The organism is Mycobacterium mantenii (assembly GCF_001667865.1).
GTDB classification, from domain to species: domain Bacteria; phylum Actinomycetota; class Actinomycetes; order Mycobacteriales; family Mycobacteriaceae; genus Mycobacterium; species Mycobacterium mantenii_A.
Map to the genome: position 1 here is coordinate 55,264 of NZ_LZJP01000130.1, position 56,482 is coordinate 111,745.

Annotated in this window: 54 protein-coding genes, 1 pseudogene and 1 riboswitch (2 of these 56 running past the window's edge); of the genes and pseudogenes, 28 read left to right on the top strand and 27 right to left on the bottom strand. The window is 66.6% G+C overall.

Going from position 1 to position 56,482, the window contains the following annotated elements:
• Both A5688_RS25505 and A5688_RS25510 read right to left on the bottom strand, forming a co-directional pair.
• Positions 1-193, bottom strand: the 5' end (the start) of a protein-coding gene (locus A5688_RS25505; protein ID WP_067914782.1) for an NAD-dependent epimerase/dehydratase family protein. 851 nt of this gene lie to the left of the window's left edge; the window shows 193 of its 1,044 coding nt (coding positions 1-193); its start codon is at positions 191-193; its stop codon lies beyond the left edge, outside the window.
• A 14-nt stretch (positions 194-207) separates the two neighbouring features.
• Positions 208-714: a nuclear transport factor 2 family protein gene (locus A5688_RS25510; protein WP_067914726.1), complete on the bottom strand. Its 507-nt coding sequence runs from the start codon at positions 712-714 to the stop codon at positions 208-210.
• 87 nt (positions 715-801) lie between these two features.
• On the opposite strand from A5688_RS25510, the gene msrA reads away from it, so the two are divergent.
• From msrA to A5688_RS25530, 4 genes are all read left to right on the top strand, one after another.
• The gene (msrA, locus tag A5688_RS25515) at positions 802-1,314 is read left to right on the top strand and encodes a peptide-methionine (S)-S-oxide reductase MsrA (protein WP_067834495.1); all 513 of its coding nucleotides are present in this window, start codon (positions 802-804) and stop codon (positions 1,312-1,314) included.
• 177 nt (positions 1,315-1,491) lie between these two features.
• Positions 1,492-3,105 carry a benzoylformate decarboxylase gene (gene mdlC / locus A5688_RS25520; RefSeq protein WP_067914780.1) on the top strand — a complete coding sequence of 538 codons (1,614 nt, stop codon included), beginning with the start codon at positions 1,492-1,494 and terminating at the stop codon, positions 3,103-3,105.
• A 7-nt stretch (positions 3,106-3,112) separates the two neighbouring features.
• On the top strand, positions 3,113-4,087 hold the full coding sequence (locus A5688_RS25525) for a quinone oxidoreductase family protein (protein ID WP_067914723.1): 975 nt from the start codon (positions 3,113-3,115) through the stop codon (positions 4,085-4,087).
• A 38-nt stretch (positions 4,088-4,125) separates the two neighbouring features.
• Entirely contained in the window at positions 4,126-5,331 is a 1,206-nt protein-coding gene (locus A5688_RS25530; protein WP_067914721.1) for a PucR family transcriptional regulator, read from the top strand.
• Between the two features lie 6 nt (positions 5,332-5,337).
• Here the strand turns inward: A5688_RS25530 and A5688_RS25535 are convergent, their stop codons facing one another.
• On the bottom strand, positions 5,338-6,666 hold the full coding sequence (locus A5688_RS25535; RefSeq protein WP_067914778.1) for a cytochrome P450: 1,329 nt from the start codon (positions 6,664-6,666) through the stop codon (positions 5,338-5,340).
• Between the two features lie 142 nt (positions 6,667-6,808).
• Here A5688_RS25535 and A5688_RS25540 point away from each other — a divergent pair, with 142 nt between their 5' ends.
• Both A5688_RS25540 and A5688_RS25545 read left to right on the top strand, forming a co-directional pair.
• Positions 6,809-7,426 (top strand): TetR/AcrR family transcriptional regulator, encoded by a 618-nt coding sequence (locus A5688_RS25540; RefSeq protein ID WP_067834490.1) that lies wholly within the window; start codon positions 6,809-6,811, stop codon positions 7,424-7,426.
• A 104-nt stretch (positions 7,427-7,530) separates the two neighbouring features.
• Complete coding sequence (locus A5688_RS25545) at positions 7,531-7,743, top strand: TOBE domain-containing protein (protein ID WP_067834587.1); 213 nt, start codon at positions 7,531-7,533, stop codon at positions 7,741-7,743.
• Position 7,744: 1 nt separating this feature from the next.
• Here A5688_RS25545 and A5688_RS25550 read toward each other — a convergent pair whose 3' ends face one another.
• Both A5688_RS25550 and A5688_RS25555 read right to left on the bottom strand, forming a co-directional pair.
• Positions 7,745-8,629 carry an alpha/beta fold hydrolase gene (locus tag A5688_RS25550; RefSeq protein WP_067834488.1) on the bottom strand — a complete coding sequence of 295 codons (885 nt, stop codon included), beginning with the start codon at positions 8,627-8,629 and terminating at the stop codon, positions 7,745-7,747.
• A 29-nt stretch (positions 8,630-8,658) separates the two neighbouring features.
• Complete coding sequence (locus tag A5688_RS25555; RefSeq protein WP_067914719.1) at positions 8,659-9,888, bottom strand: sulfotransferase family protein; 1,230 nt, start codon at positions 9,886-9,888, stop codon at positions 8,659-8,661.
• 28 nt (positions 9,889-9,916) lie between these two features.
• Here A5688_RS25555 and A5688_RS25560 point away from each other — a divergent pair, with 28 nt between their 5' ends.
• Together A5688_RS25560 and A5688_RS25565 are read left to right on the top strand one after the other, a co-directional pair.
• A complete protein-coding gene (locus A5688_RS25560; protein ID WP_067914717.1) occupies positions 9,917-10,492 on the top strand; it encodes a TetR/AcrR family transcriptional regulator in 576 nt (191 codons plus the stop codon).
• Positions 10,489-11,592 carry a DUF1214 domain-containing protein gene (locus tag A5688_RS25565; protein ID WP_067914716.1) on the top strand — a complete coding sequence of 368 codons (1,104 nt, stop codon included), beginning with the start codon at positions 10,489-10,491 and terminating at the stop codon, positions 11,590-11,592. Before A5688_RS25560 ends, A5688_RS25565 begins: the two co-directional genes overlap by 4 nt.
• A 21-nt stretch (positions 11,593-11,613) precedes the next feature.
• On the opposite strand, the gene A5688_RS25570 is transcribed toward A5688_RS25565, so the two are convergent.
• The 4 genes from A5688_RS25570 to A5688_RS25585 are packed head-to-tail and all read right to left on the bottom strand — an operon-like array spanning position 11,614 to position 15,505.
• Positions 11,614-12,693: an LLM class flavin-dependent oxidoreductase gene (locus A5688_RS25570; protein WP_067914714.1), complete on the bottom strand. Its 1,080-nt coding sequence runs from the start codon at positions 12,691-12,693 to the stop codon at positions 11,614-11,616.
• Positions 12,693-13,217: an SRPBCC family protein gene (locus A5688_RS25575; protein ID WP_207546746.1), complete on the bottom strand. Its 525-nt coding sequence runs from the start codon at positions 13,215-13,217 to the stop codon at positions 12,693-12,695. The genes A5688_RS25570 and A5688_RS25575 overlap by 1 nt, the downstream gene beginning before the upstream one ends.
• A 44-nt stretch (positions 13,218-13,261) precedes the next feature.
• On the bottom strand, positions 13,262-14,368 hold the full coding sequence (locus tag A5688_RS25580; RefSeq protein ID WP_067834476.1) for a fatty acid desaturase family protein: 1,107 nt from the start codon (positions 14,366-14,368) through the stop codon (positions 13,262-13,264).
• 42 nt (positions 14,369-14,410) lie between these two features.
• Positions 14,411-15,505 carry a ferredoxin reductase gene (locus tag A5688_RS25585; RefSeq protein WP_067914712.1) on the bottom strand — a complete coding sequence of 365 codons (1,095 nt, stop codon included), beginning with the start codon at positions 15,503-15,505 and terminating at the stop codon, positions 14,411-14,413.
• Between the two features lie 70 nt (positions 15,506-15,575).
• Here A5688_RS25585 and A5688_RS25590 point away from each other — a divergent pair, with 70 nt between their 5' ends.
• Complete coding sequence (locus A5688_RS25590; RefSeq protein WP_067914711.1) at positions 15,576-16,250, top strand: TetR family transcriptional regulator; 675 nt, start codon at positions 15,576-15,578, stop codon at positions 16,248-16,250.
• Between the two features lie 34 nt (positions 16,251-16,284).
• On the opposite strand, the gene A5688_RS25595 is transcribed toward A5688_RS25590, so the two are convergent.
• Both A5688_RS25595 and A5688_RS25600 read right to left on the bottom strand, forming a co-directional pair.
• Positions 16,285-16,638 (bottom strand): hypothetical protein, encoded by a 354-nt coding sequence (locus A5688_RS25595; protein ID WP_067834471.1) that lies wholly within the window; start codon positions 16,636-16,638, stop codon positions 16,285-16,287.
• A 65-nt stretch (positions 16,639-16,703) separates the two neighbouring features.
• Positions 16,704-17,309, bottom strand: coding sequence for a GNAT family N-acetyltransferase (locus A5688_RS25600; RefSeq protein ID WP_067834469.1), 606 nt, complete (start codon positions 17,307-17,309; stop codon positions 16,704-16,706).
• A 51-nt stretch (positions 17,310-17,360) separates the two neighbouring features.
• Here A5688_RS25600 and A5688_RS25605 point away from each other — a divergent pair, with 51 nt between their 5' ends.
• The 3 genes from A5688_RS25605 (at position 17,361) to A5688_RS25615 (ending at position 20,827) form a co-directional block, all read left to right on the top strand.
• Positions 17,361-18,458: a F420-dependent hydroxymycolic acid dehydrogenase gene (locus A5688_RS25605; protein WP_067914709.1), complete on the top strand. Its 1,098-nt coding sequence runs from the start codon at positions 17,361-17,363 to the stop codon at positions 18,456-18,458.
• A gap of 281 nt (positions 18,459-18,739) precedes the next feature.
• Positions 18,740-19,441: a GAF and ANTAR domain-containing protein gene (locus A5688_RS25610; RefSeq protein ID WP_067834465.1), complete on the top strand. Its 702-nt coding sequence runs from the start codon at positions 18,740-18,742 to the stop codon at positions 19,439-19,441.
• 93 nt (positions 19,442-19,534) lie between these two features.
• The gene (locus A5688_RS25615; protein ID WP_067914776.1) at positions 19,535-20,827 is read left to right on the top strand and encodes an acyl-CoA dehydrogenase family protein; all 1,293 of its coding nucleotides are present in this window, start codon (positions 19,535-19,537) and stop codon (positions 20,825-20,827) included.
• Positions 20,828-20,837: 10 nt separating this feature from the next.
• Here the strand turns inward: A5688_RS25615 and A5688_RS25620 are convergent, their stop codons facing one another.
• Positions 20,838-21,293, bottom strand: coding sequence for a MaoC family dehydratase (locus A5688_RS25620; protein ID WP_068268305.1), 456 nt, complete (start codon positions 21,291-21,293; stop codon positions 20,838-20,840).
• A gap of 90 nt (positions 21,294-21,383) precedes the next feature.
• Here A5688_RS25620 and A5688_RS28460 point away from each other — a divergent pair.
• A pseudogene (locus A5688_RS28460) lies at positions 21,384-21,491 on the top strand (alpha/beta fold hydrolase); the annotation flags it as partial.
• A gap of 83 nt (positions 21,492-21,574) precedes the next feature.
• Positions 21,575-21,748, top strand: coding sequence for a hypothetical protein (locus tag A5688_RS27855; RefSeq protein WP_165607504.1), 174 nt, complete (start codon positions 21,575-21,577; stop codon positions 21,746-21,748).
• A 51-nt stretch (positions 21,749-21,799) separates the two neighbouring features.
• Here the strand turns inward: A5688_RS27855 and A5688_RS25625 are convergent, their stop codons facing one another.
• The 4 genes from A5688_RS25625 to A5688_RS25640 form a co-directional block, all read right to left on the bottom strand.
• Positions 21,800-22,462, bottom strand: coding sequence for a GAP family protein (locus tag A5688_RS25625; protein WP_067827005.1), 663 nt, complete (start codon positions 22,460-22,462; stop codon positions 21,800-21,802).
• Positions 22,463-22,539: 77 nt separating this feature from the next.
• The gene (locus A5688_RS25630) at positions 22,540-22,941 is read right to left on the bottom strand and encodes a DUF302 domain-containing protein (protein WP_067913956.1); all 402 of its coding nucleotides are present in this window, start codon (positions 22,939-22,941) and stop codon (positions 22,540-22,542) included.
• Positions 22,942-22,991: 50 nt separating this feature from the next.
• On the bottom strand, positions 22,992-23,606 hold the full coding sequence (locus A5688_RS25635; protein ID WP_067827001.1) for a DsbA family protein: 615 nt from the start codon (positions 23,604-23,606) through the stop codon (positions 22,992-22,994).
• 33 nt (positions 23,607-23,639) lie between these two features.
• Positions 23,640-23,960: a metal-sensitive transcriptional regulator gene (locus A5688_RS25640; RefSeq protein WP_067826998.1), complete on the bottom strand. Its 321-nt coding sequence runs from the start codon at positions 23,958-23,960 to the stop codon at positions 23,640-23,642.
• A 234-nt stretch (positions 23,961-24,194) separates the two neighbouring features.
• Between A5688_RS25640 and A5688_RS25645 the strand changes: the two genes are divergently transcribed.
• The 7 genes from A5688_RS25645 (at position 24,195) to ag85C (ending at position 31,497) form a co-directional block, all read left to right on the top strand.
• Positions 24,195-24,626, top strand: a complete 432-nt coding sequence (locus A5688_RS25645) for an MmpS family transport accessory protein (RefSeq protein WP_067913953.1) — start codon at positions 24,195-24,197, stop codon at positions 24,624-24,626.
• A complete protein-coding gene (locus A5688_RS25650; RefSeq protein ID WP_067826992.1) occupies positions 24,623-27,541 on the top strand; it encodes an RND family transporter in 2,919 nt (972 codons plus the stop codon). The genes A5688_RS25645 and A5688_RS25650 overlap by 4 nt, the downstream gene beginning before the upstream one ends.
• Positions 27,542-27,565: 24 nt before the next feature.
• Entirely contained in the window at positions 27,566-28,063 is a 498-nt protein-coding gene (locus A5688_RS25655; protein WP_067913950.1) for a metallophosphoesterase family protein, read from the top strand.
• Between the two features lie 67 nt (positions 28,064-28,130).
• Positions 28,131-28,583, top strand: coding sequence for a MarR family winged helix-turn-helix transcriptional regulator (locus A5688_RS25660; protein WP_067826987.1), 453 nt, complete (start codon positions 28,131-28,133; stop codon positions 28,581-28,583).
• Positions 28,580-29,410 carry an ATP-binding cassette domain-containing protein gene (locus A5688_RS25665; protein WP_067826985.1) on the top strand — a complete coding sequence of 277 codons (831 nt, stop codon included), beginning with the start codon at positions 28,580-28,582 and terminating at the stop codon, positions 29,408-29,410. Before A5688_RS25660 ends, A5688_RS25665 begins: the two co-directional genes overlap by 4 nt.
• Complete coding sequence (locus tag A5688_RS25670) at positions 29,400-30,218, top strand: ABC transporter permease (protein ID WP_067913948.1); 819 nt, start codon at positions 29,400-29,402, stop codon at positions 30,216-30,218. The genes A5688_RS25665 and A5688_RS25670 overlap by 11 nt, the downstream gene beginning before the upstream one ends.
• Before the next feature lie 232 nt (positions 30,219-30,450).
• Positions 30,451-31,497, top strand: coding sequence for a diacylglycerol acyltransferase/mycolyltransferase Ag85C (gene ag85C, locus A5688_RS25675; RefSeq protein WP_067826980.1), 1,047 nt, complete (start codon positions 30,451-30,453; stop codon positions 31,495-31,497).
• A gap of 34 nt (positions 31,498-31,531) precedes the next feature.
• Here the strand turns inward: ag85C and A5688_RS25680 are convergent, their stop codons facing one another.
• From A5688_RS25680 to A5688_RS25695, 4 genes are all read right to left on the bottom strand, one after another.
• The gene (locus tag A5688_RS25680; protein WP_431602687.1) at positions 31,532-32,257 is read right to left on the bottom strand and encodes a YoaK family protein; all 726 of its coding nucleotides are present in this window, start codon (positions 32,255-32,257) and stop codon (positions 31,532-31,534) included.
• Positions 32,258-32,408: 151 nt separating this feature from the next.
• Positions 32,409-33,764 carry a maltokinase N-terminal cap-like domain-containing protein gene (locus A5688_RS25685; protein WP_067913945.1) on the bottom strand — a complete coding sequence of 452 codons (1,356 nt, stop codon included), beginning with the start codon at positions 33,762-33,764 and terminating at the stop codon, positions 32,409-32,411.
• A complete protein-coding gene (treS, locus tag A5688_RS25690; RefSeq protein WP_067827020.1) occupies positions 33,761-35,533 on the bottom strand; it encodes a maltose alpha-D-glucosyltransferase in 1,773 nt (590 codons plus the stop codon). The genes A5688_RS25685 and treS overlap by 4 nt, the downstream gene beginning before the upstream one ends.
• 122 nt (positions 35,534-35,655) lie before the next feature.
• A complete protein-coding gene (locus tag A5688_RS25695; protein ID WP_067826969.1) occupies positions 35,656-36,738 on the bottom strand; it encodes a S1C family serine protease in 1,083 nt (360 codons plus the stop codon).
• Between the two features lie 175 nt (positions 36,739-36,913).
• Here A5688_RS25695 and A5688_RS25700 point away from each other — a divergent pair, with 175 nt between their 5' ends.
• Both A5688_RS25700 and A5688_RS25705 read left to right on the top strand, forming a co-directional pair.
• Positions 36,914-37,339: a TIGR03668 family PPOX class F420-dependent oxidoreductase gene (locus A5688_RS25700; RefSeq protein WP_067826967.1), complete on the top strand. Its 426-nt coding sequence runs from the start codon at positions 36,914-36,916 to the stop codon at positions 37,337-37,339.
• A 143-nt stretch (positions 37,340-37,482) separates the two neighbouring features.
• Positions 37,483-39,642, top strand: coding sequence for an elongation factor G-like protein EF-G2 (locus tag A5688_RS25705; protein ID WP_067826965.1), 2,160 nt, complete (start codon positions 37,483-37,485; stop codon positions 39,640-39,642).
• 23 nt (positions 39,643-39,665) lie between these two features.
• Here the strand turns inward: A5688_RS25705 and A5688_RS25710 are convergent, their stop codons facing one another.
• The gene (locus A5688_RS25710) at positions 39,666-41,270 is read right to left on the bottom strand and encodes a FadD7 family fatty acid--CoA ligase (RefSeq protein WP_067913942.1); all 1,605 of its coding nucleotides are present in this window, start codon (positions 41,268-41,270) and stop codon (positions 39,666-39,668) included.
• Positions 41,271-41,510: 240 nt separating this feature from the next.
• Here A5688_RS25710 and oxc point away from each other — a divergent pair, with 240 nt between their 5' ends.
• Positions 41,511-43,262 (top strand): oxalyl-CoA decarboxylase, encoded by a 1,752-nt coding sequence (gene oxc, locus A5688_RS25715; protein ID WP_067913940.1) that lies wholly within the window; start codon positions 41,511-41,513, stop codon positions 43,260-43,262.
• On the opposite strand, the gene A5688_RS25720 is transcribed toward oxc, so the two are convergent.
• Entirely contained in the window at positions 43,246-44,178 is a 933-nt protein-coding gene (locus tag A5688_RS25720; protein ID WP_067827017.1) for a LysR family transcriptional regulator, read from the bottom strand. The genes oxc and A5688_RS25720 overlap by 17 nt on opposite strands.
• Before the next feature lie 381 nt (positions 44,179-44,559).
• On the opposite strand from A5688_RS25720, the gene A5688_RS25725 reads away from it, so the two are divergent.
• Positions 44,560-45,315 carry a L,D-transpeptidase gene (locus A5688_RS25725; protein ID WP_067913937.1) on the top strand — a complete coding sequence of 252 codons (756 nt, stop codon included), beginning with the start codon at positions 44,560-44,562 and terminating at the stop codon, positions 45,313-45,315.
• A gap of 138 nt (positions 45,316-45,453) precedes the next feature.
• Positions 45,454-49,035, top strand: coding sequence for a carboxylic acid reductase (car, locus tag A5688_RS25730; protein ID WP_068268307.1), 3,582 nt, complete (start codon positions 45,454-45,456; stop codon positions 49,033-49,035).
• Positions 49,036-49,045: 10 nt separating this feature from the next.
• Here car and A5688_RS25735 read toward each other — a convergent pair whose 3' ends face one another.
• Positions 49,046-49,663 (bottom strand): hypothetical protein, encoded by a 618-nt coding sequence (locus A5688_RS25735; protein WP_120312605.1) that lies wholly within the window; start codon positions 49,661-49,663, stop codon positions 49,046-49,048.
• A 180-nt stretch (positions 49,664-49,843) separates the two neighbouring features.
• On the opposite strand from A5688_RS25735, the gene A5688_RS25740 reads away from it, so the two are divergent.
• Positions 49,844-50,788, top strand: a complete 945-nt coding sequence (locus A5688_RS25740; RefSeq protein WP_067913932.1) for an NADP-dependent oxidoreductase — start codon at positions 49,844-49,846, stop codon at positions 50,786-50,788.
• A gap of 105 nt (positions 50,789-50,893) precedes the next feature.
• Here A5688_RS25740 and A5688_RS27860 read toward each other — a convergent pair whose 3' ends face one another.
• Positions 50,894-51,052, bottom strand: a complete 159-nt coding sequence (locus A5688_RS27860; protein ID WP_165607506.1) for a hypothetical protein — start codon at positions 51,050-51,052, stop codon at positions 50,894-50,896.
• A gap of 292 nt (positions 51,053-51,344) precedes the next feature.
• A riboswitch (M-box (ykoK) riboswitch) is annotated at positions 51,345-51,517 on the bottom strand.
• Between the two features lie 113 nt (positions 51,518-51,630).
• Between A5688_RS27860 and A5688_RS25745 the strand changes: the two genes are divergently transcribed.
• Positions 51,631-52,290 (top strand): O-methyltransferase, encoded by a 660-nt coding sequence (locus tag A5688_RS25745; protein ID WP_067826951.1) that lies wholly within the window; start codon positions 51,631-51,633, stop codon positions 52,288-52,290.
• Between the two features lie 3 nt (positions 52,291-52,293).
• On the opposite strand, the gene A5688_RS25750 is transcribed toward A5688_RS25745, so the two are convergent.
• From A5688_RS25750 to A5688_RS25760, 3 genes are all read right to left on the bottom strand, one after another.
• A complete protein-coding gene (locus A5688_RS25750; RefSeq protein WP_067913918.1) occupies positions 52,294-54,288 on the bottom strand; it encodes an acyltransferase family protein in 1,995 nt (664 codons plus the stop codon).
• A 239-nt stretch (positions 54,289-54,527) separates the two neighbouring features.
• Positions 54,528-55,955, bottom strand: coding sequence for an aldehyde dehydrogenase family protein (locus A5688_RS25755; protein WP_067913915.1), 1,428 nt, complete (start codon positions 55,953-55,955; stop codon positions 54,528-54,530).
• Between the two features lie 16 nt (positions 55,956-55,971).
• On the bottom strand, positions 55,972-56,482 hold the 3' end of the coding sequence (locus A5688_RS25760) for a thiamine pyrophosphate-binding protein (protein WP_067913912.1). 1,202 nt of this gene lie beyond the right edge of the window; the window shows 511 of its 1,713 coding nt (coding positions 1,203-1,713); its start codon lies beyond the right edge, outside the window; it ends in the stop codon at positions 55,972-55,974.

Consider the following 56,482-nt stretch of genomic DNA (forward strand, 5'->3'; position numbering starts at 1 on the left):
TCGCCTCCTGCAGCACGGCGGTGTCGAACACGTCGCCGTGAAATCGGGCCAGCGTGAGGTCATCGATGGCGCGGGTGTTGGCGTTCGGCCGCACCATCGCCCGGACTTCCGCGCCGTCGGCGACGAGTTGGCGGGTCACATGCGACCCCAGGAAGCCGTTGGCGCCGATGACCAGCTTCGGTTTGGTGCTCACGAATCCCTCTTCCTTCACTGTTCGCCGCCGTTCTCCCGCATCCAGCGCGCGGCGTCGTCGTCGAGCGTGCCCAGCGCCTGCGCCTTGCGGCACCACTTCATCCCGGCCCGCAGGAAGCGCAACGGGTTGTAGATGTCTTCCTGCCGACACCACAGGCCCTCACCGGCGTAGGTGATGATCGAAATGTTGGTCGCGGTGATGACGCTGCCGTCCCCGGGATCGCGCATCGGGTTGTCGAGTTCCATGATGATGCGGCCGCCTGCCTCGTCGATCACCGACCACAACGACGGGAACGCGACCATGTGGCTGCCGGGAAAGGTGCTCATCGTCCGGCTGATCCACGCACGGACCTCGTCGCGGCCGTGCATGGTGCCCGCGGCGTGCTCGATGTACAGGACGTCGGGTGTGTAGTGCTGGACCCACGCGTCCCAGTCCTGCGATCGCGCCGCCGCATCGACGGTCGCTTCGAATCTTTCGAAGGCGGCGGCCAGTTCGCTACGGGAGAACTTCGGCGTGCTCATGATTTCGCGGCACCGTTGCAGCTCATCGGCGGAGTGTAGCCTGGCTTTTGTTCTGCTCGAGTGCTGGCCGGTTATGGAGGACGAACGATGACCAACCAGAAAGCAATTCTGGCCGGCGGCTGCTTTTGGGGAATGCAGGAACTGATCCGCAAGCAGCCGGGCGTGGTGTCCACCCGGGTCGGTTACACCGGCGGTGACGTCCCCAATGCGACCTACCGCAACCACGGCACGCACGCCGAAGCCATCGAGATCGTCTATGACCCGACGATCACGGATTACCGCACGATGCTGGAGTTCTTCTTCCAGATTCACGATCCGACAACGAAAGACCGGCAGGGCAACGACCGGGGACCCAGTTACCGGTCGGCCATCTTCTACCTCGACGATGAGCAGAAGCGGATCGCGCTGGACACCATCGCCGATGTCGAGGCGTCCGGGCTGTGGCCGGGCAAGGTGGTGACCGAGGTCAGTCCGGCCGGCGACTTCTGGGAAGCCGAGCCCGAACACCAGGACTACCTGCAGCACTACCCCAGCGGATACACCTGCCACTACATCCGCCCCGGCTGGAAGCTGCCGCGCCGCGCCACCGCGGGCCAGTAGGGAGTCCCGGCCTCCTTTCCCGGGCGCTGTGCGACACCACCGTTAATGGGGTGCAACGATGTCGCGCGCAACATCGACATCACGGTCCCGTAGGCGCAAGATCTAATACGGGTGCGCGCCAGCGTGGGTGCGCTTTTCATATGCGTGAAAAGTCCGCTCGCGAAGGGAACTTGGGTCATGTCGTCTTCACCTACCGTCTGGGATGTCACCTACGAGCTGCTGCGCTCGTTGGGATTGACGACCGTGTTCGGCAATCCGGGATCGACCGAGCAGACGTTCCTGAAGAACTTTCCGGACGACTTCAGCTACGTACTAGGACTGCAGGAGGCGTCGGTGCTGGCGATGGCGGACGGCTTCGCACAGTCCACCGGTAAGCCGGCTCTGGTGAACCTGCACACCGCGGCGGGCACCGGTAACGCCATGGGCAGCCTGATCGCGGCGTACAAGAGCAACACCCCGCTGATCGTGACGGCCGGGCAGCAAACTCGCGAAATGGTGCTCTGCGAGCCATATCTGACCAACACCAGCGAGACCCAGCTGCCGCTGCCATGGGTCAAGTGGGCGTATCAGCCCGCCCGCGCCGAGGATGTGCCGGCGGCATTCATGCGGGCCTACACCCTCGCCGTACAGCCACCCGCGGGCCCGGTGTATTTGTCCATCCCGCTTGACGACTGGGAGAAGCCTGCGCTGGGCCCGGCCGTGATCCGCACGGTGAGTGAGCGATCTGCGCCCGACGCGGATCGCCTCAGCGCCTTCGCCGAGCGCATCAACCGGGCGCGGCGGCCGCTGTTGGTGTTCGGCCCCGAGGTCGATCGGGCCGGCGCCTGGGATGCCGCCGTCGCGTTCGCCGAGAAGGTCAGCGCGCCCGTACACGCCAGTGCGCTGCCGGACCGATTGTCGTTCCCCGAGGATCATCCGCTGTATCAGGGCATGTTGCCGATGACCATCGCCGAGGTGACCAAGGTGTTGCGCGGGCATGACCTCGCCGTGGTGATCGGCGCGCAGGTGTTCCGCTACTACCCGTATGTGGCCGGAGATTATCTGCCCGAGGGCACCGAGCTGTTGCACATCACCGCTGATCCGTGGCTGACGGGCGCCGCCCCGGTGGGCGACAGTCTGCTGGGCGACACACTGCTCGCCCTGCGGGGGCTCACGCCGTTGATCGAAACCAGCTCTGGCCGGCCGGTACCCACTCCGCTGGACCGCACCCCCGGAACGGTGGAGCCGGCCAGCGCCCCGTTGACACCGGCCCAGGTGTACTCCGCATTGAGCACGGTGAAGCCGCCCGAAGCGGCGCTCGTCAACGAGTCGACCTCGACATTGGCCGAGCAGGCGCACTGGCTGCCCACGGTGCGGTCGAACTCGTTCTTCGCCACCGGCAGCGGTGGTATCGGGTGGGGCGTGCCCGGCGCGGTCGGTATCGCGCTGGGCGACCGCGCATGCGGCCGCAAGCGGCCCGTGGTGGCGACCATCGGTGACGGGTCGTTTCAGTATTCCATTCAAGCGATCTGGACGGCGGCCCAACACAAACTGCCGATCGTGTTCGTCGTGATGCGCAACGGGGAATACGCCGTCCTGAAATCATTTGCGCTACTTGAGAAAACGCCGGGAGTGCCGGGATTGGACCTACCCGGCCTCGATATCGAGTCATTGGCGACGGGCTTCGGCTGCCATGCCGTCACGGTGGGTGACACCGAGCAGTTGGTCAAGGAATTCAACGCGGCGCTGATCGCCAACGGGCCCACCGTGATCGTGGTGCCTACGAAACCCCAACTCGCGCACCTGGGCTGAGAGGCAGATGCACGCAGTAGAGATCACCACGACCGGTGGTCCGGAGGTGCTCGACTACGTTGAGGTACCGGTGCCCGTACCCGGGCCGGGGCAGGTGCTGATCAAGGCCGGCGCGATCGGCGTGAACTTCATCGACACATATTTCCGGACCGGCCTGTATGCACACTCGCTGCCCTTCATCCCGGGCAGCGAAGTGTGCGGCGTCGTCGCAGCCGTCGGCGAGCGGGTGAGCAGGATCGGTGTCGGTGACCGGGTAGCCACCTCGGACGCCATCGGCGCGTACGCCGAATACTGCTTAGCACCATCGGATTTAGTGACCATCGTCCCCGATGGGATCACGTCAGAGGTGGCCGCATCGGCCCTCTTGAAGGGGCAGACCGCGCATCTGCTGATCAAATCGGTCTACCCGGTGCGCCCCGCCGACACGGTATTGCTGCACGCCGGGGCGGGCGGTGTCGGGTTGATCCTGACGCAATGGGCTACCAGCCTGGGCGCGCGGGTGATCACCACCGTCTCGACACCACAGAAGGCCGCGATGTCGCGGGGCGCGGGCGCCGTCGAGGTGCTCGACTATCCCGACGACCCCGACACCTTCGGCGCGAAGATCCGTTCGCTGACCGACGGCCACGGTGTCGCGGCGGCCTACGACGGCGTCGGCAAGTCCACGTTCGACGCCAGCCTGTCCAGTCTGGCGATCCGCGGGACGCTAGCCCTCTACGGAGCCTCCAGCGGTCCGGTTCCGCCCGTCGATCCACAACGACTCAACGCCGCAGGGTCGGTGTATTTGACCCGGCCGATGCGCACCCATTTCAATCGCAACTACGACGAATTCTCTTGGCGCTCCGGTGAACTCTTCGACGCCATCCAAGCCGGGTCAATCATCGTGACGACGGGCGAACGCTATCGTCTGCACGACGTCGCGCAGGCCCATCGCGACCTGGAGAACCGCAAGACGCACGGCTCGACGGTCCTCATCCCGTGATCGCGCGGCCCACGCGAGAGGCGGGCTAGGCTGCCGCTATGGCAGCCTCCGCGGCGGATCCGCAATTGGCCGAACTCGGCGCGGCCCTGCTTTCACGCGCCGACGAACTTGCCGACAGCATGGTGGCGCTGCTGCGGCGCGACGTCGGCTTTCATCGCACCGTGGCGCTGGTGACGGACGACCAACTGCGCGGGGCGATTCGGGTTCATCTCGATTTCATCCTCGGGATCTTCGGCGCCCCGGAACGCGATTACGACACCGCCGCGGCAGCCGCGACGGGCCGTAGTCGGGCCGCTGCCGGTGTCCCACTACCCGCGGTCATGGATTCCTACCGGATGTGCGCTCGGTTTCTCTGGGACGAACTGCGTGCGGAGGCGGGCCGGGCGCGGACGGTGACCGACGGCGGACTGGTCCGCGCCTCGTCCGCGATGTGGCTTGCGCTGGAAGAGTTCACTACCGCCATGGTCAGTGGATACCAGGAGGAAATGACACGCCGGCTGGTGGACCGCCAACAGGAGCGCTCGGCAATGGTGCAAGCACTGATCGACGGCCGGCTGCCAGACACCGTGGACCTGTGGAATACCGCTGACACTCTGCGTATTTCGCTACAAGGCCCGTACACCGTGGTGTGTGCTGAACTGTCCAGCATCGGCAAGTCGGTTTTGCCCGGCATCGAGAACCAATTGGCCGGGCGGGGAATCTCTTCTGCCTGGCGACTGCAACCCGACATCGAGATCGGCATCCTGCACCTTGGCCCAACCGGATCACTTGACCTCGTGGCCGCGGAACTGAGCAAGTATCCGGCCACTCGCATAGGGATCAGCCCGTCGATAATTGACCTCGAGCAAACCGCAAGCGCATTGCGCTACGCAAGGATCGCGATGACGGCATCGCGTCCCGATCGTGGACCGATCACCGTCTTCGACCGCGACGTCATCGCCGTCACCGCTGTGGCCGCCCCCGAGGTGATGGGCCGTATCGCGGCGAACGTTCTCGGTCCGCTCGACGATCTGGCCGATCACGAACGAGAAGCATTGCTCGACACCCTGGAGGCCTGGTTCGACCATGGAGGTTCGACCGAGCGTGCCGCACAGGCCCTGTACGTCCACCCCAATACGGTGCGCCAAAGGTTGCGCAAGATCGAGCATCGAACCGGACGCCTGGTCACCGAACCCCGCGCGGCGGCGGAATTGTGTATCGCCTTGGAAACCACTCGCCGCACCCCGCCACGCGGCGAAAACTGAGCTACGTCAAGCGGAACGGCGCCGGTGCAGCACAATCCGGCCGCCGTCCTTCGGGGTGAACGCCACCCCGCGGCAATGCCAAGGCTCATCCGGTGCGTCTGTCGTTTCAATAGTGCAGTGGCGCAACACCGTTCGAAGCACCACATCCATCTCCATATTGGCGAACGCCGCCCCGACACACCGGCGGGTGCCGCCGCCGAACGGCACCCAGGACAGCGCCGACGGTTTCGTTCCAATAAAGCGCTGGGGGTCAAAGCGCTTGGGATCGGGGAACACCTCGGGGTTGTCGTGTAGTTGCGCTATGCCGACGATGATCGAATAACCGCGCGGAATCCGCCACTCGCCGAGTTGAAAGGTCTCCGGGTAAACGTGGCGACCGGCGAAGTCGATCACCGTCCTCGCCCGCTGGACCTCCAGGATCGTCGCCTGACGAAGCTCGCTGCCGCCGTTGTCGGCCTCCTCGACGAGCGCCCTCAGCAGGTCCGGGTGCCGGCTGATCCGCTCGAACGCCCAGCCCAACGTGGACGCGGTGGTTTCGTGTCCGGCCGCCAGCAGGGCGAGCAGCTCGTCACCAATGTCCTTGCGCGACATGGCCGTACCGTCGTCGTAGGTGCTGCGCAGCAGCAGGGCGAGCACGTCGGTCCGCTCGGCGAAGTTGGGGTCCGCCCGCTCGGACGCGATCAACGTGTCGATGACCTTGTCGTACTGACGTCGCCACTCGTCCAGGCGCGACCACGGGCTGAACCGGCCGTAATTCCGTTTCGGCTTCGGCAGCGACGCCAGACGCGAGCCCAGGGTGACCCACGGCGGGATGAGCCGTCGCAGCTCGTCGAGTTCGGCTCCGTCGGCCCCGAAGACCGCGCGCAGGATTGCGTTCAGCGTGATCCTCATCATCGGTGGCAGCGTTGCGAAAGACTCACCCTGCGGCCAGCCGGCGATCTCGCGCAGCGTCTCCTCTTCGATGATGCTCTCGTAGTTCTTCATGCTCTTGCCGTGAAACGGCGGCGCCAACAGGCGTCGCCGGCGGCGGTGGTCGTCGCCCTCGAGCGCGAATACCGAGCCGTGGCCGAACAATCTGCTCAGATTGGGCTGGATGTTGCCGAGTTCGTCGGGGCTGGTGGTGAATATCTGTTTGGCCAGCTCCGGGTCACTGACCGCGATGACGCGCCCCCACATCGGGAGTTTCAGCGTGAAGACACTGCCATAGCGGCGCGATAGTCGCCGCATCATCGTGCGCCGCGACATCGCGAATCCAAGGCCCTGGAATACCTTGGGAATTCGGGCCGCAGGAGGCAACTTGACTGCGGCCGGCGGGGCGGCGACTTGTTGGCGCATGACGATGACTTCTCCCAACATATGCCCCGGCAGCGGGGTGGTACGGCGATGTACCGCAGGTCCTTCCCGGTACGGTACTCTGAAGTACCAAGCCTGACAAGGTGCCGCACCCACCGAAAGGGGCGCCCGCGTGACACCAGCGGTGACAGCGACCGTCGCCGGCGCGGTTGCGGATGACGCACCCGCCGAGCCGGATCCATTTCGGCAACGGCTGCTCGACGGCCTGGCCACCTCGATCAGCGAGCGCGGCTATCGCGCCAGCACGGTCGCCGATGTCGTCCGCCACGCGCGCACGTCCAAGCGCACCTTCTACGACCACTTCGCCGGCAAGGAAGAATGCTTCCTCGAGCTACTGGCCGTCGACATCGAGAAACTCGGCGCGAAGATCACGACCTCGGTCGATCCCGAGGCCGACTGGCACGTGCAGATCCGGCAGGCGGTCGAGGCCTATGTCGGATACATCGAGGCTCGGCCGGCCATTACGTTGAGCTGGATCCGTGAATTGCCCTCGCTGGGTGCGGCCGCTCGGCCCGTCCAGCGTCGCGGACTGCAGTTGCTGTCCAGCCTGCTGATCGACCTCAGCGCCAGTCCCGGGTTCCGGCGCGCAAAGCTACCTCCGTTGACCCCGCCGCTGTCCGTGATCCTGTTGGGCGGCCTGCGGGAGCTGACCGCGCTTGCGGTCGAGGACGGGAAGCCGGTCCGAGAAATCGTGGAACCGGCCGTGGATGCGTCCGTAGCCCTGCTCGGGCCGCGGCATTAGCCCGTCGATCTCCGTAACCGAAGGTGTCGCAAGCCATCCGGCCTGCGCCTGGCAGCGCTAGGCTCTCCGCAGACCCCACCCGTTCCGACATGGAGGATCCTGCGATGCGGCTCTCGACCCGAAACCAGCTCAGGGGGACCATCACCGAGGTCGAACTCGGCACCGTGATGGCCGTTGTGAAGGTGACGCTTGACGGTGGCGATCAGGTGGTCACGTCGTCGGTGACCAAGGATGCCGCAACCGACCTCGGACTCAAGGTGGGGCAGCCGGCGACCGTGTTCATCAAGTCGACGGAAGTGACGATCGGCGTCGACTAGCTCAAAGTTTCAGGAACGCGCGCAACCGGTCGAGGACCAGGTCGGGCCGCTGGTCCACGATCCAATGGCCAACGCCGTCGACCAGCTCGACCCCGAAATCATTGATGCGATCGGCATATCCGTCGGTGAGATCGGGCGTGATCACGGGATCTTCGGTTCCCGTCAGCCAGCGGACCGGGACGTCGACCCGAGCATCGTTGTATTCGCCGCGCATCCATCGCCGCATCTCTTTGGTTTGGAAGCTGCGATACCACCGCGAACCGGCCTCCGCGTGGCCGGGCTGCTGCATGCACTCGAGGTACATGCGGGTGTCTTCCTCGGGCAGGGTGTAGCCACCCCCGACCCATGACCCGAGCATGCGGACGAACCGGGAGTTGGGATCGCTGATCACCCGCGGCCCGATGATCGGCAGCGAAATCGGGATCTGATACCAGAACCGCCAGATATTACGCAGCGTCGCAAGGCTCGGCTTCACCCACGGCGCAACGGTATTCACCCCGAAGAATCCGGTCACCTTCTCGGGATGGCGCAGCATCATGATGAACGCGACCGGCCCGCCCCAGTCGTGGGCCACCAGCTTGACGGTAGCGACGCCCAACCGCTCCAGCACCCCGGCCAAGTCGTCGGCCATCTCATCCTTGGTGTAGCTCGAGCGCGGCGCCGAACTCCAGCCCGAGCCGCGCAGGTCCGGACACAGCACCCGGTAGCCGTCGGTGGCCAGCGGTCCGATCAGCTCGTGCCATTCCCACCAGTTCTGCGGGAAGCCGTGCACCAGCATCACCGCCGGCCCGCTCGCCGGACCCGCGTCCGCGACATGGATCGTCACGCCGTCTCCCAGCTCGACGTACCTGTGTTCGACACCGTCCAGCGCGGGCATAGTGACCATGAATTCAGAACGTAGCGGCTCGGCAGGGGTTAGGCCAGGAACCGCTCGACATACGGCGCGAAGCGCTCCCGCAGGCTGTCCTCGTCCAGCCCGAACATCGCAGCGGACGTCTCCACGTTGCCCAGTCGGCCGCGGCGGTGGATCGACAGGTAGTCGGCGATCGGACGACGCGCCTCGTCGGTAAACGGTTCGCCGGCCAGGGCGTAGACCCGCTCGGCAACACCGAGTTCGTCGGCCATGAAGTCGTCGAACCGAACGTCGATCGAGCGTTCCGGCCCGATGGCGTCGCGGTCGCGGACGAGCGCGGTGAGCATCTGATCGAGGCGATCGATCCAGGAGTTGGCGATCTGTTTTACCGGCACCGGCGAGCGGTGCATGCGGGCGGAGTAGGTGATCATCGCGATCATCGACAGCGCCACCGGCACCGGGTCGCGGTGGGTGAACACGACGATGCTGTCGGGGAAGACCCGATCCAGCACCACTACCTGCTCGAGATGCTGGGGCGACTTGAGCAGCCAGCGCCGCCCGCCGCGCAGGAACTGCATCGCTTTGAGTTGCGTCGCGAGGTACCGGTAGTGCGGCGTTTGGTCGTGCGCCTGGTAGTAGTCACGCCAGCGGGGCACATCGGCGAGGGTCTCCAGCAGCATCGTTGACACGTCATTGGCCAGCAGCTGGATCTCTTCGTGCACGTGATCGGTGGTCATCTCGTGCATGAGCGCGAAATGTGGCATGACCATGTTGATCACCCCGACCGCGACGTCCATCCGAGCGCGCCGCGGATCCGGATCGACGCCAACCTCATTCGGCATCGGGAACGGCTCGACGCTTTCCCAGTACGGCATGGTGCGGAAGGTCGGCGGCGCGGCCAGCAGGTTGTGCAGGTGTGTGGTGCCGGTGCGGGGCAGTCCGGCGATGACCACCGGCGAGCGGAGTTCGATGTCATTGATCTCGGGATGTTTGCGCAGCAGGTCCGTCAGCAGCAGCCTGTTCTTGAGCAGCTGCAGCAGTTGTCCGTAGAAGTTCACGACGCCGGCGTCGTGCAGTCCGTCGATCTCGCGCAACGCCGCGAGATAGACGTCGAGGCGTTCTCGGTAGTCTTCGGGGCCGAAATCACGCAGACCGGTGTCGGCGCAGGCCTGCGCGTGCAGCGCGTCGGCATCCAGTGGGCACTGCGGGGCCATCGTGGCCATCATGTCGAGGACTTGCTGTCCCTCGGCGCTGAATCGGGGCCGGGCTAGGTCGTCGAGGCGAACGGTCACGCCGACTTATGTTACTCTGAGTTTCGTAATGGTAGTAGATTTTGGCCGGCCCCGTGATCCGCGCATCGACGGCGCGGTGTTACGCGCCACCGTGGAGCTGCTGGCCGAAACGGGTTATTCCGCGCTGCTGGTCTCCGCCATCGCCAAGCGAGCCGGCACCAGCAAGCCCGCGATCTATCGCCGCTGGCCGAGTAAGGCGCATCTGGTGCACGAGGCGGTGTTTCCGATCGGCGCCGCGACACAGATCCCCGACACCGGATCGCTGCCCGAGGATCTGCACGAGATGGTCTGTCGCGCAATGGCTTTCCTGACCACACCGGCCGCCAGGGCGGCCTTGCCCGGGCTCGTCGGCGAGATGGCGGCCGATCCGACCTTGCATTCGGCGCTGCTGGAGCGGTTCGCCGGCATCATCGGCGGCGGCCTCGGCGAGTTGCTGGAGCGGGCTACCGCCCGTGGCGAGGTGCGCGCCGACGTGAGCGCCACGGAACTGACCGAGGCCATCGCCGGCATCACGCTGATCGGCCTGCTCACCCGCCCCGGCGAACTCGACGATGCGTGGGTCGATCGCACCACCGGGTTGCTCCTGAAAGGAATCAGCGCATGACGCACCAATCGACGGACGCGTGGCAGGAATTGCTGAAAACGCTTGGCGAACTGGATCACTCGTTCCTCGAGGGCGACCGTGCCGTCACCGACGACCGGCATGTCGCCGACGGCTACCGCATGCTCGCCGCCACCCTGGGCGTGGCCCTGGACACCTACCTGTTCCCCGAACCGGGCCGGCCGCAGTTCGTCGCGGTGAACACTCCCTTCCGCCGCGACCGCCGCTGGGGCGGGGACAACACCGACGCCTACTACTTCGTCTGCCCGGTCGATCCCACCCGCCGGTACCGCATCAACGGGAATAAGGGTGACAGCGTGTACTTTTCGGTGACGGCCTACAACGAGCCCTCGCCCGGCGCCTGGTCCGATCGGGTCGTTTCGATCGTCCGCGACACCGATCTCGAGATCGACGCCGACGGCAACTTCTCCTTCGAATTCCCGGCCACGCCCGACGCGGCCGTGCTGATGACCCGCGACTATCAGGCCGATCCCCTGACCGGCCGCCCGGTGACGTGGCACATCGAGGCGCTCGACGAGCCAGACCCGATACGGCACGGCGACACCGAAACCGCGGCGCGTCTGCGCGCCGCGGCCACCTGGTTGCGGACCATGTTCGCCATTGTGCCGCTGGCGGTGGGGACCCGGGTCGACGATGAGCACGCCCTGGGACACGAAACCGCCCATGCCGCCAACGCATTCGCCGATCCCTACCAGGTTCCGGACGCGAACTTCGGCTGGTCGGCGCGCGACGCCTGCTACGCCTACGGCAGTTTTGTGCTCGACGAGGACGAGGCGCTGGTCATCACGCACCGCCCGCCTTCGTGCCGGTTCTGGAACCTGGTGGTGTGGAACCAGTTCATGGCGACCTTCGGCGCGGGCGATGCCAGGTGCTCCCTCAACGGCCACAGCGCCGTCGCCAACAGCGACGGCTCCGTGACGGTGGTATTGTCCCCCGTCGAAACGGCCCACCCGAATTCGCTTACCACGCTTGGCTATCCGCGCGGCAACCTGGCATTTCGCTGGTTCCTCGCCGACGGCGTGCCGCAGCGGCCGGAGGTGAAACTCGTCAAGGCGGTCGACGCGCCCACCGCGGTGACCTGAGGTGGATGGTGGCGACCCGCTTCACCCGGCTACGTCGCGCTCCCGATCGCCACTACGTTCGCGGACCAGCTCGATCGCCCGGCCCAACGTCTCCAGCTTGGCGTCCAGCGTGTCCCCCGCGGGATACATGCGCACGGTGTTCACGCCGGCATCGCGCCACACGGCAAGGCGTGCGGAGACCATCTCCTCGGTCCCGATGAGCGTGGTGGCCAGCACCATGTCGTCGGTCACCAGGGCGGCCGCGCGATCCCGGTCGCCGCGCTGCCAGCACTCGCGGACCTCGGCGGCGACGTCTGCCCAGCCCTGCCGGCTGTAGGCCCGGTTGTAGAAATTCGTGCTCGCCGAGCCCATGCCGCCAAGACTGAAGGCCAGCTCTTTCTTGCGACCCGCGACCATGCCACGCAATTCGTCTTCGTCTGCGGCGAAAGCGACTTCGGCGCCCTGGCAGATGTCGATATCGGCGCGGGTGCGGTTCGCGGCCGCCAGCCCGTCATCGAGGTGGGCGAAGTAGGCGTCGCCGGCGCCTTCGGGAACAAAGCTGGTGCCCAGCCAGCCGTCGCCGACTCGTCCGGTCAGCCGCAGCATCGCCGGCGACAGGGCGGCCAGGTACACCGGGATGGCGTGCTCAGCGCGAGTCGACAACCGCATCGGTACCGCCGCGCCGCCGGGCCGCGGGATCTCGAATTCGCTTCCTGCATAAGAGATTTTCCCGCCCGCGAACACCTGCCGCACGATGTCGACCGTTTCGGAGATGCGCGCCAGCGGCCGGCTGAACGAGACACCGTGCAGGCCCTCGATCACCTGCGGGCCCGAGGCACCCAACCCGAGCAGAAATCGCCCGTTCGACAGATTGGACAGCGTGATCGCGGTCTGGGCGACCATGACCGGCGACCGGGTGCCGACCTGAAAAACGCCGGAACCCAGCAGGATCCGCTCGGTCCGCGCCGCCAGGTAACCCAGCGCCGACGGCGCGTCCGCGCCCCACGCCTCGGCCACCCAGCAGACGTCGAGGCCCAGCTTCTCCGCCTCGACGACCAGCGCCACGACCTCGGCGACCTCGCTGCCGGCACCGGACAGCTCGACCGTCGTGGCGGTCCGCATCAATGGACCCCGTGTTCGGCCAGCCGTTTGATCGCCGCCAGGGTCTTCTCGATCGCGCCCTCGAACTCGCGCAGCCGCACGAACACGATTTTCTGTTCCTTGTCGGGCATCGACTCGAGGGCCACCGACAGCCCCGAGCGGCCCGGCCCCATCTGCATCCAGTAGTTCAGGACGGTGCCGCCGTCGCGGGGTACCAACCGGAATCGCCACTTCGCCGCGGGGTCGTCGGGTTCGCCGACGGCCCAGGCGAATTCGTGTGGCTGGTCGCAGGCGACGATCTGCGAGGTGCTGCTCCATTGCCCGAACGCGTCATGCTCGTTGTGTCCGATGAAGCGGGCACCGACCCGTGGGCCGTCGGATCCCTCGGCCCATTCCACCGCCTTCAGCTCGCTGCTGAACGCCGGCATCAGCGCGATATCCGAGACCAGGCTCCAGACCCGGTCCGGGTCCGCGTCGATCCACGTCGAGGCTTCCACTGTCGGGGTGTCCGCATACCGCGCGCCGGTCCATTCCACGGACCTCATTGTGCCCCTGTCCCGGCGCGAGGCAATGCCCGGACCGCGTTGGATTAGGCGGCGACCGGCTCGGACTCGGTGGGCTTGTCGGCGCCGGCTTTGGGCACCCATGAATCCGGGAAGGTCAGCCGGACGATCTTGCGGACGACGGTGCCGAACTGGCGCAGCAGTGGACCGCGGTTGTACGGGATGCCGTAGCGCTCGCAGATCTCCTGCACCTCGGGCGCGATCTCGGAGTAGCGGCGCGCCGGCATGTCGGGGAACAGGTGGTGCTCGATCTGGTGCGACAGGTTGCCGGATAGCAGATGAAAGAGCTTGCCGCCGGTGAGGTTTGCCGAGCCGAGGACCTGGCGGAAGTACCACATGCCGCGTGACTCGTCCTTGGTTTCCTCGACGGTGAATTCCTGTGTCCCGTCCGGGAAGTGGCCGCAGAAGATGATCATGTACGACCACACGTTGCGCATCAGGTTGGCCGTCAGGTTGCCGGTGAAGACGAACGGCGCGAACGGCCCGGCCAGCAGCGGGAAGGCGACGTAGTCCTTGAGGGTCTGCCGACGGGTCTTGCGCCAGATGGCCCGAAGGACTTCACGCTTGTCCTCGAGCCGGATCTCGCCGGAGCGGATGCGCTCGGTTTCCAGCTCGTGCAGCGCGACGCCGTACTGGAACAACACCATCAGCAGGAACGCGTAGAGCGGGTTACCGATGAAGTACGGCTCCCAGGGCTGGTCCTCGCTCATCCGCAGGATGCCGTAGCCGATGTCGCGGTCCATGCCCACGATGTTGGTGTGGGTGTGGTGCATGTAGTTGTGCGAGTGCCGCCACTGATCGGCCGGGCACGCCGTGTCCCACTCGAAGGCGCGGCCGGAGATGGCCGGGTCACGCATCCAGTCGTACTGGCCGTGCATGATGTTGTGCCCGATCTCCATGTTGTCCAGGATCTTCGACAGGCCCAGCATCGTGGTGCCCAGCAGCCAGGCCGGCGGCAGAAACAACAACGCCCGGCCACCGACTTCCAGCGCACGCTGGGTCTTGATGACCCGGCGGATGTAGTCGGCGTCCTGTTCGCCAAGTTCTGCCATCACGCGTTCCTTGATGGCATCGAGTTCACGGCCGAACGCGTCGGCCTGTTCGGGTGTGAGGGTGATCTTGTCGTTCGACATTGTTTGTCCTCCAAGCGTTTCTGTGGGCTGGGCGGCTTGTCGCTACAGCGACAGGTCCACGTCACCGACCGGAACGGACACGCAGATCTGCACGTCCTCATCGGGTGCGGTCGAGACCGCGCCGGTGACCAGGTTGCGCACGGTGCCGGCGGTTTTGCGCCGCGTGCAGGTGTGGCAGATGCCCATCCGGCATCCGTTTTCGGGTGACAGTCCCGCCGATTCGGCCTGTTCCAACAGCGACCGTCCGTCGTCGACGACGCCGACACCACTGTCGGCGAACGTGACCCGGCCACCCGACGGACTGGCCGGTGCGTCGAACACGGGCGGCACGAAGCTTTCGGTGTGGACGTTGTCGCAGTGCGCTTGCACGGCGTCGACCAGAGCCGGTGGCCCGCAGACGAATACCGCATCGGGTGACGGCATCGCGGCGGCCAGGTGCTCCGGGCCGAAACGTCCGGCGAGGTCGCCGTCGTCGGATCGCGTGTAGCCGTGCAGCACCCGCACCGAGGACATCGCGGCCAGCTCGTTGCGGTAGCAGGCCTCGGCGGGCGTGCGTGCGTAGTGGATGAAGGCAATCTCGCCCGGATGGCCCCGGGAGATCAAGGTGCGCGCCATCGACAACACGGGGGTGATACCGCTTCCCCCGGAGATGAAGAGAATGCGCCGCGGGCCGCCGGCCGGCAACGTGAAGTCACCGCCGGTACCCGTCAGACCGACCACCATGCCGCGGTGGGCGTGTTCGTACAGATAGTTCGAGACCAGGCCGCCCTCGTGCCGGCCGATGGTCAGCTCGAGGATGGCCGCGCCTTCGACGTTGGCGGGCGAATAGCAGCGGGTGTGCCGGCGGCCGTCGATCTCGACGGTGAGGTTGACGTACTGGCCGGCCTTGAGGGTGTGAGCGGACAGAAAGGTGTCGTTGGGGGTCAGGGCGAGGGTCACGCTGCGGGGCGTGGTCCGGCGCACGTCGGTCACTTTGGCGCGGGCTTCGCCCAGCGTCCACGTCGGCGCCACGAGTTCGGTGTAACGGTCGACGCCGTGCGGACCGGTCAGCAGGTTTAATAGCTCTGAACCCAAGACGCGCTGCCGGAGGCTCCGCGCGAGGACTCGACCGGAAGCTTGAGCGGTTTGAGTGAACATATGTACACCGTGCGACTAGAACGCCCATGTCGTCAAGGGTTTACTGCCGCTCTGTGGTAGGGTTCACATAGTGAACAGCCGTACTCCTAGCTCACGGGCGCGGGGCTCTGGCCGCGAACGCTCACGCGAGAGCAAGTCGCGTGAGGAGCGCAAGGAGGCGACCCGCCGGGCCATCATCGCCGCAGCGCTCAAGCTCCTGCAGGACCGCAGCTTCTCCAGCCTGAGCCTGCGCGAGGTGACCCGAGAGGTCGGGATCGTTCCGGCGGCGTTTTACCGGCACTTCGAATCGATGGAGGCCCTCGGCCTGGTCCTGATCGACGAGTCCTTCCGGAGCCTGCGAGACACCCTGCGTGATGCGCGTGCCGGCAAGCTCGACCCGAACCGGGTGATCGAGTCGTCCGTCGAGATCCTCGTCGCCAGCGTCGCCGACAGGCGCGAGCACTGGCGACTGATCGGCCGGGAACGCAACAGCGGCCTGTCGGTGCTGCGGTATGCCATCCGCACCGAGATCCGGCTGATCACCTCCGAGCTGGCCACCGACCTGGCGCGATTCCCCGGGCTCAACAAGTGGACCACCGAGGATCTCAACGTGCTGGCGACCCTGTTCGTCAACGCCATGATCGTCGTCGCGGAGGCCATCGAGGATTCGCAGAGCATCGAGGCGACCGAAGACATCCGCCGCCTCGCCGTCAAGCAGCTGAGGATGATCGCCACCGGCATCGCCGGCTGGCAGAGCACACCCTGACCGCGTCGGCCGCAGTAAACAGCCGAGCACTGACTTACTCGTCGACGACGTCGTAGAGCGAGTCGCCGTCTTCGGGCGTGCCGTCCACCTGGCCCCGGTGGGCGCGCCGGGGTCCGTCGTCGACCGGCTCCATGGCATCGGGAACGTCGGGCTCTTCGGCCGCCAGCCGCGCGTCGAGGGACTCGCCCTCGCGTTCTTCCCGGGCCGTCACGCCGAACCGGTTGGCCTCGCTCCAGTCCTCGGGCGGGTCGACCACGATGTCGCCGTCGTCGTTGCGCAATTCGTCCGAGTCGGTACCCTCGCTCGGGTTCAAGGTGTCACCCGGCCCGCCCTCTTCGGGAAAGTCCGCGGGATCCACCAGCTCGTCGGGCTGTGGGTCATCGCTCATGCCAAGACGGTTGCCCGCCGCGTCGGGGGGTTAAACGCGGGCGGAAGGCCATTGGGGTAAAGCCGCTAACGGGGAGGGCGCCACATGGCCCACAGGCTCGGACCGCCGTCCGGCAGCACCAGCTCGCGGGTGACGCTGAAGCCGAAACGCTCGTAGTAGGGCACATTTTCGGGCTTGCTCGACTCGAGGTAGGCCGGACAGTATTCGGCGTCGCAGCGATCCAGGCGCGAGCGCATCAGCGCCTGACCGAATCCCGTGCCGCGGACCCCGGGATCGCTGCCGATCACGGCGAGGTACCAGTGCGGTTCCTCGGGATGCACGCTCTTCATCAATTCCTGCACCGCGCGTCCGCGCATCGAGCGCAGGCCGAACACCCGGATGAACGTCGGCGTCATCGCCAGCTGCCCACCGGTCGTCTCTCGCCACTGGTCGGGCGGATCCCACAGCGCCGCCGCGCCGATACCCCCATCCGCGTGCGCCACCTCCACACCGCCGCGAGCGAGGTGGTGGTGGCGCGTCATCGTCGCGAACAACCGGGACAGATGCGCGGTCCGCTTGTCCTGGTCGGGAATCAGCCAGATCATCACCGGGTCGTCGTAGAACGCGCGGGCCAGGGTGCGCGACAGCGCGCGGACGTCAGCTCTGACTGCCGGGCGCACCTGCGGGGTCACCTGTGCCAGGCTAGTGGGTATGACACACCGCGTGGTGGGTATGCCCACCCGGTGACCGGCATCTCGCGGCGAGCATTCGCGCGGGCGGCGGCCGGCGCGGGCATGCTCGGATCCGTCGGTCTGGCGGACGGATGCGCGAAACCGGCTGGCGACCACAACAAATCCAGCGGCCCACCGACGCCGGCGGGCAAGGGGATTGGCCTCGTCCTCTCACACGAGCAGTTCCGCACCGATCGGCTGGTGGCACAGGCTCAGGCGGCCGAACAGGCCGGCTTTCAATACGTCTGGGCCAGCGACCACATCCAGCCGTGGCAGGACAACGAGGGCCATGCGATGTTTCCGTGGTTGACGCTGGCGTTGGTCGGCAACAACACCAGCCGCGTCTCATTCGGCACCGGGGTGACCTGCCCGACCTACCGCTACCACCCCGCCACGGTCGCCCAGGCATTCGCCTCCCTGGCGATCCTCAACCCGGGCAGGGTGTTTCTGGGTGTGGGCACCGGCGAGCGGCTGAACGAACAGGCCACCACCAACACCTACGGGAACTACGCCGAGCGCCACGACCGGCTGGTCGAAGCGATCGACCTTATCCGCCAACTGTGGAGCGGTTCACGAATCTCTTTCTCCGGCCGCTATTTCAAAACGAATTCGCTGAAGCTCTACGATGTTCCGACTACGCCCCCACCGATCTTCGTGGCCGCCGGCGGCCCGAAAAGCGCGAAGCTGGCCGGACAACACGGGGACGGGTGGATCACGCAGGCACACGATGTCACGAACCCAAAACTGTTGGCGGCCTTCGCTGCCGGTGCGCAAGCCGCCGGTCGTGATGTGGCCACGCTGGGCAAGCGCGCCGAACTGTTCGCGGTGGTCGGCGACACCGCCGTGGCGACCCGGGCCGCCACGCTGTGGCGTTTCACGGCCGGGGCGGTCGATCAGCCCAATCCCGTCGAGATCCAGCGCGCCGCGGAGGTCAACCCCATCGACAAGGTGCTGGCCGGCTGGACCGTGGGCACCGATCCGGCCACCCACGTCGGCGCCGTGCGGCGCGTCCTCGACGCCGGTGCCGTCCCGTTCCTGCACTTTCCCCAAGACGATCCCCTCGCCGCCATCGAGTTCTACCGCGCCAACGTCTTACCGAAGCTGGGCTGAACGGACCTCCGCTGCCGTTTCGGCGCCGCTACCCCTGGTATCCACATCCGACTCCGGGTGACGGTTGCGGCCACGCGAGTCCGCTCGGACGTTTGAAGACGCACGACGGCGAGCCGTATTTTGCTTCCCTCGGGGCCGCGATCGGGTCGTGGACCTCGGATAACCGGGAGTTTCGCGGCCAGACCCGCGGCGCCGAATCCTAGAGACCGTGCGACAGATGACCCCTAAACGTGGCTACGCGGGTTACGAGCAATGGGCAAATCATGCAGAATCGGGGGCCTATGGACGCTGCAGACCCAGAATCCCGGTACAAGCTCGCCGTACGGATGGCAGAGCTGGTCCGCGGGATGGCCGCTCCGCGCCGCCTCGAGCAGGTGCTGGCCGAGGTGACCGCGGCGGCGGTCGAGGTGATACCGGGAGCCGACATCGCCGGGGTGCTGCTGGTGAAAAAGGGCGGCGAGTTCGAATCCCTGGCCGACACCGACGGCCTGGCGTCGCAGCTCGACAAGCTGCAGCACGATTTCGGTGAGGGGCCCTGCGCCGAGGCGGCTCTGCAGCAAACGATCGTGCGCAGCGATGACCTGCGCAACGAACCGCGCTGGCCGAAATACGGCCCCGCGGCCGTGCAGCTCGGTGTGCTCAGCAGCATGTCCTTCAAGCTGTACACCGCGGACCGCACCGCCGGCGCGCTGAACCTGTTCGGTCACGAGGCCAACGTGTGGGACACCGAAGCCGAGACCATCGGCTCGGTGTTCGCCGCGCATGCCGCCGCGGCGATCCTGGCCGGAAGCCATGCGGAACAACTGTATTCGGCGGTATCGACTCGAGACCGCATCGGTCAGGCCAAGGGCATCATCATGGAACGCTTCGGCGTGGACGAGGTGCGCGCCTTTGACCTGCTGCGGATGCTCTCGCAGGAGAACCAGACGAAGCTGGTCGACATCGCCCAGCGGATCATCGACACCCGCGGCGAGCACGAATAGGTTCCCGCAGCCGAGGCGATCGCGCCGCTCTAGGATGGGGTGGCTTCATCAACGAGTCCGGCGCGGCGTTGCGCCGGGGATTGGTTGGCCACGGTGTGGGACTTCGAAACAGACCCCGAATACCAGGCAAAGCTGGACTGGGTCGAAAAATTCATGACCGAAGAGCTGGAACCGCTCGACCTGGTGGCGCTCGACCCGTATGACAAGAAGAACCCCGAGATGATGGCCATCCTGCGGCCCCTGCAGCAGCAGGTGAAGGATCAGGGATTGTGGGCTGCGCACCTACGTCCGGAGCTGGGCGGGCAGGGCTTCGGTCAGGTCAAGCTGGCGTTGCTCAATGAAATCCTCGGGCGTTCCCGCTGGGCGCCGTCGGTATTCGGCTGTCAGGCACCGGATTCCGGTAACGCCGAGATCCTCGCCCTGTTCGGCACCGACGAGCAGAAGGCCCGCTACCTACAGCCGTTGCTGGACGGCGAGATCACCTCGTGCTACTCGATGACCGAACCGCAAGGTGGTTCTGACCCGGGGATGTTCGTGACGAGCGCAACCCGCGACGGCGACGACTGGGTCATCAACGGGGAGAAGTGGTTCTCCAGCAACGCCAGGCACGCGTCGTTCTTCATCGTCATGGCGGTGACGAAGCCCGACGCACGCACGTACGACAAAATGTCACTCTTCATCGTCCCGGGCGAGACGCCGGGGATCGAGATCATCCGCAACGTCGGGGTGGGAGGCGAGTCGAAGCACGGTTCGCACGGGTACGTCCGTTACAACGACGTCCGGGTGCCGGCCGATCACGTGCTGGGTGGTGAAGGTGCGGCGTTCATGATCGCGCAGACGCGCCTCGGCGGCGGCCGCATCCACCATGCGATGCGCACGATCGCCTTGGCGCGCAAGGCTTTTGACATGATGTGCGAACGCGCCGTGTCACGCAAGACCAGGCACGGCCACCTCTCCGACTTCCAGATGACGCAGGAGAAGATCGCCGACAGCTGGATCCAGATCGAGCAGTTCAGGCTCCTGGTGCTCCGCACCGCGTGGTTGATCGACAAGCACCACGACTATCAGAAGGTGCGCCGCGACATCGCGGCCGTGAAAGTGGCCATGCCGCAGGTGCTCCACGACGTGGCGCAGCGGGCCATGCACCTGCACGGCGCGCTCGGCGTCTCCGACGAGATGCCGTTCGTCAAGATGCTGGTCGCCGCCGAGTCGCTGGGCATCGCCGATGGGGCCACCGAGCTGCACAAGATGACGGTCGCCCGCCGGACATTGCGCGAATACGAGCCGGTGACAACGCCTTTCCCCTCGGCCCATATCCCGACGCGGCGCGCCGAAGCGGAAGCACGACTGGCCGAGCGGCTGGAACACGCGGTCGCCGAGTTCTAGCGGCGCCGCGTCAGGCGACGAAACGAACCACGCTTTCGGCCACACACGCCGGTTTGGCCGAGCCGTCTATCTCGACGGTGGTTGCGATGGTCGCCTGCACGGCGCCGTTACCCACGTCGTCGACGCCGACCAACGAACTCTGCGCGCGCACCCGAGAGCCGACCGGGACCGGGGCGGGGAAACGAACCTTGTTGAGGCCGTAGTTGATTGCGAGCTTGATGCCATTGACGGTGTAGATCTGGTGCTGCAGTCGCGGCAGCAGCGCCAGGGTCATGAAACCGTGGGCGATGGTCGTGCCGAATGGACCCGACGCGGCCCGCTCCGGATCGACGTGGATCCACTGGTGATCGCCGGTCGCATCGGCGAACAGGTTGACGTCTTCCTGGGTAACGGTGACCCAGTCGCTGTGCCCCAGGGCCTCGCCCGCGGCCGCGGCAAGGTCGGTGACTGATTCGAAGGTGCGCATTGAAGTCTCTCCTTGGTTTCGGCTGCTAACAATAGCGCCGGGCATCGACGCCCCGACGATCCGGCCGAGGCACCGCCCGGTTTGTCCGAGGCGATACCCAACAGCGAGCTACGGATCATCGCCGACGGACCGCATGGCTGCCACATCAGCCACCCCGCCGAATTCAACGCGGCCCTGCTCGAGTTCCTGGCGCGCTGACCGGCCACCGGCGCGGTCCGGTTTCGCACGGGCTGTCGGGGGAATCCTCCCCGGAATCCGCGTCCACAGAAAAGGAAGCCGCTATGCCAGAGCACAAGGGCCACAAAGCCGAGGACGATGTGGAAGCTGAGACGCACCAGACTCAGTCCCGCGCCGCCGCGGGCGAAGAGGACGGCTCGTACGTGGGGGCCGCCGGTTCCGATGACACCTTCGACGCCGGCGAATCCGGCGCCGAAGCGCGCAGCCGACAGGACTGATCCGTGGCCGGGCGAGCCGGCCCGCCTAGTTTGGTTTTCGCACCCGGCGGTTCATGAGACGCCGTACAGCACCACCGCGATACCCACAATCACGAGTGTCAGGGCCGTTATCGCCCGATGCCGATCTTGGATCCACCCTCTCAGCCGCTCGAGGCGTTGGTCGATGCCTGGCCCCACAACAACGTAGGCGAGAATGGGCGCTGCGACAGTCGAATTCGCCAGGAGGGCGTAGTAAGCGACGGCGATCACCGCACTCGCGCCGGTGAAGCGCGCGGAGGCGATCTGCGTCCCCACCGCCGCGCTGGCAGCCAGCACCTTCGGATTGGCCAGCATCGGAAACAGTCCCATGCTGGCCGCCACCAACGGAGTTACCCTGCCGACCTTGGAATCCCACCGCGAGGCGTCAGCCGTTCGGGCGCGGCGCCACCACACCCGAACCCCCAGAGCCACGACGACCGCACCCGCAACCATGACCGCCCAGTCGGCCCACGGGGGGCCGGGACTGCGCAGCACGTCAAACAGCCGCGGAACGTGCATAAACGCGGTCGTGAGCACACCCAGTGAAGCCAGCCGGCCGGCGACGTACGCGATGCTGGACACATACGGCCGCTCATGGTGAACGAGCAGCACCAACGACACCACCATGGGCACGGGCGACAGCGCGATCACCATCGCGGGTGCAGTCAACTTCGCCAACACCAGCCCTGAAAGCATGTACGAGTCAACACCTTTCAGGTGGACAGGGCGCCGCGAGCGCGATGTCCAAGCGACGCCGGGGGTTCGGCAGCGGGCTAGCCTAGCGCGCTGATCGCCGCCTGCAGCTTGGCTGTGGCCTGGTCCGCGACGTCCTGCAACGCCCCCGCCTCCTCGGTCACCTTGACCATGACTTGGGGATCCATCGCCTCGACCAGTACCGCATCGCCGTCGCCGGCGGGGTCTGACCGCACCACCACGTTGCACGGCAATAGCTGGCCGATCTGGCGGTGGATGCCCAGCGCGCGATGCGCCAGCACCGGGTTGCAGGCACCCAGGATGAGATAGTTCTCCATATCCTCGCCGAGCTTTTGCTTCAGCGTGGCTTTCACGTCGATTGTGGTCAGGACACCGAATCCCTGCTCGGCCAGTGCCTTTGTCGTCCGATCCACCGCGTCCTCGAACGAGGTGTGAAGTGTGGTGGTCAATCCTGATGTCATCTGTTCCTCCTCATTTCAGCGTTGAACTACCCAGGAATCGCCCGAAAGGGCTAGGCCGCGCTGCGCGGCCGTTGCAACTGGGTGAACTGCGGGGTTGCAGCCAGGATGGCGACCGCATCGAACACCGCGGCGGCGTCCTCCTCGGCCGGTACACCGGTGAGCACCGGCCCGAAAAACGTGTGTCCGTCGATCCGCAGAATCGGGCTGCCGCCCGTCTCACCCAGCGCGTCTTGCGCTGCCTGATGCTGCTGCCGGATCCACACGTCCAACGATTCGTCCGAGACCGCGGCCGCTGCGCCGCCGCCGACCCCTACCGTCATCAAGACGTGCGCGATGAGTTTGGCATCGACAGGCTCGGAATGGTCGAAATACCGCTCGCCGAAGGCGAAATAGGCGGCGGCCCATCCGTCGGCGCCCCCGTCGCGGGCGACGGCGGCCATCAGTCGGCCGATTTGTTGCGAGTCACGCATCCGGGCCTGCTGCGGGGGCGGCAGTTCCCGTCCCTCGTTGAGGACCGCCAGGCTCATCAGTCGCCAGTCGATGGCCATTCCCGTCCGCTCGGCGACGGCGCGCAGCCAACGTGCGGTGTTCCATGAGAACGGACACACCGGGTCCAGCCACATCGTCACCTTCGGTTCGGTCTGATCGCGTTGGGTGGGAGACATCTGCCCTTTCCTCTTCTCCTAGCAACCGGGCGGTCAGGCCAGGCTCAGGAACAGCTTTTCCAGCTCATCCATCGACAGCGGTGACGCACCGGCCGGCCGGTCTTCTGATGACGTGATGCAGTCCCGCAGGCCGGAGGCGATGATCTTGAATCCCGCGCGATCCAGGGCCCTCGATACCGCCGCCAGCTGGGTGACGACGTCCTTGCAGCTGCGTCCCTGCTCGATCATCGAGATGACGCCCCCGAGCTGACCCTGTGCCCGGCGCAACCGGGCAAGGACCGCATCGATGTCACCTTGGTTATGCCCGGCGATGCCGCCGTCAATCGGCGCACCGCCGCGTACTTCGTTTGCCATGACTCCTTCATACCATACCCGGCGGGGTATATGTCGCCGCTTGACTCATACCCCCCGGGGTATGGTAATAATTGAGCTGCGGTTCACGCCACGGCCCCCGGGTACGCAGCACGCGACACCCGCAACATATGTCTGCCGCCCCCAAAGGCGGGGGCCAAATGGCCCTATTGGCTGTGCCGATGCGGGTCGAGACTCCGTACCAGAAAGACCAGGTCACGCGGGAAAGGAAACTCAATGTCCACGTTTCTCAGACGGGCTTGGGTGCCGCTCGTGGTCGTGGTGGCGGTTGCCCTCGGCGGTATCGCCGTCGACCGGCTCCGCGGTGTTTTCGGCTCCGACGCGATCTTCACCGCGACCGGCAGCAGCGCCGAACCGCTCGAGGCCTCGCATGTCAAGCGGGTGACCTACGAGGTCTACGGACCCAGCGGCACTACCGGAAGCGTGAGTTACCTCGACAAGAACGCGCAGCCGGAACAAGCGGACTTCACCACCCTGCCCTGGACCTTCACGGTCACCACAACCGTGCCGGCCGTGATCGCCAGCGTGGTGGCACAAGGCAACAGCGACGACATCGGGTGCCGCATCACCGTCAACGGCGAGGTCAAGGACGAGCGATCCACAGCCGGGCGTCACGCCCAAACTTCCTGTCTGGTCAAAGCCGGATGAACACCGACAACGACGCCCGTCCGAGGTTCATGCGGTTCGTCCACCGGTTCGCGTGGCCGATCATCATCGGATGGCTACTACTGACCGTCGCCCTCAATGTGCTGGTGCCGCCGATCGAGTCGGTCGCGCGTAACCACGCGGTGACGATGTCACCGCAAGACGCGCCGGCGATGATCGCCGCCAAGCGCATCGGCTCGACCTTCCACGAGTCGGACTCCGACAGCATCGCGATGATCGTCCTGGAGAGCAGCAGTCCGCTCGGTGACGAGGCGCGCCGCTACTACGACGGCTTGGTAAGCAAGCTGCAGTCCGACACCAAGCACGTGCAGCACGTTCAGAACGTCTGGGGAGATCCACTTACCGCCGCCGGTGTCCAGAGCCGCGACGGCAAAGCCGCTTACGTCCAACTCAACCTGGCCGGCAACCAGGGCAGCACCCTGGGCAACCACTCCGTCGACGCTGTGCGCAAGATCGTCGACAAGTCAGAGCCCCCCAAAGGGCTCAAGGTCTACGTCACCGGTCCGGCCCCGCTGAACACGGACATGAACGAGGCCGCCGACAAGAGCATGTTCAAGATGATGGGCGTCACGGGCGTGGTCATCATGATCATGCTGTTCATCGCCTATCGATCCATCAGCACGGTGCTACTGGTTCTCGTCATGGTCGGGTTCGAAATGGGCACGGCCAGAGGGCTTGTCGCGCTCCTCGGGAACAACGAGTTGTTGGGGTTCTCGACGTTCGTCGTTGCGATGCTCTCGTCGCTGGCGATCGCGGCGGGGACCGATTACGCGATCTTCCTCATCGGGCGTTACCAGGAGGCGCGTCAGGCCGGCCAAGATCGAGAAACCGCCTACTACACGATGTTTCGTGGAACCTCGCACATCATTTTGGGCTCCGGGTTGACCATCGCCGGGGCCACGTTCTGCCTGCACCTGGCGCGGCTGTCGTACTTCAAGGCGCTCGGCATCCCGTCCGCCCTGGGATTGCTCGTCGTCGTGGCGGGAGCGATGACCGCGGCCCCGGCCGTCGTTGCGGTGGCCACCCGCTTCGGCTTGCTCGACCCGAGACGGATGATCAAGACACGCGGGTGGCGGCGGATCGGCACCGCCACCGTCCGCTGGCCCGGTCCGGTCTTCGCGGCCTCACTGGTGATCGCGATCGTCGGCATCCTGATCATGCCGAGCATGAAGGTCAGCTACAACGACCGCTTCTACATACCCCACAACCTGCCGTCGAACGTCGGCTATGCGGCCGCCGAGCGCCATTTCAGCGCCGCCACAATGAATCCCGACATCCTCATGATCGAAGCCGACCACGACATGCGCAACAGCGGCGACATGATCATCCTGGATCGGATCGCCAAGAACGTCTTCAATTCGCCCGGAATCGCGATGGTGCAGAGCATCACCCGTCCGCTGGGTGGCCCGATCGAGCACACGTCCATACCGTTCCAGATCAGTGCCCAATCGATTCCGATCCGGCAGAACATTCAATTCATGAAGGACCGCTCGGACGACATGCTCAAGATGAGCGACGACCTCGGCGCCATGGTCGTCTCGATGCAGCGGATGCAGGGCCTGCTCGGGCAGATGAGCGGCGCGACCCATCGCATGGTCGGCGACATGCACGAGATGCAAGCCACGCTGGACGAGATGCGGGACCATCTGGCGGATTTCGACGACTTCGCGCGGCCGTTCCGCAGCTACCTGTATTGGGAGCAACACTGTTTCAACATCCCGGTGTGCTGGGCGTCGAGGTCGGTGTTCGAGGCGATCGACGGTGTGGACAAGTTCAGCGAGAACATGAGCACGCTGATCAAGGACGTGAACAACGTCGACGCGATATTGCCCCAGATGCTGGCCGAGTTCCCGCCGATCATCGCCGTCGCCAAATCCATGCAGGGGACGCTGCTCACCATGCACAGCAGCTTCTCCGGTCTGATCACGCAAATGTCCCAGATGACGGACACGGCCAGCGCGATGGGTCAGGCCTTCGACGCCTCGCGCGGTGGCGACTACTTCTACCTGCCGCCGGAAGCGTTCCAGAATCCCGACTTTCAGCGCGGTCTGAAGCTCTTCTTGTCGCCGGACGGCCGGGCCGCGCGCTTCATCATCACCCATGACGCGGACCCGGCGACGCCGGCGGGCATCTCCGCGGTGATGCCGGAACTGACCGCCGCGCATCAAGCGGTGAAGGGGACGACCCTGACCGGCGCCAAGTTCTACCTTGCCGGCACCGCGGCCATCTATCGCGACATCCAAGCGGGCTCCCATTACGACCTGCTGATCGTGGGGCTCGCGGCGCTGACGCTGATATTTGTCGTCATGCTGATCATCACGCGTGCGCTGGTCGCATCACTGGCGATCGTCGGGACGGTGCTGCTGTCACTGGGTGCCGCCTTCGGCCTGTCGGTTTTGGTCTGGCAGCACCTGCTCGGCCTCGAATTGAACTGGATCGCGCCGGTTTTCGGGTTGATCATCCTGCTGGCCGTCGGTTCCGACTACAACCTGCTGCTGGTGTCGCGGTTCCAGGAGGAGATCGGGGCGGGGCTGAAAACCGGCATCGTTCGTTCGATGGGCGAGACCGGTGGGGTGGTCACCTCGGCGGGCCTGGTGTTCGCGTTCACGATGATGTCGATGGTCGCCAGCGACCTGCGCTCGATCGGCCAGGCCGGCAGCACGATCGGTCTTGGGCTGCTGTTCGACACGCTGATCGTGCGCTCGTTGATGACGCCGTCGATCGCGGCGCTGCTCGGGCGGTGGTTCTGGTGGCCGCAACGGGTGCGGCCACGCCCGGCCAGTTCCATGCTCCGGCCCTTCGGTCCGCGTCGCCTCGTTCGCTCGCTTCTGCTGGGTGAGCCGACGGACGCGCCGACCGCCAAGCCCGAAAAGGCCCTGGCTCCGTCGGCGAGGTGACAACCGCGGGCGCAAGATGGGCGTGTGAGGCTGCTGCTGATTGCCGATACCCACATCCCCAAACGCGCCCGCGACCTGCCCGCCCAGTTGTGGGATGAGGTGGCCGGGGCCGATGTCGTCGTCCACGCGGGCGATTGGGTAACGCCGGAGTTCCTCGACGAGCTCGAAGGCCGGTCCGCCCGGCTGGTGGCCTGCTGGGGCAACAATGACGGCCCGGCGTTGCGGGCACGACTGCCCGAGCGCGCGGATGTGACACTGGCCGGGGTGCGATTCACGGTCGTGCACGAGACCGGCGCCACCACCGGACGCGAAACGCGCTTGTCTCGGCTCTACCCCGACAGCCAAGTGCTGGTGTTCGGGCACAGCCACATCCCGTGGGACACCACCACCGAGACCGGGTTGCGCCTGCTCAATCCCGGGTCACCGACGGATCGCCGCCGGCAACCGTTCTGCAGCTACATGACCGCGTGCGTCGAGGCAGGCCAGCTGACCGACGTCGCGCTGCATCGCCTCCCTAGGTAACGGGTACATACCGTATGCACAGCTTCCCCACATAGATAGCTCGGCTACAGAGGTATTATGGGTGTATATGAAATCACGCACTGATGTGGCCGGCGAGCTGTTCGGGGTGGTCGGCAGGTTCCGCCGGCAACTCCGCAGGTCGGCCGGTCGGGGGTTCGATACGTCGCGGCTTTCCGAGTCGCAGTCCGAGCTGTTGTGGCTGGTCGGGCGCCGACCCGGGATCTCGGTGAGCGCGGCCGCCGCCGAGCTGGGGCTGGTGCCCAACACCGCCTCGACCCTGGTCACCAAGCTGGTGTCCGGCGGACTGCTGCTGCGGACCGCCGGCGACACCGATCGCCGGGTGTGCCAACTCCGGCTCGCCGAGCCGGCCCAACAGATCGTCGACGCATCCCGCGCCACCCGGCGAGCGCTGTTGTCCGAGGTGATCGACGAACTCGACGACGACGAAATCGAGTCTTTGACAAAGGGATTGGAGGTCCTCGACACGATGACCCGAAAACTGCGAGAGCGGCGATCATGAGCGGATCGCTGCCGATGGCGGTCGACGGCCGCCACCTGACCTATCGCTACGGCCGGTTCACCGCGGTCGATGATGTGACATTGCAGGTGCGGCCCGGGGAGACCATGGGCCTGCTGGGGCCCAACGGCGCCGGCAAGACGACGATGGTTCGGATGCTGACCACCTTGACCCCGGTGCAGCACGGCGAACTGCGCATCTTCGGAATGGACGCCCGTCGCCAAACCACCGACATCAGAAGCAACATCGGCTATGTGCCGCAACAGCTTTCGATCGAGCCCGCACTGACCGGGCGGCAGAATGTCCAGTGGTTCGCGCGGTTGTACGGCGTGCCCCGCGCCGAGCGCGCGGACCGCGTCGATCAGGCGCTGGCCGCCATGGATCTCATCGACGTGGCCGACCGGCTGGCGTCGTCCTACTCGGGCGGCATGGTCCGCCGCCTCGAGGTGGCGCAGGCGCTGGTCAACCGGCCGTCGCTGCTGGTGCTCGACGAACCAACCGTCGGCCTGGATCCCATCGCGCGTGACGGCGTCTGGGCGCAGGTGCAAAAGATGCAGGCCCAGTTCGGCATGACCGTGCTGTTGACCACCCACTACATGGAGGAAGCCGACGCGCTGTGCGACCGGGTCGCGCTGATGCACCGCGGCCAGTTGCGGGCCGTCGGAACCCCCGACAAGTTGAAGGCGACAGTGTCACCGTCGGCCACGCTCGAGGATGTGTTCCGCCACTACGCGGCATCGGGTCTCGACGAGGAAGACGATTCGTCGGAAACCAACGGGTCACTTCGCGAAATCCGTTCCAGCAGAAAGGTGGCGCGCCGTGTCGGTTGATAACGCCATGGCAGGAACGCTGATTCGCGCCCCGCGCGGCTGGCAACGAGTCGGCGCGCTGTCCAGTCGCATCGGGGCCTTCGCGATCGTCGAACTGCAAAAGCTGCAACACGACCGGACCGAGCTGGTCACCCGGATGGTGCAGCCCGCGCTGTGGCTGTTGATCTTCGGGACCACGTTCAGCCATCTGCACGTCATCCCCACCGGATCGGTGTCGTATCTGGCGTTTCTCGCGCCGGGGATCATCGCCCAGTCGGCGCTGTTCATCTCCATTTTCTATGGCATACAGATCATCTGGGACCGCGACGCCGGCGTCCTGGCCAAACTCATGGTGACGCCCGCCCCGGCGTCGGCGCTGATCACCGGCAAGGCGTTCGCCGCCGGGGTGCGTTCGGTGGCCCAGGTGGTCGGCGTGCTCGCGCTGGCATACGTGATGGGCGTCGGCCTGACGGTCAACCCACTGCGGATCGTGGCGGCGATGGCCATCGTCATGCTCGGCGCCGCGTTCTTCGCCTGCCTGTCGATGACCCTGGCCGGTCTGGTGCGCAGCCGCGATCGCCTGATGGGGATCGGACAGGCCATCACCATGCCGCTGTTCTTCGCCTCCAATGCGCTGTACCCGGTCGACGTGATGCCGGCGTGGCTGCACGTGCTGAGCAAGGTCAATCCACTCAGTTACGAAGTCAACGCGCTGCGGGCGCTGCTGATCGGCACCCCCTTCAACCCGGCGGACATCGTGGTGCTGGTGGTCACCGCCGTCCTCGGAATCATCACGGCATCAACGCTTTTGCGCCGCCTGGTCGCCTAGACCGGCGCCGGTGCTAGCGGATAAGCTGACGCTTCGCAAGAGGTCAGCACGGTTCCGAGAGCCGATCGTGACCCGACTGTGACGATGTCTGGGCGACGCTCAATCGTTAGCCAACCGCGATCTGTCATCCCGGCCGCGACAACCGAATTCGACCCTCCCGCTGTGTTTCACTCCCCGAGAACAGATTCGACCGCACCATGCGGCAGATGAAAGTTGGGATGGGTAGAGAGCTATGTCGTTCTTCGAAAAGTTGCGTGGCGCAGCGGCTACCATGCCGCGCCGACTGGCGATCGCGGCCATGGGGGCCTCCCTGCTGTCCGGTGTCGCCGTCGCCTCCGGCGGCTCCCCCATCGCGGGGGCCTTCTCCAAGCCGGGGCTTCCGGTGGAATACCTCGAGGTGCCGTCGCCGTCGATGGGCCGCAACATCAAGGTCCAGTTCCAGGGCGGCGGATCACACGCCGTGTACCTGCTCGACGGCCTGCGCGCGCAGGACGATTACAACGGCTGGGACATCAACACCCCCGCCTTCGAGGAGTTCTACCAGTCCGGCCTGTCGGTGATCATGCCGGTCGGCGGCCAGTCCAGCTTCTACAGCAACTGGTACCAGCCGTCCTCGGGTAACGGACAGAACTACACCTACAAGTGGGAGACGTTCCTGACCCAGGAAATGCCGCTGTGGATGCAGGCCAACAAGCAGGTTTCCCCCGCCGGCAACGCCGCGGTGGGGCTGTCGATGTCGGGCGGCTCCGCACTGATCCTGGCGGCCTACTACCCGCAGCAGTTCCCATACGCCGCCGCGCTGTCGGGCTTCCTCAACCCCTCCGAAGGCTGGTGGCCCACCCTGATCGGCCTGGCTATGAACGATGCGGGCGGCTACAACGCCAACAGCATGTGGGGTCCGTCCAGCGACCCGGCGTGGAAGCGCAACGACCCGATGATCCAGATTCCGCGGCTGGTCGCCAACAACACCCGCATCTGGGTCTACTGCGGTAACGGCACGCCCAGCGACCTCGGCGGCGACAACATGCCGGCGAAATTCCTGGAGGGCATGACGCTGCGCACCAACGAGCAGTTCCAGAACAATTACGTGGCCGCGGGCGGACGCAACGGCGTGTTCAACTTCCCGGCCAACGGGACGCACTCGTGGCCCTACTGGAACCAGCAGTTGGTCGCGATGAAGCCCGACATCCTGCAAACCCTCAACACGGTCAACGCCGCACAGCCCGCGCCACCGGCGCAACCCGCGCAGCCCGCGCAACCGGGACAACCGGCCACCTAAACCCCGCAAGCCGGCAACGGCGGCAGCGCACCGGTCAGCGCTGCTGCCGTTGCCTTTTGTCGGTCCGTTCCATCAACAGGGCGCGCCGGTCCTGGTGGAAATACGTGTACCCGGTCGTGACCGCGCACAGGGCGGTGGCCATCACCAGCATCCAAGTTCCGTTGACGACCACGCTGATGAAGCCGCCCACCGCTGCACCCACGACAAAGCTGGCCAGCAGCAGAAAGTAACCGAGCCAGTCCGAAATATTTCCATCACCAGCGATGTGACGCTCGATGCCCTGGCCCATCTTGACGGTCGTGCCGGTGACATAGCTCAACGGCACCGATACCTCGCCATCTTTGACGAAAGATGTGTTCAACGCCCCGGTACCAAACGCCAGCAGCAGCATCGGCGCGAAATCGACGAAATTCTGCCCCCAACCCAAATCGATGACATCGACCACGGTGGCGGCCGCCAAACTGAAGGTGGTCAGCACCGTCGGGCCGTGCGGATGATCCACCCAGAAAAATCGCCGGCACAGCGAGGCAACGATCACACCGGCGACGAACGCCGCAATGAGCAGCCCGGCACTTACGGCAAGCCACCCTTCCCCGGTGAAATACCCGAGCACGGCGCGCTGGGCGTTGCCGGTGATGAAAACCACGAAGTATCCCGCGGAGTGCGTAAAGGAGATCGCGCCCACCACACCGGCCAGCACCGCCAGCACCCACGACAACCGCGCTTCGCTATTGAACGTTTCGTTCGCCACGGCTGACATGCTGTCAGAACCGCGCCGCCCTCGCAGGCGACGCATAGCGAACTCCTATCTCGCGCTTGCGATCGCCGCATAGGTCCGATGGCGGCGACCCGCTGCGCGCGGCTCCGCCGCGCTTGCGATCGCCGCTAGGTCCGATGGCGGCGACCCGCGCCTAAGCTGCGGTGAGACGAGCGATGGAGCGCAACGGAATCGGCAGCCAGCCCGGCCGGTGCCGGGCCTCGTAGCCGGCCTCATAGACGGCCTTGTCAAGCTCGTAGGCGGCCAGCAAGTGCGCAGAATCACGCGGGTCGATCCCGGAGGCGGCCGCGTAGCCGTCGCAGAACGCGGTGCGGTTGCGCTCCACCCACTCGCGGGCGCGGGCCGCCAACTGCTTGTCGTCCGCATGGTCGACCAGCGGGCCGTACGCGGCGTATTCGAACGACCGCAGCACGCCGGCCACGTCGCGCAACGGCGAATCGGGAGCGCGGCGCTCCTCGAGCGGCTGTCCCGGTTCGCCCTCGAAATCGATCAGCAGCCAGCGCTCCGGCGTGCGCAGCACCTGACCCAGGTGCAGATCGCCGTGAACGCGCTGCACGGTGATCGTGTCGGCCACCAACTTTCCGAAGCGCTCTTCGATCGTCGCCGCGTGGTCCTTGAGCTCGGGAACCAGGGCCACGGTCGATGACAGCCGCGCCAGCACGTTGTCCACCGGGAACGCGGCCTGCGAGGTTCCGAGGGTCTCCGCCAGGGTCGCGTGCACCGAGGCCACCGCCTCGCCGAGACGGTAGGACTCACCGGCGAAGTCGCCACCGACCTCGTACGCGTACAGGTCGCCTTCGGCGAACAGGTCGCGCACGCTCGCGGTGGCCATCGCCCAGCCTTCTGCGGCATTGGCGGCGAACTCGGTCACCATGCCCAACGGCCACGCCGCGTCGGCACTGCCGTCCGAACCCGTGATCTCGTAGGTCCCCAGCAGCCGCGCCACGTGCGGGTTGCCGGCCCGGCCCAGCACCCGGTTCAGCTCGACGTCGGGGTTGATGCCGCTGCTGACCCGCCGGAACACCTTGAAGATGGCGTCCCGGTCGAAGATGACGCTGGTGTTGGACTGCTCGGCGTCCGACACGTGCGCCATCGCCTCCAGCGGAAGCTGCGCGTCCGGCTCCTTGGCGAATTTCACCTCGACGCCCGACGCGCCGCGCGTGGCGGACGAGTCGATCAAGGAGAGCAGGAACTTCGGCGCATCGGCGTCATACATCGCGTCGAAGCCCGTCCGATCGTCGGCCGAGCCGATGGTGGCGACGCTGCTGTACTCGGAGAACGGAGCGGCATCCCACCGCACGATCACCTGGTAGCGGTGCCGGGAGCCGTCGGCGTAGGCGGCGTCGACGAGCACCAGGTCAAGGTCATCGTCGAGCGGGACGACCACGCTCGCCTCGGCGCTGGACAGTTCGCGGTTGCGTCCCGCGTACCAACGTTGCTGCGGAAGCCAGTCCGACCAGGGCAGCTTGCCCGGTTGAGTCGTTGTCATGTGTCCTCCTCGCATCCGGTCAGCTGGAACCAGTAGAACCCGTGTCCGGGCAGTGTGAGCAGGTAGGGCAGGTGCCCGATGCGCGGGAACTCCACCTGCCCGGTCAGCTCCACCGGCGTGCAACCGCTCCAATGCTGCAGATTCAGTTCAATCGGTTGGGGAAAACGCGACAGGTTGTTGACGCACAGCACGGTGTCATCACCGTCGGATGATTGCCGTACGAACGCCAGCACCGATGGGTTCGAGCCGCCCAACTCTTCGAAAGTCCCGACCGCGAAGGCCTCGTGCCGGCGCCGCACGGCCAGCATCGTCCGGGTGAAGTTGAGCAGCGAGGTGGAGGTGTCGCGTTGCGCCTCCACGTTGACCGCCTGATAGCCATAGACCGAGTCCTGGCTGGGCGGCAGGTAGAGCCGGCCCGGGTTGGCCTTGGAAAAGCCCGCGTTGCGGTCCGGTGTCCACTGCATCGGGGTGCGCACCCCGTCGCGGTCACCCAGCCAGATCACGTCGCCCATGCCGATCTCGTCGCCGTAATACAGGACCGGCGAGCCGGGCAGCGACAGCAGCAGCGCGGTGAACAGCTCGATCTGGTTGCGGTCGTTGTCCAGCAGCGGCGCCAGCCGGCGGCGGATGCCGACGTTGGCCTTCATCCGCGGATCCTTGGCGTACTCGGAGTACATGTAGTCGCGCTCTTCGTCGGTCACCATTTCCAGCGTCAACTCGTCGTGGTTACGCAGGAAGATCCCCCACTGCGCCATGTCCGGGATCTCGGGCGTCTGGGCCAGAATCTCCGAGATCGGAAAGCGTGATTCCCGGCGCACCGCCATGAAGATGCGCGGCATCAGCGGGAAGTGAAACGCCATGTGGCATTCGTCGCCGCCGGTGGTCGCATCGCCGAAGTACTCGACGACGTCGGCCGGCCACTGGTTGGCCTCGGCCAGCAGCACCCGGCCGGGGAATTCGTCGTCGATGACCTTGCGGACGCGCTTGAGGAAGGCATGCGTCTCGGGCAGGTTCTCGCAGTTGGTCCCCTCCCGCTCGAACAGGTAGGGCACCGCGTCCAGCCGGAAACCGTCGATGCCCAGCTCGAGCCAGAAGCGGAGCACGTCGATCATGGCTTCCTGCACGGCCGGGTTGTCGTAGTTCAGGTCGGGCTGGTGGGAGAAGAACCGGTGCCAGTAGAACTGCTTGCGCACCGGGTCGAAGGTCCAGTTCGATTCCTCGGTGTCGATGAAGATGATCCGGGCGTCGGTGTACTTCTCGGCGGTGTCGCTCCACACGTAGAAATCGCCGTACGGGCCGTCGGGGTCGTGCCGCGACTCCTGAAACCAGGGGTGCGAATCGGAGGTGTGGTTCATCACCAGGTCGGTGATGACCCGGATGCCCCGCTCGTGCGCGGCGTTGAGCAGGGCGACGAAATCCTCGACCGTGCCGAACTCGGGCAACACCTTGTAGAAGTCCCGGATGTCGTATCCGCCGTCGCGCAGGGGCGAGTCGTAAAACGGCGGCAGCCAGATGCAGTCGATGCCCAGCCACTGCAGGTAGTCGAGGCGCCCCAACAGCCCGCGCAGGTCGCCGGCACCGTCGGCGTTGGCGTCGAAGAACGCCCGAACCAGCACCTCGTAGAACACCGCGTGCTTGAACCACGTCGGGTCGGTGGGCAGCGCGGCGGCGTTGTTGAAGTCCTCGGCGTCGGGGTGCTCCACGACGCCGTCCTGGACGTGACTGCCACCCTCGGGATGGTGCTCGACAGCTTCTCTTGCGTCGTTCATCAAATCCACGATGCCACGGGTACCCTGGGCGCGACTTTCGGAATCACGCCCCCACGCTTACGCCGAAACACGCCCGCTAGCAAACGAATTGGCCACCAATCGAGTCTCGGCCGGCGCGGATATCAGGCCGGCGGTCCCTCCGCCAGTGTGATGTTCGCGGTGCGCTCGCCGCCCTCGTTGGACCGGTAATGCACCACGATGGTGTCTCCCGGGTGATGCGGGACGAGCACCTCGGTCATGGAGGTCGCCCCGGTGATGGCGACGTTGTCGACGCCGGTGATAACGTCGCCGGGCGCGATGCCGGCCGCCCCGGCGGGTCCGGCGCTGACCACCCGCTGCACCCGCGCGCCGTTGCCGTTGGTGTCCGCCACACCCAGGCCGAGGAAGCCGGTGGGACCGATGTGCACCGTGTTCGAGCCGGCGCCGGACCGGATCTGCCCGGCGACCCCCATCGCGCGTCCGATGGGAATGGCGAAGCCCTGCCCGCCGGACATCTTGTAGCTGTCGGTGGCGGCGGTGTCCACGCCGATCACCTGACCGGCGTTGTTCACCATCGGCCCGCCGGAGTCACCCGGCTTGATCGGGGCGTCCGCCTGGATCAGGCCGCCCAGGCTCTCCTGCGCGCCGGTCAGCGTGTCGGTTGCCGAGACGCTCTGGTTGAGCGCGACGACCTTGCCGGTCACCGCGTTGGGCGTGCCGCCCTGGCCGCCGACGTTTCCGAGCGCGACGATCGGCTCGCCCACCGTGGCCTCGCCGCCGATCGCGGCCGTGGGCAGGCCGGCCGCCCCGCGGAGCTGCAGCACCGCAATGTCCTGTGTGCGGTCGTAGCCCACCACGTCAACGGCGTAGGTCTGCCCGTTGCCGACGTCGAACGCGCTGATGTCGGTGGCCCCGGAGATCACGTGGTTGTTGGTCAGCACGACGCCGTTGGGATCGATCACGATGCCGGTTCCGGCGCCCACCGCGTTGTTGTAGCCGAATTTGGTGTCGATGTTGACCACCTGCGGCCCGACCTGTCCGACCATCGCGGACGGATCGAGCGGCGCCTGGGGACGGTCGGTGAATCGGTCCAGGGCCAGAGTGGAGGGCGACGCCGAGGCCGGCGCGAGGCCGACACCGGATCCCAGGCCAAGGCCCAATCCGACCACGGTCAGCACGCTGACCGCCCATGACCACCAGGCCGAGCGGTGGTGCGGTTTGCTCATCGGTGTCACCCTCCTGCTTCGCGGTAGAGAACAAACTGTCCCGGCCTCAGGCTCTTGGCGGCACATTTGTGTGTATATAACCGTAATGCAGGTAGCTATGCATGGCATGTGTCAGGTTCTGATCAACCTCATCGGCTCCGGAGCCCGTAGTTGCCGCGCGTCCTAAGCTGACACGGTGGGCGATTTCGACCCCAAGGCCAGCTTCACCCGGTCCCCGGTAGCCCGACTGGCCACGGTCACGCCCGGCGGCCAACCGCACCTGGTGCCGGTGGTCTTCGCGCTCGCCACCGCGGCGCGGGGCGGATCCGACCTGGTGTACACGGCCGTTGACGCGAAACCGAAGGCGACGCGGCGGCTGCGCCGGTTGGCCAACATCGACAGCAACCCCCGAGTCAGCCTGCTCGTCGATCACTACGCCGACGATTGGACCCAGCTGTGGTGGGTGCGCGTCGACGGTGTCGCCACGGTCCACACCGACGGGGCCGCCGTTGATCTGGGATACCACCTGCTGCGCACGAAATATCCTCAGTACCAATCAGTTTCGCTGGACGGCCCGGTGATCGAAGTGGCCGTGCAGCGGTGGTCGAGCTGGCATCACTAACCGGTGGACGCCGGCGCTTGCGACGGACGTGGGCACCCGATCTGGCCCGACGGTCTTGTGGTCTACCGAAGTTGGGTGAATGGTAGCTAGATAGGTGCTTGCTAGGTCAGCAACGGTGCGCCCGGGCAACCTGGAGGAAAGTCATGGCCGACAGGACGAATACTTCCCAAGGAGCGGGGACCGCTCCGACCGCCAACGGTCCGGACGAGATTCGCAACGTGGTGCTGGTGGGCCCGTCGGGTGGCGGCAAAACCACACTCGTAGAAGCCCTGTTGGTCGCCGCCGGCGTGTTGACCCGAAGCGGTTCCGTCGCCGACGGCAGCACCGTCTGCGACTACGACGAGGCCGAGATCCGCCAACAGCGATCGGTGGGCGTCGCCGTGGCGTCGCTCTCGCACGACGGCGTGAAGGTCAACCTGGTCGACACACCCGGGTACGCCGACTTCGTCGGCGAGTTGCGGGCGGGACTGCGGGCGGCGGACTGCGCGTTGTTCGTGATCGCGGCCAACGAAGGCGTCGACGAGCCCACCAAATCGCTGTGGCGGGAATGCAACCAGGTCGGCATGCCCCGCGCGGTGGTGATCACCAAACTCGACCACACCCGCGCGAATTACTCCGAGGCGTTGGCTGCCGCACAGAATGCGTTCGGCGACAAGGTTTTACCGCTCTACCTGCCCACCGACCTGCCGTCCTGCCACGGCCTGATCGGCCTGTTGTCGCAGACGCGTTACGAATACGCCGATGGTAAACGGACCGCGCAGCCACCGAATCCCTCCGACGCCGAGCAGATCGAGGAAGCGCGCGGCGCCCTGATCGAAGGAATCATCGAGGAGTCCGAGGACGAGTCGCTGATGGACCGCTATCTCGGCGGCGAGGCCATCGACGAATCCGTCCTCATCGAAGACTTGGAGCGCGCCGTCGCCCGCGGGTCGTTCTTTCCGGTGATCCCCGTCTGCAGCAGCAGCGGCGTCGGCACCCTGGAATTACTGGAGGTTGCCACGCGCGGCTTCCCGTCCCCGATGGAGCACCCACTGCCGGAGGTATTCACCCCGGTCGGTGCGCCGCACGCCAGCCTGACCTGTGACGCGGATGCGCCGCTGCTCGCGGAGGTGGTGAAGACGACGTCGGACCCCTACGTCGGCAGGGTCAGTCTGGTCCGGGTGTTCTCCGGGACCATCAGGCCCGACACGACGGTTCATGTGTCGGGCCATTTTGCGTCGTTCTTCGGCGCCACCAACGGCAACGGCCACGCGCATCCCGACCACGACGAGGACGAGCGCATCGGGGTGCTGTCCTTCCCGCTGGGCAAGCAGCAGCGCCCGGCCCCGACCGTGGTGGCGGGTGACATCTGCGCGATCGGCAAACTGAGCCGCGCCGAAACGGGTGACACCCTTTCGGACAAGTCGGAACCGTTGGTCTTGAAACCGTGGACCATGCCCGAACCCCTGCTGCCGATCGCCATTGCGGCCCACGCCAAGACCGACGAGGACAAGCTCTCGGTGGGGCTGGGACGGTTGGCCGCCGAGGACCCGACGTTGCGGATCGAGCAGAACCCCGAAACTCACCAGATCGTGCTGTGGTGCATGGGCGAATCCCACGCCGGCGTGGTGCTCGACGCGCTGGCCAATCGGTACGGCGTCACCGTCGACACCGTGGAACTGCGGGTCCCGCTGCGAGAAACGTTCGGCGGCAAGGCCAAAGGCCATGGCCGCCACGTCAAACAGTCCGGTGGGCATGGACAGTACGCGGTGTGCGACATCGAGGTGGAGCCGCTGCCGGAGGGCTCCGGGTTCGAGTTCGTCGACAAGGTGGTCGGCGGAGCCATTCCGCGACAGTTCATTCCGAGCGTGGAGAAGGGCGTGCGCGCCCAGATGGAGAAGGGCGTGCACGCGGGCTACCCGGTGGTCGACATCCGCGTCACCCTGCTCGACGGCAAGGCGCACAGCGTCGACTCGTCGGACTTCGCGTTCCAGATGGCGGGCTCGCTGGCGCTGCGGGAGGCGGCCGCGGCGACCAAGGTGGCGCTGCTCGAGCCCATCGACGAGATCTCGGTGCTGGTACCCGACGATTTCGTCGGGGCGGTCATGGGTGATCTGTCCAGCCGGCGCGGCCGGGTCCTCGGCTCCGACACCGCGGGCGGCGAGCGCACCGTGGTCAAGGCCGAGGTGCCCCAGGTGGAGTTGACGCGCTATGCCATCGACCTGCGGTCCCTGGCGCACGGGGCCGCCTCGTTCACCCGGTCGTTCGCCCGCTACGAACCGATGCCGGAATCCGCGGCCGCCCGGGTGAACGCCACCGTCTAGGACCGCAGGCGCTCACCGCCGTCTCAGGCCTTGCGGCCGAACTGCTGGGCCACCGCGCGGCGGTCCAGCGAGCCTTTCGCGGTATGCGGCAACTCGCCGGCCCGCCGGAACTCGGCAGGCACCTCGAAGGGCGCCAACCGGTCACGGCAGAACGCCGTCAGTTCTTCGGCCGTCGGTGCGGCGGATCCGCGGGCGACGATGACCGCGGCCACGGTCTCGCCGTACAACTTGTCCGGCATGCCGAACACGCCGACCTCGAGCACGTCTGGATGGCTGGCCAGCACGCCCTCGACACGTTCGGGCGAGATCTTCTCCCCGCCCCGGTTGATGAGCTCCTTGATCCGGCCGCGGATGACGAGATCGCCGGCCGGCGACAAGGTTCCCAAATCGCCGGTGTGCAACCACCCCTGGGTGAAGTTGGCGGCGGTGATGGACGGGTCGCCGAGGTAGCCGCGCACCACGGTCGGGCCGTGCAGCCAGACCTCCCCGACGGTCTCCGCGGGCAGCGCCTGGCCGTCGGGACCGACGATCCGGATTTCCGGTCCGGTCGACCGGCCGACGAGACCCGGTGTGGCGCAAGGGTTTTCGCTGCTTCCGGCACCGCCGATGGCCGTCGTCGCCACCTGGTGGGTCGACTCGGTCATCCCGAATGCGCACACCACCGGCGCCGAGAAGGTGTCGTGCAGCGCCTGCGCCGTTTCGGCGGTCAGCGGCGCGCTGCAACTGCGGATGAATCGCAGGCTCGGCGTGCCGCCCCGATGCTCGGTTCGGGCGCGTTCCAACAAGATCTGGTGAATCGTCGGGACGGCGGTGTACCAGGTGGCGCCGACCGCCTCGATGTCGTCCCAGAACGTGTGCGCCGAGAATCTGCCGCGCGCGGGCAGCAACACCGCTCCCCCGGACGCCAGGGTGCCCAGCAGCGCGGCGAGCAGACCGTGCCCGTGGTAGAGCGGCATCACCGCCACCGTGGCGTCGCGCGGGCCCAGCCCGTACCCGGCGATGATGGCCGCCACCGAGCTGGCCATGTTGTGGCGCGTCCAGGGGACCATCTTGGGCACACCGGTGGTCCCGCCCGTGAACATGATCATGGCGTCGTCGTCGCGCAGCCCCTCCGGTGTCGACACATCACGGCGCGGTGCCGCCGTAACCTTCAGGCTGACCGCCGGGGCGGTGGCTCCAGATCCGACGGTCACCGCGATGGGCCAGCACGGCGCGCCGCCCGGCGCGGTCGTGTCGCTGTCGGCGTTGCCGGGCTGGTCGACGAGCACCGCCCGGGCTCCCACCGCCTCGCAGCGGGCATACTGCTCGGCGACCGGCAGGGCCGGATCCAGCGGAACCGCAACGAGATCCGCTCGCGACGCCGCCAGCAGCCCGACGACGAATTCGGCATTGCTGCCGGCGCGCAGCGCGACCCGGTCACCCGGCAGCAGGCCACCGGCCTTCAGCTGCGCGGCCAGATCGTCGACCAGCCGGATCACCTCGCGGTAGCTGACCGGTATGCGCTCGGCGGTGACGACCAGCGCCCGTGCCTCCGGCGACCGGTGTGCCGTCGCCTCGACCAGATCGGCGATGCGCGGGCTCGCGGATTCCGTGGACGCCTCGCCGTTGTCGATCGTGTCAGACCTCATCGCCGCACTCCTTCCAGTTCTGCTGCCGATGCCACCCTGCCGGGCGGCCTTCCGGTCCGTCCAATATCGATTCGCGCACGGTCGATAACCGCTGGCTATCGATCCGCGGTAGCCTCGCCCTGACCAGTGACGATAGACAACTTAAATCGCCGGATAGCGCCTCCGTCTTGGACATGTGGTCCGCGCCGGGGTCACAGTGATGGCGAAGGCAGTACCGCATGCATCCCCAGGAGCCGCCACATGTCCACAGCTTCGGCATCTGCCAACTCGGCAGGTCTGATCGACGGCTTCCACCTGGTGGTGGACGCGCTCAAGGCCAACGACGTCGGCACCATCTACGGGATCGTCGGCATCCCGATCACCGACCTCGCCCGCGTCGCGCAGGCGTCGGGGATTCGCTACATCGGTTTCCGGCAGGAGACCTCGGCCGGCAATGCGGCGGCCGCCGCCGGATTCCTCACCCGCCGACCCGGCGTATGCCTCACCACGTCGGGGCCCGGCTTCCTCAACGGCCTACCCGCGCTGGCGAACGCCACGACGAATTGCTTTCCGATGATCCAGATCTCCGGATCCAGCAATCGCGCCCTGGTGGACCTGCAGCGCGGCGATTACCAGGATCTCGACCAGCTCAACGCGGCCAAGCCGTTCACAAAGGCGGCCTATCGGATCAGCCGGATCGAGGATATCGGGCGCGGCGTCGCGCGCGCCATTCGGACCGCGGTCTCCGGACGGCCCGGCGGCGTCTACCTGGACATCCCCGGTGAGGTCCTGGGTCAGGCCATGGACGCCGTCGCCGCGGGGGACACTATCTGGCGGGTCATCGACCCCGCACCCCGGCAGCTGCCGGCACCCGACGCGGTCGGTCGTGCGCTGGACGTACTGGCCCACGCCCAGCGGCCGCTGATCGTGCTCGGCAAGGGCGCGGCGTATGCCCAGTCCGACAACGTGATTCGGAAATTTGTCGAGTCCACCGGCATTCCGTTCCTGCCGATGTCGATGGCCAAGGGTCTGCTGCCGGACTCCCACCCACAGTCCGCGGCGGCCGCCCGCTCACTGGCGATCGCCCGCGCCGACGCGGTGCTGCTGGTCGGCGCCCGGCTGAATTGGCTGCTGGGCCAAGGTGAGTCACCGCAATGGAGCCCCGACGCCAAATTTGTGCAGGTGGACATCGCCGCGTCCGAGTTCGACAGCAACCAACCGATCGCGGCGCCGCTGGCCGGCGACATCGGCTCGGTGATGTCCGCGCTGTGTGACGGTGTTGCCGCCCGGCCGATCACCGCGCCGCCGGAGTGGACCGGCGAACTGGCCGAGCGCACGGCACGCAACGACGCCAAGATGCGTGCTCGGCTGGCCGAAGATCCGCACCCCATGCGGTTTTACAACGCGCTCGGCGCGATTCGCACTGTGCTGCAAGACAACCGCGACGTGTACGTCGTCAACGAAGGAGCCAACGCACTCGACCTGGCCCGCAATGTCATCGACATGGAGTTGCCGCGGCACCGGCTCGACACCGGAACCTGGGGCGTGATGGGCATCGGGATGGGCTATGCCATCGCCGCCGCCGTCGAGACCGGCAGGCCGGTGGTCGCGATCGAGGGCGACAGCGCATTCGGCTTCAGCGGCATGGAGATCGAGACCATCTGCCGCTACCGGCTGCCGGTGACCGTCGTGATCCTCAACAACGGCGGCGTATACCGCGGCGACGAGGCCACACCCGGCACCGCCGCGACGGCATCGGATCCGGCACCGACCGTATTGAACGCCCGGGCGCGCCACGAGCTGCTCGCGGAAGCGTTCGGCGGCAAGGGATATCACGTCACCACTCCATCGGACCTGCGCGCTGCGCTGACCGAGGCAATCGGCTCTGGGGCACCGTCGGTCATCGACTGTGAACTCGACCCGGCGGCGGGGGTGGAAAGCGGGCATCTGTCGAACCTGAACCCGGCCAGCGCGGCCACCCCGGCACCGTCCGCGGTCACCGCCGGCGCGTGAGCCCCAGCAGCTGCGCGTCGAAGAACTCGTTCAGCGCCAGCTGCCCGGCGGACGCGGCCAACGCGCGGGCAATCGGTGATCCGGGCCCGGCCGAGTTGGTGGCCAAGGCGACATCGGCTTTGAGCACCGGATCGACCATCTCCACCGCCCGGATATCGGGCCCCAACGGCGACGTCCACAGCCACGTATGCGGCACGATGGACGCCCAGTTACCCGCGGATGCCTGAGCGAATAAGGATGCGACGGAATCGGTTTCGACCTGCGGACTGACGGTGATGGAATGATCGGCGAAGGCTTTGTCGATGATTTGCCGGTCGCGCATGTCGGGGGTGAGCAACGCCAGCGGCAGCTGCGCCGCCTCGGCCCAGGTCATCGTCGCCGCACCGGATCCCACCATGTCCGTCGGCGCCAGCAGCACGTAGCGCTCCTGATACAGCGGAACCAAGTTCACCTCGTGCGCCTCGCCGGGCGCCGCATGCACGATCGCGGCATCGAGCTCGAATTCGCGCAGGCGCCGGTACAGTTCGGTGGCCGCCAGCCGGGAGAGGATGTGCACCTTCACCAATGGGTGCGCAGAGCAGAACGTCGAGAGCACCAGGGACGCCGTCGTGGATGCCGTGGGAACGGTACCCAGCCGCAATGTCCCGGTGATGCCCGAGCGCACGGCGTCCACTTCGGACTTGAACGCGTCGTGCTCGGCGAGAATCCGCCTCGCCCACACCACCAACCGCTCACCCTCGGGCGTGAGGCCCTCGAAGCTGTGCCCCCGGTTGATCAGCGTGACATTCAGCTCTCGTTCCAGCTTCGCGATTGCGGCGGACAGCGCCGGTTGGGATACGAAGCACTTTTCGGCTGCCCGGGCGAAGTGCCGCTCGGAAGCGACCGCAACGAAGTATTCCAGTTGACGGAAGAGCACCCGCACTCCTCGTATTCGGGCTCGGCTTTGGGCCCCGATCTGGCTGAGGCTAGCGCGTCGCCCGCGGGGGGCCAAGCCGAACGTTTTGGCCACGACTTTTGCGGCTATTCCTATCCATTCGGCCGCGCGGGCCGGCCGAACATGATGACCGGGAAAACCACGGTATCGGTGCCACTTTCAGCAACTGCGGCACGGACTCGGCGATGGTCGCGCGGGCGGCGGCACCCATTGCCTCAATTCCGACGCGGTTGAACTCAATCAGTGATCAAATCGTTACCGTGGTGGCCGGACCAACCTGTCATTGTTTGCTGAAACGGGTGATCAGAGGGTAACCAGTAGAATAGCGGTGTGTTGGTCGCACCATCTCGAAGGGTGGACGCTATGCGTCGGGGTGTTCGTTATTTATTTGTTGTGGTCGCGATCACGGCCGCGGGCCTGGTGGCACCGGTCGGTCGTAGCACCGCCGCCGTGCCCCTGCCGCAACCCACGCCCGAAGTCGCCTCGATTTTGCCCGCCAACGGCGCCGTGGTGGGCGTCGCCCATCCGGTGGTGGTGACGTTCACCGCCCCGGTGGCCGATCGGGCCGCCGCTGAGCGGTCGATCCACGTCACGTCGCCCAGCGCTGTGCCTGGGCACTTCGAGTGGATCCAGAACAGCGTCGTGCAGTGGGTACCGAACCAGTACTGGCCCGCCCACACCCACGTCTCGGTCGGCATCCAGGCACTGACGACGGGCTTCGACACCGGCGATGCGCTGCTCGGGGTCGCCAGCATCTCCAAACACACCTTCACCGTCAGCAGGGACGGGGAGGTGCTGCGCACCATGCCGGCGTCGATGGGCAAGCCCAGCCGGCCCACCCCGATCGGCAGCTTCACCGCGCTGGAAAAGCAGCGCACCGTGGTGATGGACTCGCGGACCATCGGCATCCCGCTCAGCTCCCCGGAGGGATACAAGATCACCGCCTCATACGCCGTTCGCGTCACCTGGAGCGGCGTCTACGTGCACTCGGCCCCGTGGTCGGTCGATTCCCAGGGCAACGCCAACGTCAGCCACGGCTGCATCAACCTCAGCCCGGACAACGCCGCCTGGTATTTCAACGAGGTGAATGTCGGCGATCCCATCCAGGTCGTGGCCTAGCACCTCCGGCCCCCCGGCGCGACCCAGCCTTAACGCGCGCATCCGTCACGTTGTGACAACCGTCACGTCCGTTGAACGGAAGCCTGACCCGCGGGGGGTCGTTCAGGTAGAACGACAGATCTGAACGAGAGGCGGGCCATGACCGATGACGCGAAGCGCACGAAAGTTAGCTCTACAGGGCCGATCAGCGCGACGCGGCAACAGGTGGCCGAACGCATTCGCGAGCTGAACGCCCACGATGGCGAGTTCCGTGCCGCCAGGCCAGATTCCGGCTTGCAGCGCGCGGCACGTGAGCCCGGCCTTCGACTCCCGCGGATCCTCGAACTCTTTGCCGAGGGCTACGCCGATCGCCCCGCACTCGGCTGGCGCGCCCGCTCTTTGAGCACCGACCCCGCCACCGGCCGCACCAGCGCGTTGCTGCTGCCCCGATTCGACACCATGACCTATCGCGAACTGTGGGCCAACGTCCGCGCCATCGCCGGCGCCTGGCGACACGACGCCACCAATCCCGTTGCGCCCGGCGACTTCGTCGCCACCGTCGGTTTCTCGAGCGCCGAGTACCTCACCGTCGATCTGGTCTGCGCCTACCTTGGGCTCGTGGCCGTGCCGCTGCAGCACAACACGACGGTGTCACGACTGACGCCGATCGTCGAGGAGGTAGAGCCATCGATTTTGGCGGCCGGCGTGGGGTATCTCGACCTCGCCATCGAAGCGGCGCTGGGTAGCTCGTCGTTGCGGCGGGTCGTGGTTTTCGACTACCAGCCCGAGGTCGACGAGCAACGCGAGGCCGTTGAACGCGCGCAGGCGAAGCTGGCGAGTGCCGGTATTGCTGTGACCATCGAGACGCTCGATGAGGTGATCGAACGCGGGCGAAGCCTGCCGCCGGAGCCGATGTTCACCGGCGACACCGACGAGCGGCTGGCCATGATCATGTACACGTCGGGCAGCACCGGGTTGCCCAAGGGCGCGATGTACACCGAGCGGATGCTGTCCAAGCTGTGGACCACCGAACTGATGCCCGACTTCGCGGACACTCCGGTGATCAACGTGAATTTCATGCCGCTGAATCACCTGGGCGGCCGGATCCCGCTGTCGACGGCGTTCCAGGCAGGTGGAACCAGTTATTTCGTCCCGGAAAGCGACCTGTCGACCCTGTTCGAAGACTGGAACCTGGTGCGCCCCACCGAATTGGGGCTGGTGCCGCGGGTAGCCGAGATGCTGTACCAGCGGTACCAAAGTGCCGTCGATCGACTCGAGGTTTCGGGTACTGATACCGCCATCGCCGAGGCGCAGGCACAAGCCGAGCTGCGCGAGCAGGTCCTCGGTGGACGCATCGTGACAGCCTTCTGTGGCACGGCACCCCTCGCGGCGGAGATGCGAAGCTTCATCGAAACCTGTTTGGACGTACACGTTCTGGACGGTTACGGCCTGACGGAGGTCGGCATGGTGACCAAGGACGGTCGGATCACCCAGCCCCCGGTGCTGGACTACGAGCTTCTCGATGTTCCCGAGTTGGGCTATTTCCTCACCGACAAGCCTTATCCTCGAGGCGAATTGCTGGTGAAATCTCTCACCGCCACGCCCGGATACTTCAAACGACCTGACGTCACCGCCAAGGCTTTCGATCCCGACGGCTACTACCGCACCGGTGACGTGATGGCCGAGCTTGAGCCGGGCCGACTCGCGTATGTCGACCGCCGCAACAACGTCCTGAAGTTGGCCCAGGGTGAGTTCGTCGCCGTGGCGCGCCTGGAGGCGGTGTTCTCCAGTGCGGCCCTGGTGCGCCAGATCTTCGTCTACGGCAACAGCGAACGACCCTATCTGTTGGCGGTTGTCGTCCCGACCGACGATGCCGCGGCGAAACACACCGGCGACCTCGACGGGCTGAAGGCCGCGCTTGGCGAATCCCTGCGCCAGTCAGCCAAACTCGCCGATCTGCAGTCCTACGAGGTGCCCGTCGACTTCCTGGTCGAGACCGAGGCGTTCAGCGAGGACAACGGTCTGCTCTCCGGGGTGGGAAAGCTGCTGCGGCCAAAACTCAAGGAACACTACGGCGCTCGGCTCGAACAGCTATACATGGAGCTGGCCGAAAACCGGGTCACCGAGTTGCGTGCCTTGCGCGAGGGCGCGGCGGACCACCCGGTGATCTTCACCCTCACCCGGGCCGCAGAGGCGCTGCTGGGCCTGGCCGTCGGTCCGCCCGGGCCGGGCGCCCTTTTCATCGAACTCGGCGGTGATTCCCTGTCGGCGCTGACCTTTTCCAACTTGCTGCACGACATCTTCGGCGTCGACGTGCCGGTGGGAATGATCACCGGCCCGGCAACCGATCTGGGCCAGCTGGCGGAATACGTCGAGTCCGAGCGTGAGTCCGGGTCGCGACGGCCCACTTTCGCAACGGTGCACGGACGCGGGGCGACGCAGGTCCGCGCGGCGGATCTCACGTTGGACAAGTTCATCGACGCGGCCGACCTGGCCGCGGCCCCCGCGCTGCCGCGCGCGACCGGCGCACCGCGCACCGTGCTGCTCACCGGCGCCAACGGCTACCTCGGACGTTTCCTGATTCTGGAGTGGCTGGAAAGGCTCGCCGAGACCGGTGGGAAACTCATCTCCATCATCCGTGCCGCGGATATCGGGGCCGCCACCAAAAGATTGGAAGCGGTGTTCGACAGCGGGGATCCACAACTGCTGGAGCGGTTCCACACGCTGGCCGCCGACCACCTCGAGGTCATCGTCGGCGATATCGGCGAGCCGAATCTTGGCTTGGACCAGCTGATCTGGGAACGCCTCACACGGGAGGTGGATCTGATCGTGCACCCGGCCGCACTGGTCAACCACGTGTTGCCCTACGACCAACTCTTCGGCCCCAATGTCGTGGGCACCGCCGAGCTGATTCGCCTGGCGATGACGACACGGATCAAGCCCGTCACGTATATGTCGACCGTCGCGGTGGCCCTGTCGGTCGATCCCGCCGCGTTCGCCGAGGACGGCGACATCCGCAGCGTCAGCGCGCTGCGGCCGGTCGATGACAGCTATGCGAACGGGTACGCGAACAGCAAGTGGGCCGGTGAGGTGTTGCTGCGCGAGGCCCACGACCTGTGCGGATTGCCGGTCGCGGTGTTCCGGTCCGACATGATCCTGGCGCACAGCCGGTACGCCGGGCAGCTGAACGTTCCAGATGCATTCACCCGCTTGATATTCAGCCTGCTGACCACCGGGATCGCACCGGCGTCCTTCTATCAGACCGATCCGCAGGGAAACCGGTCGGTGGCCCACTACGACGGGCTGCCCGCCGACTTCGTGGCCGAAGCGGTGACCACGCTCGGTGCCCAGATCGCCACGGCCGCTGAGAATTCCGGAGCTTACCGCTCCTTCGACGTGATGAACCCGCACGATGACGGCGTCTCGCTGGATGTGTTCGTCGACTGGTTGATCGCCGCCGGGCACGACATCAGGCGCATCGACGACTACGACGAATGGCTGAGCCGGTTTGCCACGGCCCTGCGTGCCCTGCCGGACAAACAGCGCCAGCATTCGGTGTTGCCGCTGCTGGACGCCTACCGCAAACCCGAGACACCGCTGCGCGGCGCGCCCGCCCCCACCGAGGTCTTCCGCGGCGCCGTGCGGGCGGCGAAAATCGGTGCAGAGGACGACATTCCGCATCTGTCGGCGGCGTTGATCGACAAGTATGTCGCGGATCTGCGCTTGCTGGGCCTGGTGTAATCACGAGGAGCTAGCCGGGCAGCCCGTTCTTGATCGCCGCATCCTGCTTGCGGCCGACGTCGAGCGCGAACGCCGGATCGATCGGGTCGTTGGGCGCGCTGTCGAATTCCAGGGTGACCAGCGCCTTGCCCTCGGTAAAGACCAGGACCGTCATCGCTTGGGAGTTGTCCGGGGAGGTGCCCGAGATGATCCTCCCGTTGGCGCCGACTGCGAGCGGTTGCCAGCTCCCGCTCACCTTGCCGTTGTAACTGCTTTGGGTGGTGGCCAATTCGGCGGCAGCCGACGACGGATCCGCCGCGACCACGATGGTGTCCCACAGCCGACGGCTGCTGTCGGCGTTGGCGAACAGCTGGGCGACCCCCGGCGCGTTGTTGGGATTGAGCATCGGCGACTGCGGCGCCGTGAGGCCGCCCCCGACGTCGTTCGGCTTGATCAACAAGAAGCCGTAGTCCGAGGGTTGGCCCGACGGCGGGCCGGTGACCACGCTCGAACTGGTCGACGCGGCGGTGCTCGACGCCGGCGCCGATGACGGCGGGGTTCTGTCGGCGCTGCCGCATCCGGCGTTCGCGGCGCCGACCACGACGACGACAACGGCCCAGCCGGCCATGCCGATCCGATCAACCTCCACGCATGTTCCTTCCACGTGTCATCGGTATCCGGCTATCGCCGCGGCTCCCGACGCCGCCGGCGAAATGCTGGTGTGAACCAGGCGTGCTACGAACATATGCCCACCGCGCCCCCGGTGGGTAGCAATTTGACGCGCCTATGCTGGCGTGGTGACAGCATCCTCGCGCGGAAGGCAATTGGTATGAGGGCTGCAGCGGCGCGCGCGGTACGGTTCGACCGGTACGGGGGACCCGAGGTCCTGTACGTGGCGGACATCGAGATGCCGTCCCCCGGGCCGGATGAGGTGGTCGTCGAAGTGCGCGCCGCGGGCATAAACCCCGGTGAGGCCGGCATCCGGGTGGGGGCGATGCACGAGATGTTCCCGGCCACCTTCCCCTCCGGTGAGGGCAGTGATCTGGCCGGCGTCGTCACCGCGGTGGCGCCCGGGGTCACCGAGTTCTCGGTCGGCGATGAGGTCCTGGGGTTCAGCCTGCGCCGGTCCAGCCACGCCACCCACACCGCGGTTCCGGTCGGCCAATTGATCCACAAGCCCGCCCAACTCGGTTGGGCGGCAGCGGGTTCGCTCTATGTCGCCGGTGTGACCGCCTACGCGGCCGTCCGCGCGGTGGCGCCTCAACCGGGTGAGACGGTTGCCGTGTCGGCCGCTGCGGGCGGGGTGGGCAGCCTGGTCGTGCAGCTTCTGGTGTTGCGCAAGGCGCGGGTGCTGGGCATCGCGGGGCCGGGCAACGCCGACTGGCTACGCGCGCACGGCGTCGTCCCGATCGCCTACGGCGACGGGCTCGCCGGGCGGCTGCGTGAGGCGGCGCCGGACGGAATCGACGCGTTCATCGACCTGTTCGGCCCGGACTACCTCCAGCTCGCCGTCGACCTCGGTGTGGCGCCCGAACGGATCGAGACGATCATCTCCTTCCAGAAGGCGGGCGAGGTCGGCGCCAAGACCGAGGGCAGCATGGATGCCTCGACACCCGAGGTGCTCGCCGAGATGGCCGACCTGATCGCGTCCGGCGCCATCGAATTCGACATCGCCGCAACCTACCCGCTGGACCGGGTCGCCGACGCTTACACCGAGCTCGAGCAACGACACACCCACGGGAAAATCGTTCTGCTGCCTACCGACTCACAATGAGGTGGCCGGACCCACAACCCCAACCCGCACGATTCTTGATGATGACGACGGCGACGGGCGGCGCTGGGGAGGCCCAGCGACGCCCGCCGCCGAGTGCGGAACGGCTCAGCGGTGGTTGCTGTCGGTACCCGAGGCGTGCCCACCCAGCGACGCGGTGACCACCGCGATCGGCATCCTCGAGACGTACAGGTTGGCCCGCTCCTGCGGGGTCAGGCCGGCCCGCAGGTGAAACCTGTTGGCCAACAACCGGCCTGCGCGCAGCATCGACCGTCCGCGCATCCTGGAAGCAACAGAAAAACGGTGTGTAACAACAAAAGCCATGAGCTTCTCCTGGCGGAGGCCCGATCGGTGTCGGCATAGCGTGTCAGCAGCGCGGGACCGGCGAGGTCAGGCGGTGCGGGAAATGCCGGAACCGGATCGGGGCAAGACGGATTTCGGATAGGGACTATCGCCGGGACTCATCTCGCCCTCACCTCCTCACGGCCAAGACACACGCGGGTGTCACCACATTCACCTGAACGAAAGAGGCAGGAATGACCCACGGCACATGCCGCGGGCCGCACCCCTCTCGTCGGAGCTTCGGCACTGCACGGCGTATCCGGAACGTTCCAGAAGCCACTTGGGCTCAACCCTTGGGTCCGGGAAGAGCTGTCCTGACCCGGGGCGTCTCTCGACGTTCGGGGTCAGTGGCCTGTGTCCATGCAGACGCCTCACCTACCGAGGTGCTTGCGGGGTCCATATTGACACCGAGGTCAGGAGCTCGTCAAACCGGCTTTACGCATCCCTGATGCCGCCGCCCGTCTCCCAGGGCCCGCTCAGCCCGGAAGCCTAGGCTCGATGCCATGACCACAACGTTGCAGGATTCCCGGGTCGCGTCGACGCTCGACCGCATGTACGCCGAGTCGAAAAACCAGATGTCGCTGCTGCGCGAGCGGCGCGGCACGTTCGATCGGCCGATGACCGCGCAGGAGCGGGCCGACGCGATGAGCGAGTTCTACATTCCGGTGACACCGGAGGCCGGCCGGTTGTTGTATTCGCTGGTGCGGGCCACCCGCCCGGCGACCGTCGTCGAATTCGGTATGTCTTTCGGCATTTCCGCCGTGCACCTGGCCGCCGCGGTGCGCGACAACGGCACCGGCCGGGTGGTGACCACCGAGCTGAGCGACACCAAGATCGCCGCCGCCAAGCAGACGTTCGCCGAGACCGGCCTCGACGACGTCATCACCATCCTCGAAGGCGACGCGCTGTCCACGCTGGCGGACCTGCCCGGGCCGGTCGATTTCGTATTGCTCGACGGCTGGAAAGACTTGTACTTACCCGTGCTCGAGCTGCTGGAGCCGCGGCTGTCGCCCGGCGTGCTGGTCATCGCCGACAACGCCAGCTCAGCCGACATGGCGCCCTATCTGGACCGGGTGCGCAACCCCGATAACGGCTACGTGAGCTTCAACTTCCAGGTTCGCGACAGCGACAGCATGGAGATCAGCTGCCGCACAGGCGGTTAGGGCCTATCTCAGCGATTCCTCGAGCCAAGGAGTCAGCCACTTCACCCCTTCGGGGGTGAGGTGCACACCGTCGCTGCGCACCTTGATGCCGTCGACCTTGGCGGTATAGACACCGTCGGGGCACAGCTTCTTGTTCAGGTCGAGGATCGCGACGTTCGGGTGGTGGCTGACGGTCTTGCGTAACATGGTGTTCCACAGATTGACCCGATCCGGCTGGTCCTCCGGATACAGCCGGCCGTCCGGCTTTTCACCGCCCCGGCTGTAGGGGACGGTGGCGACCACCACGTGGACGCCGGTCGCACCCACGATGGTCAGTGCCCGTTCGAGCTCACCGTTGAGGTAGGCGTCGAAGGTCGGGTCACCGATGTGGGTCCACTGGCCCTCGTTGACCCGGTCCACCGTCTCCCAGCGGCCGATGACCAGCAGCGCGACGTCCGGCTGGTCCTGACTGACCTGCCTCGACCAGCGGATCGGCCAGCCGTCGCATTCGGATCGCTGCTCCAGAGTCTGGCCGATGTAGCGATACGGCGTGCCACGCACCAGGCTGCAGCCGATGACGGTGTGGTCGAGGAACGTGAACCCTGGCGTCGGAGGCAGGTAGTGCATCCAGGTCCACCCGATCGAATCACCGAATACCGAGACCGTGAAAGGCCGGTTGGCATCTCGGGGCCGGCTCGCCCCGGGCGGCGACGGCGAGACCGCCGCCACCGCGGAGACTCCGGGCGGCAGGCCGACCTCGCGCAGACCGGGCCCGGTCCCCACCGGGACCACCAGCAGCGTCACCGCGGCGGCGCTGGCCACGGTCGCTGCCGCCAGCGGCAGCAGCGGCACCCGCGCCGGCCGCCAGCGCCGGATGGGTTGTTCGAGCAGCCAATACGACACCGCGGCCACCGCCAGCGTGGCGCCGCACCGTGCGGCGAACAACGGCAGCCCGGACCACCCGGTGCGTTCGCCGTTGAGCGCCAGAAAGATTGGCCAGTGCCACAGGTAGACGCCGTAGGAGATGGTCCCCAGATACACCAGCGGGCGCAACGCGAGCGCGCGGGCGACGAGCCCGCGCTGCTCCACCGCGACCGGTGCGATCACGATCACGGCCGCGACCGCGACCCCGATCAGCAAGCCGTGGCGGAACTCGCCGCTGGCGCCGGTGGCGTAGTGCGTCGCCGCCGCCAGCCCCGCCAAACCCAGCACCGGCAGAATCCGGGCGACCCGGCGCCCCCAACGCGAGCGGAGCATGCACCAGCCGCGGTTCATCGACGGCCAGTCCCGAACGAGCAGCGCGGCCGACGCGGCGCCCACCAGCAACGCCTGCGCGCGGGTGTCGGTGCCGAAGTAGATGCGGTCGCGGGTGGCGTCGGACGTCATGACGATGGCACCCGCCGCGGAAGCCAGTGCGCCCACGGTGGCTATCAGGAAAGTGGCGAAACGCACACCACCGACGGTGGCCCGGGTCGAGCGGCGCCGCGCGCGGGCGGCGAGCAGCAGGGTGACCGCGATGAGCAGCACCGGCCAGACGAAGTAGTACTGCTCCTCCACCCCGAGTGACCAGGTGTGCTGCAGCGGTGAGGGCGGTGCGCCTTGGGTGAAGTAGTCGGTTTTCTGGGCGACGAACCGCCAGTTCGCCATCCACACGAACGCCGCGATGGCGTCGTCGCGCAGCCCCGTCAGCGACCGGTCGGGCAACAGCTGGCGCGCCGCGGCGACGGTGAGCACCATCAGCACCAGTGCCGGCAGCAGCCGCCGCGCGCGCCGAATCCAGAAGCCGGTCAACTCGATACGACCGGTGCGTCCCAGTTCGTCCAGCAGCAGAGAGGTGATCAGGAATCCGCTGAGGACGAAAAAGACGTCGACGCCGATGAATCCGCCGCTGACTCCGGGGATGCCGCCGTGTCCGATGAGCACCAGCGCAACCGCGATCGCGCGCAGTCCGTCGAGTGCGGGGATTCCGCTGGCCCGTTCCGGCCGGTCCCAGATCGCCAGTCGGCCGACCCGGCGCACGGGGGCGACCCATCGGGGCCGAGTACGACGAGCCGGCGCGGGGTGAGACCCGCCCGGCTCTGTGCTTGCTGTCAGCGCGCCGTACTTACCATCTCGCCCGGCGCCATGGTTGATGCCGATACGTCGCTGCCCCTCCTGTTGAGTTCAGCAAGCCAGCCTAGAGGCGGGCGCGCAGAATTCAGTGGAGGACACGCGACGGCATTTCGGCCTCGCTGCGTTCGGATTTCACCCCTGCCGCGTCAGGCCTTGTTCGGCGCGTAGCCCAGCGTGCTCTTGGTTTCCAGGTACTCGTCGAAGCCGAAGTCGCTCCATTCGCGGCCGTTGCCGCTGCACTTGTAGCCGCCGAACGGCGCGTTCAGGTCGAATGCGTGGTTGATCGTCACCCATCCCGCGCGGATCTTGCGGGCGACCTCACGCGCCTTGTCGAGGTCGGCTCCCGAAACGTACCCGGCCAGGCCGTATTCGGTGTCGTTGGCGATCTCGACGGCTTGGTCGATGTCGTCATAGCCGAGGATGCACAGCACCGGCCCGAAGATCTCCTCGCGCGCGATCGTCATGTCGTTGGCGACGTGCGCGAACACGGTCGGTTTGACGTAGTAGCCCGTGTCCAGGCCCGCCGGCCGGCCCGGGCCTCCCGCCACCACGGTCGCACCCTCGTCCACGCCCTGCTGGATCAGGCGTTGCACCTTCTCGAACTGTGCCCTCGACGCCACCGGCCCAATCGCCTTCGGATCGGCGCTGCCCACCTCGACTTGTTCGGCGACCTCCCGCGCGATGCTAATGGCCTCGTCCATCCGGGAATTCGGGACCAGCATGCGCGACGGCGCGTTACAGCTCTGCCCCGAATTGGGCATCATGTTGGCCACGCCGGCGCGGACGCTGTCGGCGAAGCCATCGTCGTCGAGCACGATGTTGGGGCTCTTGCCGCCGAGCTCCTGGGTGACCCGCTTCACGGTCGAGGCCGCATTCCTGGCCACCTCGACCCCGGCGCGGGTGGATCCGGTGAACGACACCATGTCGATGTCGGGGTGGCTCGCCAGGGCCACACCCACGCCCGGACCGTCGCCGTTGATCAGGTTGAACACCCCGGCCGGCACGCCCGCGGCGTCCAGGATCTCGGCGAAGATGTAGGGCGAATACGGTGCGACCTCAGAGGGTTTGAGGATGACGGTGCAGCCGGTCGCCAACGCCGGGTAGACCTTGACTGCGACCTGGTTGATCGGCCAGTTCCAGGGCGTGATCAAACCGCAGACGCCGATCGGCTCCTTGGCGATCAGGGTCGCCCCCCGTTGCTCGGAGAACGAGAAGTTCTTCAGCACGTCGATGGCCGTGGTCAGGTGACCGATGCCGAGAAAGACCTGCGGTCCCGCGGCCAGCGAGGGCGGCGCGCCGATTTCCTCGGTGACCGCTTCGGCGAGATCGTCGGCACGCTTCTGGTATTCGGTGAGGATGGACTGCAGCAGGTCCAGGCGCTGTTCGCGGGTGCTCTGCGACCAGTCGGCGAAGGCCCGCCGGGCCGCCGTGACCGCCACGTCGACGTCGGCGGCCGAGCCCAGCGAGATCTTCCCGGAAACCTGTTCGGTCGCCGGGTTCTCGACGTCAAAGGAGTTGGGCCGCACCGGGTCGACCCAACGGCCGTCGATGTAGAACTTCAGGTATTCGCGCATGACATCGGTCCCTTTCTTACTGAGTGCCTTCGGCATACCAGGTCCGGAATCGGTCGTACTTGGGCATCTCCTCGGAGTTGGCCTTGGGGTCGATGCACACGTGCACTACACCGACTTTGCCACTGGAGTAGGCGCGAGCGATCGCCGGGCCGATCTCTTCTTCCTTCTCGACGTACTCACCGTGGCAACCGAAGCCCTCGGCGACCTTGTCCATCCGCACGTCCTTGCTCCAGTGCACGCCCGGCTGCGGCGACGGCTGGGAGAAGGTGCGTTTGTACACGCCCACTTCCAAGCCCCACTGGTGGTCGACGCCCACCACGCACACCAGCGGAAGGTTTTGCCGCGCAGCGGTTTCCAACTCGGCGATATGGAAAAGGAATGCGGAATCGCTGGTCAGCAGCATCACCGGCCGCTTACCACCCTCGGCGACCGACGCCCCGACTGCGTACGGCAACCCGGTGCCGAGGTGGCCGAAGTTCTGATTCCAGATGACGTCGCGCGGCTTGGACTGCGAGTAGGTCCAACCG

Excerpts from the sequence above, each read along its gene's own strand:
- A5688_RS25510 (WP_067914726.1), bottom strand. The coding sequence starts at position 714 with ATGAGCACGCCGAAGTTCTCCCGTAGCGAACTGGCCGCCGCCTTCGAA.
- msrA (WP_067834495.1), top strand. The coding sequence starts at position 802 with ATGACCAACCAGAAAGCAATTCTGGCCGGCGGCTGCTTTTGGGGAATG.
- mdlC (WP_067914780.1), top strand. The coding sequence starts at position 1,492 with ATGTCGTCTTCACCTACCGTCTGGGATGTCACCTACGAGCTGCTGCGC.
- A5688_RS25525 (WP_067914723.1), top strand. The coding sequence starts at position 3,113 with ATGCACGCAGTAGAGATCACCACGACCGGTGGTCCGGAGGTGCTCGAC.
- A5688_RS25530 (WP_067914721.1), top strand. The coding sequence starts at position 4,126 with ATGGCAGCCTCCGCGGCGGATCCGCAATTGGCCGAACTCGGCGCGGCC.
- A5688_RS25535 (WP_067914778.1), bottom strand. The coding sequence starts at position 6,666 with ATGCGCCAACAAGTCGCCGCCCCGCCGGCCGCAGTCAAGTTGCCTCCT.
- A5688_RS25545 (WP_067834587.1), top strand. The coding sequence starts at position 7,531 with ATGCGGCTCTCGACCCGAAACCAGCTCAGGGGGACCATCACCGAGGTC.
- A5688_RS25550 (WP_067834488.1), bottom strand. The coding sequence starts at position 8,629 with ATGGTCACTATGCCCGCGCTGGACGGTGTCGAACACAGGTACGTCGAG.
- A5688_RS25560 (WP_067914717.1), top strand. The coding sequence starts at position 9,917 with ATGGTAGTAGATTTTGGCCGGCCCCGTGATCCGCGCATCGACGGCGCG.
- A5688_RS25565 (WP_067914716.1), top strand. The coding sequence starts at position 10,489 with ATGACGCACCAATCGACGGACGCGTGGCAGGAATTGCTGAAAACGCTT.
- A5688_RS25570 (WP_067914714.1), bottom strand. The coding sequence starts at position 12,693 with ATGCGGACCGCCACGACGGTCGAGCTGTCCGGTGCCGGCAGCGAGGTC.
- A5688_RS25575 (WP_207546746.1), bottom strand. The coding sequence starts at position 13,217 with ATGAGGTCCGTGGAATGGACCGGCGCGCGGTATGCGGACACCCCGACA.
- A5688_RS25580 (WP_067834476.1), bottom strand. The coding sequence starts at position 14,368 with ATGTCGAACGACAAGATCACCCTCACACCCGAACAGGCCGACGCGTTC.
- A5688_RS25585 (WP_067914712.1), bottom strand. The coding sequence starts at position 15,505 with ATGTTCACTCAAACCGCTCAAGCTTCCGGTCGAGTCCTCGCGCGGAGC.
- A5688_RS25595 (WP_067834471.1), bottom strand. The coding sequence starts at position 16,638 with ATGAGCGATGACCCACAGCCCGACGAGCTGGTGGATCCCGCGGACTTT.
- A5688_RS25610 (WP_067834465.1), top strand. The coding sequence starts at position 18,740 with ATGGACGCTGCAGACCCAGAATCCCGGTACAAGCTCGCCGTACGGATG.
- A5688_RS25620 (WP_068268305.1), bottom strand. The coding sequence starts at position 21,293 with ATGCGCACCTTCGAATCAGTCACCGACCTTGCCGCGGCCGCGGGCGAG.
- A5688_RS27855 (WP_165607504.1), top strand. The coding sequence starts at position 21,575 with ATGCCAGAGCACAAGGGCCACAAAGCCGAGGACGATGTGGAAGCTGAG.
- A5688_RS25625 (WP_067827005.1), bottom strand. The coding sequence starts at position 22,462 with ATGCTTTCAGGGCTGGTGTTGGCGAAGTTGACTGCACCCGCGATGGTG.
- A5688_RS25630 (WP_067913956.1), bottom strand. The coding sequence starts at position 22,941 with ATGACATCAGGATTGACCACCACACTTCACACCTCGTTCGAGGACGCG.
- A5688_RS25635 (WP_067827001.1), bottom strand. The coding sequence starts at position 23,606 with ATGTCTCCCACCCAACGCGATCAGACCGAACCGAAGGTGACGATGTGG.
- A5688_RS25640 (WP_067826998.1), bottom strand. The coding sequence starts at position 23,960 with ATGGCAAACGAAGTACGCGGCGGTGCGCCGATTGACGGCGGCATCGCC.
- A5688_RS25645 (WP_067913953.1), top strand. The coding sequence starts at position 24,195 with ATGTCCACGTTTCTCAGACGGGCTTGGGTGCCGCTCGTGGTCGTGGTG.
- A5688_RS25650 (WP_067826992.1), top strand. The coding sequence starts at position 24,623 with ATGAACACCGACAACGACGCCCGTCCGAGGTTCATGCGGTTCGTCCAC.
- A5688_RS25660 (WP_067826987.1), top strand. The coding sequence starts at position 28,131 with ATGAAATCACGCACTGATGTGGCCGGCGAGCTGTTCGGGGTGGTCGGC.
- A5688_RS25665 (WP_067826985.1), top strand. The coding sequence starts at position 28,580 with ATGAGCGGATCGCTGCCGATGGCGGTCGACGGCCGCCACCTGACCTAT.
- ag85C (WP_067826980.1), top strand. The coding sequence starts at position 30,451 with ATGTCGTTCTTCGAAAAGTTGCGTGGCGCAGCGGCTACCATGCCGCGC.
- A5688_RS25680 (WP_431602687.1), bottom strand. The coding sequence starts at position 32,257 with ATGTCAGCCGTGGCGAACGAAACGTTCAATAGCGAAGCGCGGTTGTCG.
- A5688_RS25685 (WP_067913945.1), bottom strand. The coding sequence starts at position 33,764 with ATGACAACGACTCAACCGGGCAAGCTGCCCTGGTCGGACTGGCTTCCG.
- treS (WP_067827020.1), bottom strand. The coding sequence starts at position 35,533 with ATGAACGACGCAAGAGAAGCTGTCGAGCACCATCCCGAGGGTGGCAGT.
- A5688_RS25695 (WP_067826969.1), bottom strand. The coding sequence starts at position 36,738 with ATGAGCAAACCGCACCACCGCTCGGCCTGGTGGTCATGGGCGGTCAGC.
- A5688_RS25705 (WP_067826965.1), top strand. The coding sequence starts at position 37,483 with ATGGCCGACAGGACGAATACTTCCCAAGGAGCGGGGACCGCTCCGACC.
- A5688_RS25710 (WP_067913942.1), bottom strand. The coding sequence starts at position 41,270 with ATGAGGTCTGACACGATCGACAACGGCGAGGCGTCCACGGAATCCGCG.
- oxc (WP_067913940.1), top strand. The coding sequence starts at position 41,511 with ATGTCCACAGCTTCGGCATCTGCCAACTCGGCAGGTCTGATCGACGGC.
- A5688_RS25725 (WP_067913937.1), top strand. The coding sequence starts at position 44,560 with ATGCGTCGGGGTGTTCGTTATTTATTTGTTGTGGTCGCGATCACGGCC.
- car (WP_068268307.1), top strand. The coding sequence starts at position 45,454 with ATGACCGATGACGCGAAGCGCACGAAAGTTAGCTCTACAGGGCCGATC.
- A5688_RS25740 (WP_067913932.1), top strand. The coding sequence starts at position 49,844 with ATGAGGGCTGCAGCGGCGCGCGCGGTACGGTTCGACCGGTACGGGGGA.
- A5688_RS27860 (WP_165607506.1), bottom strand. The coding sequence starts at position 51,052 with ATGCTGCGCGCAGGCCGGTTGTTGGCCAACAGGTTTCACCTGCGGGCC.
- A5688_RS25745 (WP_067826951.1), top strand. The coding sequence starts at position 51,631 with ATGACCACAACGTTGCAGGATTCCCGGGTCGCGTCGACGCTCGACCGC.
- A5688_RS25755 (WP_067913915.1), bottom strand. The coding sequence starts at position 55,955 with ATGCGCGAATACCTGAAGTTCTACATCGACGGCCGTTGGGTCGACCCG.